47 protein-coding genes and 1 pseudogene are annotated in these 51,070 nt (G+C 38.1%); 28 read left to right on the forward strand and 20 right to left on the reverse strand.

The window, feature by feature from the left end; all coding sequences use genetic code 11:
* Positions 1-217: 217 nt before the first annotated feature.
* Together ACXM0J_RS16565 and ACXM0J_RS16570 are read right to left on the reverse strand one after the other, a co-directional pair.
* Positions 218-775, reverse strand: coding sequence for a peptidylprolyl isomerase (locus ACXM0J_RS16565; RefSeq protein ID WP_213034411.1), 558 nt, complete (start codon positions 773-775; stop codon positions 218-220).
* Positions 776-932: 157 nt separating this feature from the next.
* Positions 933-2,003, reverse strand: coding sequence for an alpha/beta hydrolase (locus ACXM0J_RS16570; RefSeq protein ID WP_213034412.1), 1,071 nt, complete (start codon positions 2,001-2,003; stop codon positions 933-935).
* Between the two features lie 211 nt (positions 2,004-2,214).
* Between ACXM0J_RS16570 and ACXM0J_RS16575 the strand changes: the two genes are divergently transcribed.
* Positions 2,215-2,562, forward strand: a complete 348-nt coding sequence (locus ACXM0J_RS16575) for a hypothetical protein (protein WP_086265132.1) — start codon at positions 2,215-2,217, stop codon at positions 2,560-2,562.
* Positions 2,563-2,727: 165 nt separating this feature from the next.
* Here the strand turns inward: ACXM0J_RS16575 and ACXM0J_RS16580 are convergent, their stop codons facing one another.
* Entirely contained in the window at positions 2,728-2,958 is a 231-nt protein-coding gene (locus ACXM0J_RS16580) for a hypothetical protein (protein ID WP_000733015.1), read from the reverse strand.
* A 391-nt stretch (positions 2,959-3,349) separates the two neighbouring features.
* Positions 3,350-4,216, reverse strand: a complete 867-nt coding sequence (locus ACXM0J_RS16585) for an MBL fold metallo-hydrolase (protein WP_086265133.1) — start codon at positions 4,214-4,216, stop codon at positions 3,350-3,352.
* A gap of 106 nt (positions 4,217-4,322) precedes the next feature.
* On the opposite strand from ACXM0J_RS16585, the gene ACXM0J_RS16590 reads away from it, so the two are divergent.
* The 6 genes and pseudogenes from ACXM0J_RS16590 to ACXM0J_RS16615 all read left to right on the forward strand — a co-directional run bounded on the left by ACXM0J_RS16590 (position 4,323) and on the right by ACXM0J_RS16615 (position 10,808).
* Positions 4,323-5,216, forward strand: coding sequence for a LysR family transcriptional regulator (locus tag ACXM0J_RS16590; RefSeq protein ID WP_032038284.1), 894 nt, complete (start codon positions 4,323-4,325; stop codon positions 5,214-5,216).
* A gap of 162 nt (positions 5,217-5,378) precedes the next feature.
* Complete coding sequence (grpE, locus tag ACXM0J_RS16595; RefSeq protein ID WP_086265134.1) at positions 5,379-5,933, forward strand: nucleotide exchange factor GrpE; 555 nt, start codon at positions 5,379-5,381, stop codon at positions 5,931-5,933.
* Positions 5,934-6,051: 118 nt separating this feature from the next.
* Positions 6,052-7,992 carry a molecular chaperone DnaK gene (dnaK, locus tag ACXM0J_RS16600; protein WP_002115449.1) on the forward strand — a complete coding sequence of 647 codons (1,941 nt, stop codon included), beginning with the start codon at positions 6,052-6,054 and terminating at the stop codon, positions 7,990-7,992.
* Positions 7,993-8,322: 330 nt separating this feature from the next.
* Positions 8,323-9,228: a matrixin family metalloprotease gene (locus ACXM0J_RS16605; RefSeq protein ID WP_139841472.1), complete on the forward strand. Its 906-nt coding sequence runs from the start codon at positions 8,323-8,325 to the stop codon at positions 9,226-9,228.
* Positions 9,229-9,322: 94 nt separating this feature from the next.
* Positions 9,323-10,332 (forward strand): annotated as a pseudogene (locus ACXM0J_RS16610) (M57 family metalloprotease).
* 101 nt (positions 10,333-10,433) lie between these two features.
* Complete coding sequence (locus ACXM0J_RS16615) at positions 10,434-10,808, forward strand: hypothetical protein (RefSeq protein ID WP_014207668.1); 375 nt, start codon at positions 10,434-10,436, stop codon at positions 10,806-10,808.
* Between the two features lie 62 nt (positions 10,809-10,870).
* Here the strand turns inward: ACXM0J_RS16615 and ACXM0J_RS16620 are convergent, their stop codons facing one another.
* From ACXM0J_RS16620 to ACXM0J_RS16635, 4 genes are all read right to left on the reverse strand, one after another.
* Complete coding sequence (locus ACXM0J_RS16620) at positions 10,871-12,163, reverse strand: lytic murein transglycosylase (RefSeq protein WP_479750666.1); 1,293 nt, start codon at positions 12,161-12,163, stop codon at positions 10,871-10,873.
* A gap of 685 nt (positions 12,164-12,848) precedes the next feature.
* Complete coding sequence (locus tag ACXM0J_RS16625; protein WP_086265137.1) at positions 12,849-13,970, reverse strand: 5-(carboxyamino)imidazole ribonucleotide synthase; 1,122 nt, start codon at positions 13,968-13,970, stop codon at positions 12,849-12,851.
* 9 nt (positions 13,971-13,979) lie between these two features.
* Positions 13,980-14,492, reverse strand: coding sequence for a 5-(carboxyamino)imidazole ribonucleotide mutase (gene purE, locus ACXM0J_RS16630; RefSeq protein WP_000994663.1), 513 nt, complete (start codon positions 14,490-14,492; stop codon positions 13,980-13,982).
* 183 nt (positions 14,493-14,675) lie between these two features.
* A complete protein-coding gene (locus ACXM0J_RS16635; RefSeq protein ID WP_075384089.1) occupies positions 14,676-15,038 on the reverse strand; it encodes a DMT family protein in 363 nt (120 codons plus the stop codon).
* 240 nt (positions 15,039-15,278) lie between these two features.
* On the opposite strand from ACXM0J_RS16635, the gene mpl reads away from it, so the two are divergent.
* Positions 15,279-16,652: a UDP-N-acetylmuramate:L-alanyl-gamma-D-glutamyl-meso-diaminopimelate ligase gene (gene mpl, locus ACXM0J_RS16640; protein WP_086265138.1), complete on the forward strand. Its 1,374-nt coding sequence runs from the start codon at positions 15,279-15,281 to the stop codon at positions 16,650-16,652.
* A gap of 68 nt (positions 16,653-16,720) precedes the next feature.
* On the opposite strand, the gene ACXM0J_RS16645 is transcribed toward mpl, so the two are convergent.
* Entirely contained in the window at positions 16,721-17,971 is a 1,251-nt protein-coding gene (locus ACXM0J_RS16645) for a low temperature requirement protein A (protein WP_086265139.1), read from the reverse strand.
* A gap of 135 nt (positions 17,972-18,106) precedes the next feature.
* Here ACXM0J_RS16645 and ACXM0J_RS16650 point away from each other — a divergent pair, with 135 nt between their 5' ends.
* Together ACXM0J_RS16650 and ACXM0J_RS16655 are read left to right on the forward strand one after the other, a co-directional pair.
* Positions 18,107-18,703: an undecaprenyl-diphosphatase gene (locus tag ACXM0J_RS16650; RefSeq protein ID WP_086265140.1), complete on the forward strand. Its 597-nt coding sequence runs from the start codon at positions 18,107-18,109 to the stop codon at positions 18,701-18,703.
* Between the two features lie 316 nt (positions 18,704-19,019).
* Complete coding sequence (locus tag ACXM0J_RS16655) at positions 19,020-19,973, forward strand: TerC family protein (protein ID WP_086265141.1); 954 nt, start codon at positions 19,020-19,022, stop codon at positions 19,971-19,973.
* Between the two features lie 51 nt (positions 19,974-20,024).
* Here the strand turns inward: ACXM0J_RS16655 and ACXM0J_RS16660 are convergent, their stop codons facing one another.
* Positions 20,025-20,648 (reverse strand): nucleotidyltransferase family protein, encoded by a 624-nt coding sequence (locus ACXM0J_RS16660; RefSeq protein WP_086265142.1) that lies wholly within the window; start codon positions 20,646-20,648, stop codon positions 20,025-20,027.
* A gap of 136 nt (positions 20,649-20,784) precedes the next feature.
* Here ACXM0J_RS16660 and ACXM0J_RS16665 point away from each other — a divergent pair, with 136 nt between their 5' ends.
* The 6 genes from ACXM0J_RS16665 (at position 20,785) to ACXM0J_RS16690 (ending at position 26,227) form a co-directional block, all read left to right on the forward strand.
* Positions 20,785-21,150: a hypothetical protein gene (locus ACXM0J_RS16665; RefSeq protein WP_017481216.1), complete on the forward strand. Its 366-nt coding sequence runs from the start codon at positions 20,785-20,787 to the stop codon at positions 21,148-21,150.
* A gap of 21 nt (positions 21,151-21,171) precedes the next feature.
* Positions 21,172-22,332, forward strand: coding sequence for a glutathionylspermidine synthase family protein (locus ACXM0J_RS16670; RefSeq protein WP_086265143.1), 1,161 nt, complete (start codon positions 21,172-21,174; stop codon positions 22,330-22,332).
* Between the two features lie 291 nt (positions 22,333-22,623).
* Entirely contained in the window at positions 22,624-23,679 is a 1,056-nt protein-coding gene (locus tag ACXM0J_RS16675; protein WP_086265144.1) for an aromatic ring-hydroxylating oxygenase subunit alpha, read from the forward strand.
* 56 nt (positions 23,680-23,735) lie between these two features.
* The gene (gene guaD, locus ACXM0J_RS16680) at positions 23,736-25,061 is read left to right on the forward strand and encodes a guanine deaminase (RefSeq protein ID WP_086265145.1); all 1,326 of its coding nucleotides are present in this window, start codon (positions 23,736-23,738) and stop codon (positions 25,059-25,061) included.
* 214 nt (positions 25,062-25,275) lie between these two features.
* Positions 25,276-25,803, forward strand: coding sequence for a hypoxanthine phosphoribosyltransferase (hpt, locus tag ACXM0J_RS16685; protein ID WP_086265146.1), 528 nt, complete (start codon positions 25,276-25,278; stop codon positions 25,801-25,803).
* Between the two features lie 172 nt (positions 25,804-25,975).
* Positions 25,976-26,227, forward strand: coding sequence for a GlsB/YeaQ/YmgE family stress response membrane protein (locus ACXM0J_RS16690; protein WP_000269732.1), 252 nt, complete (start codon positions 25,976-25,978; stop codon positions 26,225-26,227).
* 53 nt (positions 26,228-26,280) lie between these two features.
* On the opposite strand, the gene ACXM0J_RS16695 is transcribed toward ACXM0J_RS16690, so the two are convergent.
* Together ACXM0J_RS16695 and dmeF are read right to left on the reverse strand one after the other, a co-directional pair.
* Positions 26,281-26,979 carry a DsbC family protein gene (locus ACXM0J_RS16695; protein ID WP_086265147.1) on the reverse strand — a complete coding sequence of 233 codons (699 nt, stop codon included), beginning with the start codon at positions 26,977-26,979 and terminating at the stop codon, positions 26,281-26,283.
* Positions 26,980-27,074: 95 nt separating this feature from the next.
* On the reverse strand, positions 27,075-28,052 hold the full coding sequence (dmeF, locus tag ACXM0J_RS16700) for a CDF family Co(II)/Ni(II) efflux transporter DmeF (protein ID WP_086265148.1): 978 nt from the start codon (positions 28,050-28,052) through the stop codon (positions 27,075-27,077).
* A gap of 42 nt (positions 28,053-28,094) precedes the next feature.
* Between dmeF and ACXM0J_RS16705 the strand changes: the two genes are divergently transcribed.
* Positions 28,095-28,358: a metal/formaldehyde-sensitive transcriptional repressor gene (locus ACXM0J_RS16705; protein ID WP_002115414.1), complete on the forward strand. Its 264-nt coding sequence runs from the start codon at positions 28,095-28,097 to the stop codon at positions 28,356-28,358.
* 48 nt (positions 28,359-28,406) lie between these two features.
* On the opposite strand, the gene mnmE is transcribed toward ACXM0J_RS16705, so the two are convergent.
* From mnmE to rpmH, 5 genes are all read right to left on the reverse strand, one after another.
* On the reverse strand, positions 28,407-29,762 hold the full coding sequence (gene mnmE / locus ACXM0J_RS16710; RefSeq protein ID WP_086265149.1) for a tRNA uridine-5-carboxymethylaminomethyl(34) synthesis GTPase MnmE: 1,356 nt from the start codon (positions 29,760-29,762) through the stop codon (positions 28,407-28,409).
* Positions 29,763-29,852: 90 nt separating this feature from the next.
* Complete coding sequence (gene yidC / locus ACXM0J_RS16715; RefSeq protein WP_069036319.1) at positions 29,853-31,613, reverse strand: membrane protein insertase YidC; 1,761 nt, start codon at positions 31,611-31,613, stop codon at positions 29,853-29,855.
* A gap of 5 nt (positions 31,614-31,618) precedes the next feature.
* Positions 31,619-31,939 carry a membrane protein insertion efficiency factor YidD gene (yidD, locus tag ACXM0J_RS16720; protein WP_003656027.1) on the reverse strand — a complete coding sequence of 107 codons (321 nt, stop codon included), beginning with the start codon at positions 31,937-31,939 and terminating at the stop codon, positions 31,619-31,621.
* A gap of 10 nt (positions 31,940-31,949) precedes the next feature.
* Complete coding sequence (gene rnpA / locus ACXM0J_RS16725; RefSeq protein ID WP_005063921.1) at positions 31,950-32,342, reverse strand: ribonuclease P protein component; 393 nt, start codon at positions 32,340-32,342, stop codon at positions 31,950-31,952.
* A gap of 29 nt (positions 32,343-32,371) precedes the next feature.
* Entirely contained in the window at positions 32,372-32,506 is a 135-nt protein-coding gene (gene rpmH / locus ACXM0J_RS16730) for a 50S ribosomal protein L34 (protein ID WP_000831329.1), read from the reverse strand.
* A gap of 681 nt (positions 32,507-33,187) precedes the next feature.
* Between rpmH and dnaA the strand changes: the two genes are divergently transcribed.
* The 6 genes from dnaA to ACXM0J_RS16760 all read left to right on the forward strand — a co-directional run bounded on the left by dnaA (position 33,188) and on the right by ACXM0J_RS16760 (position 40,940).
* The gene (gene dnaA, locus ACXM0J_RS16735) at positions 33,188-34,597 is read left to right on the forward strand and encodes a chromosomal replication initiator protein DnaA (protein ID WP_086265150.1); all 1,410 of its coding nucleotides are present in this window, start codon (positions 33,188-33,190) and stop codon (positions 34,595-34,597) included.
* Between the two features lie 97 nt (positions 34,598-34,694).
* Positions 34,695-35,843 (forward strand): DNA polymerase III subunit beta, encoded by a 1,149-nt coding sequence (dnaN, locus tag ACXM0J_RS16740; protein WP_086265151.1) that lies wholly within the window; start codon positions 34,695-34,697, stop codon positions 35,841-35,843.
* Positions 35,844-35,857: 14 nt separating this feature from the next.
* Positions 35,858-36,940 (forward strand): DNA replication/repair protein RecF, encoded by a 1,083-nt coding sequence (recF, locus tag ACXM0J_RS16745; RefSeq protein ID WP_086265152.1) that lies wholly within the window; start codon positions 35,858-35,860, stop codon positions 36,938-36,940.
* Between the two features lie 52 nt (positions 36,941-36,992).
* Positions 36,993-39,461, forward strand: a complete 2,469-nt coding sequence (gene gyrB / locus ACXM0J_RS16750) for a DNA topoisomerase (ATP-hydrolyzing) subunit B (RefSeq protein ID WP_032005966.1) — start codon at positions 36,993-36,995, stop codon at positions 39,459-39,461.
* Positions 39,462-39,496: 35 nt separating this feature from the next.
* Positions 39,497-39,889 (forward strand): cytochrome b562, encoded by a 393-nt coding sequence (cybC, locus tag ACXM0J_RS16755; protein WP_086265153.1) that lies wholly within the window; start codon positions 39,497-39,499, stop codon positions 39,887-39,889.
* Positions 39,890-40,013: 124 nt separating this feature from the next.
* Positions 40,014-40,940 (forward strand): TolB family protein, encoded by a 927-nt coding sequence (locus ACXM0J_RS16760; protein WP_086265154.1) that lies wholly within the window; start codon positions 40,014-40,016, stop codon positions 40,938-40,940.
* A 50-nt stretch (positions 40,941-40,990) separates the two neighbouring features.
* On the opposite strand, the gene ACXM0J_RS16765 is transcribed toward ACXM0J_RS16760, so the two are convergent.
* On the reverse strand, positions 40,991-42,919 hold the full coding sequence (locus ACXM0J_RS16765) for an ATP-binding cassette domain-containing protein (protein ID WP_086265155.1): 1,929 nt from the start codon (positions 42,917-42,919) through the stop codon (positions 40,991-40,993).
* A 253-nt stretch (positions 42,920-43,172) separates the two neighbouring features.
* Between ACXM0J_RS16765 and ACXM0J_RS16770 the strand changes: the two genes are divergently transcribed.
* The 4 genes from ACXM0J_RS16770 to erpA all read left to right on the forward strand — a co-directional run bounded on the left by ACXM0J_RS16770 (position 43,173) and on the right by erpA (position 47,257).
* Entirely contained in the window at positions 43,173-44,177 is a 1,005-nt protein-coding gene (locus ACXM0J_RS16770; protein ID WP_086265156.1) for a putative solute-binding protein, read from the forward strand.
* Between the two features lie 255 nt (positions 44,178-44,432).
* On the forward strand, positions 44,433-45,440 hold the full coding sequence (locus ACXM0J_RS16775; protein ID WP_002115480.1) for a putative solute-binding protein: 1,008 nt from the start codon (positions 44,433-44,435) through the stop codon (positions 45,438-45,440).
* Positions 45,441-45,792: 352 nt separating this feature from the next.
* On the forward strand, positions 45,793-46,797 hold the full coding sequence (locus ACXM0J_RS16780) for a putative solute-binding protein (protein ID WP_086265157.1): 1,005 nt from the start codon (positions 45,793-45,795) through the stop codon (positions 46,795-46,797).
* Between the two features lie 124 nt (positions 46,798-46,921).
* Complete coding sequence (gene erpA / locus ACXM0J_RS16785) at positions 46,922-47,257, forward strand: iron-sulfur cluster insertion protein ErpA (RefSeq protein WP_002115421.1); 336 nt, start codon at positions 46,922-46,924, stop codon at positions 47,255-47,257.
* 60 nt (positions 47,258-47,317) lie between these two features.
* On the opposite strand, the gene ACXM0J_RS16790 is transcribed toward erpA, so the two are convergent.
* On the reverse strand, positions 47,318-48,160 hold the full coding sequence (locus ACXM0J_RS16790) for an alpha/beta fold hydrolase (RefSeq protein WP_086265158.1): 843 nt from the start codon (positions 48,158-48,160) through the stop codon (positions 47,318-47,320).
* A gap of 127 nt (positions 48,161-48,287) precedes the next feature.
* The gene (locus ACXM0J_RS16795) at positions 48,288-49,415 is read right to left on the reverse strand and encodes an anhydro-N-acetylmuramic acid kinase (protein WP_017386211.1); all 1,128 of its coding nucleotides are present in this window, start codon (positions 49,413-49,415) and stop codon (positions 48,288-48,290) included.
* 61 nt (positions 49,416-49,476) lie between these two features.
* Here ACXM0J_RS16795 and tyrS point away from each other — a divergent pair, with 61 nt between their 5' ends.
* Entirely contained in the window at positions 49,477-50,709 is a 1,233-nt protein-coding gene (gene tyrS, locus ACXM0J_RS16800; RefSeq protein WP_017481201.1) for a tyrosine--tRNA ligase, read from the forward strand.
* Positions 50,710-51,070 lie beyond the last annotated feature (361 nt).

Below are 51,070 nucleotides of genomic sequence, written 5' to 3' on the forward strand. Positions count from 1 at the left end.
TTTTCTGCTCTTCGTCAGAGACAGAATTCAACGCAATACCAAGCTTTCATCCTAACCCTGTAAGCTAAGATATTCTCGTGTATCGCGTCGGGATGAGTGCATTATAGGGAAAAAAAACTGGTACGCAAGCACTTTTATAAATATGCACGTTTGACCGATTCTTTTTCAGCCAAAAAAAAACTCAAAAATAAACAAATATATGATTTATATAGTTAATTTATTTTTGAAAAGTTTTAAACTTTATATCTACTATCTTTATAGACTGTTTTGGTACGTTTTGATGCATGCCATAGTTAGATGTAGGGACCTGAACAATACGGTCAACCACATCCATTCCTTTAATTACTTTTCCAAAAACTGCGTAACCCGGATTACCAGCAGAACGATTTAAAAAATTATTATCTGCAACGTTAATGAAAAACTGACTAGTTGCTGAGTCAGGATTTGCAGTACGAGCCATCGCCAACGTTCCGCGTGTGTTAGCAATTCCATTCCCAGCTTCATTTTTGATAGGTGCTCGCGTAGTCTTTTCCTGCATATTTGCAGTAAGGCCACCACCCTGCACCATGAAGCCCGGAATTACACGGTGAAATATCGTATCTTTATAAAAGCCTGACTTTATATAGTCTTTAAAATTCTTCACACTCTTTGGTGCTTTATCATCATAAAGTTGTATTTCAATATTGCCTAAATTTGTTTGCATTTCAACTAAAGTGTCAGCCCATACTGAATGATTGCTCATACCCAAACAACATAACATTAATAATTTTTTCATATCTTCCTACAATAAAATGCAAAACTTAATAAAGAATAAATTTAATCATCTATATAAAAGAATTCTAGTGAGTATTTATTATCTTTTATTTAGCACTTTATATTTTAGATTTGACTATTAGTCCACGTTCCACGTGAAACATGGACTAGGCTTTTGTTTAACTATTTTTATCCCAGAACTTTCTGAAGTTCTTACTGATCTCGATAGTATATCTTTTTGCCTTTTTAGAAATAGGTGTCAAATTTATAAAACCATGGGTTTGGTCTGGATATTCTTCATAATGCATTTTGACGCCATTTTGTCTTAGCTTATAGCTATAAATTTTCGCTTCATCATGCAATACGTCATGACCAGCCGTAATCACGAAAGCTGGTGGGTTCTTTTTCAAATTACCATAGGTTGGAGAAATAATTGGATCATCTAATTCTATATTATGCTGAGTTGCATAATATTGAGTGACATAATTAATATCATTATCTGTTAAAACCAATCCTTCGTTATAAGCATAGAAAGAAGGATGTCGACTTTTAAAATCTACTGTAGGATAAATAAGAAGTTGTGCTTGTGGAACATAAGGTTTGTTTACTGATCGTTGAGCGACAACCGTACTGATATTTCCGCCAGCACTATCTCCTGCTACAGCAATGCGATTTTTTAATATTTTTAGTTGTCTGCGATTTTGATATACCCAAGCTAAGGCATCTTCACATGATTGAATTAAATGTTGAGGTGAAACTTCAGGTGCAAGAGGATAATCAATACTGAGAACTTGTACTTTTGCATATTTTGCCAATATACGACAAACCTCATCATGAGTATCTAAACCACCTACAACAAACCCTCCCCCGTGATAGAAAACAATAAGGGGGAATTTTTTATTCGGTGACGGATGATAGTGTCTTGCGAAAACAGTTCCACTTTGGAGCGGTAAACGAATGTCTTCTACTGAATCAATTTCCGTTGATTTCTGGCGTATAGCCAGCATTTGTGTATCAAACTGCCGTCTAGACTCAATAGGATCTGGACCAATAAAACCAATACGTCCCTGTTTAATTTGTACGGCCATCATACATTTAGTAAATGAGTCGAGATCTGGGTATTGGTAGGTATATCCAAGGATTTTGGCAAGTGTCTCTTGAGCTAATCGAGGTAACTTATCAAGAGCTCGAGCAGCAGGCCCCTGGCCCTTATCTAGCAATGTTTGAATTTTTTGATTAAATGCTGTCATGCCTATCTCCATGAATTCCTCTTATCCTTCATATTTTCTACAGAATTCTGTTGTTGTTTGACTATATTCGCATACAACTCATGTAATCAAGATACAAAGGTAAAAACCAAATTACGCTAATCTGATTTAAAGCAAATGTCATTAACAAATCTGTCGTTTTAAACAGGACTTTTTTGCCAATTATTGTTAACAGATAAAAAGAGGTACTACTATGTCAGCAAAACTAGTTGTTACTTTATTAGCAACCAGTCTCTTAACTGTAGGCTGTGTAGCTTATACAGATGATCCTTATTATCGCGGTGGTTACGGTTATCATGATCATGATGATGATCGCTATGACCGCAATGATGGACGTCGCTATAGTGATTGGGAACGAAAACGTTGGGAAGAGCGTAAAAGAATATACGAACAACAACGTAAGGATGCTCGCGAACAAGACAAAAATCGTCGTGAATGGGAAAAAAGACGCCATAAAGAGGATAAAAAACACCACGAGTGGGATAAAAAGCGAGTAGAGGATCGTGACCATAACCGTCGAGATTATCGTCATGATGATTAAATTTATGACTACATAAAAGCCCCAAAAGATAAGTCTTTCGGGGCTTTTTTGAGAAATCCACATTCTCTTGATTATAGAATAATGAGTAGCAGCTCATTTCATATATAAATTGGCATCTTAAATATATGCACTCTATAACCTTTTAACTGTTCTTATCGCTAAGAATTACTGAGCAGTTGCAGAACCTGAAACAGAACCAGAAGCACCAGCATCAACTTGACCTGGTTGAGCTTGACCAGAAACGCCAGCATCTACACCCACACCAGCTTGTACGCCAGATGGGCTAGCGCTAGTTTGAGCTGAACCTGATGCATTTAAACCAGCTTCAGATGCACAACCAACAGCTGTAAAAGCAACACCAGCAAGTACTACAGAGATAAGACCTAATTTTTTCATAATCACTTTCCTTTCATTACGACAAACATTTAAATGCAAAGTTCATCTTCGCGCTGCCTATAATTCACAATTTTTTTTTCTGGCGTGCGTATCATTGGTTGTCTTTTGTAGTAATAGAAGTACAAATTGTGCAATTTTTTATTAAAACCTCTTCCTTAGCCGCACCTCTACCTTTTATATAGAAGCTGTAACTTAAGCTTTTGTTTAATTTTATCAATTTCTAATTTTTATCTTAGCCTTTTACTCTCGTTAAAAATTTTCTCTTTATAGAAACGCTATATAAGGTGGGTAGAATGTTACAGAGACTTTTTACTTGAAAATGTCTTATTTCATAAAAAAAGCCGGGGATAAACCACGGCTTTTTTGAAAATTTATGGTGTTTCGATTTAAATTACGGCCATTGCATCTCACCTTTTACAACTTTTGCGCCTAGCTCTAGGCTATCCACACTCTTTAATGTTGGATATTGTTTCTGCATGAGCTGACTTAGCTCACTCGCATTTTTACTTACTTTAACCGCTTTCTCATAGCTCTTGAGATAGTCGATAGAAAAGTTAACCGCATCTAAACCTTGTGGAGCTCCCTCAACCATATGAGCTGGAACAACTGTTTGAGGTTGGAGTGATTTAATACTTTCTAAAGCTTGAATCACTTCATTACGATCTTTAACTTTTGGTGTATCTGCCATCCATAAATGAATACCTGAAGATACTGGGATACCGCCTACAACAGCTTTCGAAGAAGGAATCCATAAATAAGTAAGTTCTTTTTTACCTTTAATCTCGATCGACTCATTCTCTAGTTTTAAAGTTTTAGCAGTATAAGCTTGAGGCACAATAATTTGGCTAGGCGCATTTGCACCCATTTGTGGGCCCCAATACTTCACTTTAAGCGCTTGAGTATCTTGAATATGTTTAACAGTTTCCGGTGTAGCGATGATTTGTACACTTGGGAAGTATTGTTTAAATACATCTAAGCCAAAGTAATAGTCCGGATCGCCATAACTTACGAAAATTGTCTTTAGTGTTTTACCGCTATCGAGAATATCAGCAGCAATACGTAATGCCTCAGATTTTGAGAATTGTGCATTCACCAACAGAACGTCTTTATCGCCTTCAATTAAAGTAGAAGTCACGCCGAAATGTTCGGGTTTCGCCAGAAAACTTTGGATTTTCAAATCTTGCGCAAAAGCAGAGGAAGCCATTGTTAAAGCAGTCGCAGTTGCTAGGGCTGAAGCAGTTAATTTAAAAAATTTCATTATGTATCTCCAATTTCATGAGAAATACTTTAAATTGCAATTCTTGTGAGGTAAATGCACTAAATTAAGATAAACTGTTGCATATATTGTAACAATGATAAAGCATATGGATACATTAAAAGCCATACAAGTCTTTGTTTCTATTGCTCAACATGGCAATTTAACCAAAGCTGCCGAACATCTAAATTATTCCCGTGCAATGGTTTCTCGCTATCTTGAGCACCTTGAGCACACCTTCTCAACTCGACTATTTCAAAGAAATACCCGAAAAATATCTCTCACTCCAGCAGGTGAAAAAGCCCTACTCTACTGTGAGAATATTTTACAACAACAGCAACTTTTACAAGAGTTAGCCGCACCAGAACAACATAACGGTACGATTCGCTTCACTTGTGGTTTATTTTTATTTCAATTAGGGGTTGGGGAATGTATCCGCCAATTTAAACAGCAACATCCACATATTCAATTTGATGTATATCTTACTGAAAATACAATGGACTTAATTGATGCTCAGGTCGATTTAGCCTTACGTATAACGCAAAAAGTTGCAGATGGATTAATTGCACGACCTGTTTGTCAAATCGAGTCCGTTTTCTGTGCTCACCCTGATTATTTAAAGCAACATAGTCCCCTCTCCCATCCCAGACAACTTATTCAACATGAATGTTTAGCTCACCATAGCCAACATCAATTTTGGACACTTTTTGATACTGAACAGCAACCTCAAAACTATCCTTTGAACGTCACCTTTAAAAGTAATGATGTAAATGCTGTTTATGACATGTGTTTACATGCTCAAGGTGTGGCAATGTTACCGACTTTATTAGTTAAAAAAGATTTAAAAGAAAAACGATTGGTTCCTTTATTTAAAAACTATTCAGCTCCTGAATTAAGTTTGTCGGTGGTATATGCTTCAAGACAACATTTACCCAAAATAACTCAGGAATTTATTGCTTTTATGATCGAAAATTTAGATTTTTACTTAAAACCGCAAAATTAAAAGTTTTAAATTGCCGTGTACGCTTGAATTTTTAGGCAATGCCCATACTTCATCCCTATTAATGAATTACAGCATATGCATGGCAGTTCAGGTTTTACCCAGTAAATGCTGATGCCAAAAGGACTGTACATGTTTAAAAACCCATTTAAACGGAGATCATCAATGGCTAATGAGCAAAATGAGCAAGCTCAAGACATTCAACACGAGCAAGCAGAGCAATCTAATGAGCAAACTCAGGCTGAAAGTGTAGAGCAAGCAAACGACGTTACCGTTGAATCTTTACAAGCACAAATCACCAAATTAGAAGAAAGCCTAAAACTTGAAAAAGCACGTACTGCGAATGCAGTTTACGAAGCACAAAAAAGTGTAGAGCGTATTCAACGTGAGTCTGACAAGCATAAAGAGACTGTGCTTGAAAAATTTGCAAAAGAATTACTAGATTCTGTTGATAATTTAGAGCGTGCAATTCAAGCGGCTGGTGATGAAGAAACACCAGTACTTGAAGGTATTAAACTGACCTTGAAGTCACTGTTAACCACACTTGAAAAATTTGGTGTTGTAGAAGCTGATACAAATAATGGCTTCAATGCAGATTTACATCAAGCTGTAGGTATTGACCCAAATGCTAAAGCGAATGAAATCGGTAGCGTTTTACAAAAGGGCTATACATTAAATGGTCGCTTATTGCGCCCTGCTATGGTTATGGTTGGTCAATAAATAATTTTTTGAGAGTTTTTAGATTTTTTTTCGCTAAAACGCTTGAAAAAAATAGATTCACTCTCATATCGGATAACAAGCAAAAACATTGCAAAAGAATTTTTGAGGAAAACGTCACATGGCAAAAATTATTGGTATTGACTTAGGTACTACCAACTCATGCGTTGCTGTACTTGAAGGCGATAAAGTAAAAGTAATCGAAAACGCTGAAGGCGCACGTACAACTCCATCGATCATTGCTTATAAAGATGGCGAGATCTTAGTAGGTCAAAGTGCTAAGCGTCAGGCAGTAACTAACCCGAAAAATACATTATTCGCTATCAAGCGTTTAATCGGTCGTCGTTATGAAGATCAAGCGGTACAAAAAGATATCGGTCTTGTACCTTATAAAATCATCAAAGCAGACAATGGCGATGCTTGGGTTGAAGTAAACGATAAAAAATTAGCGCCTCAACAGGTTTCTGCTGAAATCTTGAAAAAGATGAAGAAAACTGCAGAAGATTATTTAGGTGAAACAGTTACTGAAGCAGTTATTACTGTTCCTGCTTACTTTAACGATGCTCAACGTCAAGCAACTAAAGATGCGGGTAAAATCGCTGGTTTAGACGTTAAACGTATCATTAACGAACCAACTGCTGCTGCACTTGCGTTCGGTATGGACAAAAAAGAAGGCGACCGTAAAGTTGCAGTTTACGACTTAGGTGGTGGTACTTTTGACGTATCAATCATTGAAATCGCAGACCTTGATGGCGACCAACAAATCGAAGTGTTATCAACAAACGGTGATACTTTCCTTGGTGGTGAAGACTTTGATAACGCATTAATTGAATTCTTGGTTGAAGAATTTAAGAAAGAACAAAGTGTGAACTTGAAAAATGATCCACTTGCGTTACAACGTTTGAAAGAAGCTGCTGAAAAAGCAAAAATCGAGCTTTCTTCATCAAATGCAACCGAAATCAACCTTCCATACATCACTGCTGATGCAACTGGTCCTAAACACTTAGTGATCAATGTAACACGTGCGAAACTTGAAGGTTTAGTTGCTGATTTAGTTGCTCGTACAATTGAGCCTTGTAAAATCGCACTTAAAGATGCTGGTCTTTCGACTTCTGACATCTCTGACGTGATCTTGGTTGGTGGTCAGTCTCGTATGCCACTTGTACAACAAAAAGTACAAGAATTCTTTGGCAAAGAGCCACGTAAAGACGTGAACCCTGACGAAGCAGTTGCTATCGGTGCTGCGATTCAAGGCGCGGTATTGTCTGGTGACAAAACTGACGTTCTTTTATTAGACGTAACACCATTAACTTTAGGTATTGAAACAATGGGTGGTGTATTAACACCAATCATTGAGAAAAACACGACGATTCCTGCGAAGAAATCACAAGTGTTCTCTACTGCTGCTGACAACCAGCCTGCTGTAGACATTTCAGTTTACCAAGGTGAACGTAAGATGGCTCAACAAAACAAATTGTTGGGTAACTTCCAATTAGGCGACATTCCACCTGCTCCACGTGGTGTGCCACAAATTGAAGTATCTTTCGACATCAATGCTGATGGTATCTTGAAAGTATCTGCTAAAGATAAGAGCACTGGTAAAGAGCAATCGATCCAGATTAAAGCGAACTCAGGTTTGTCTGATGCTGAAATCGAAGCAATGATTAAAGATGCTGAAGCGAATGCTGAAGAAGATCGTAAGTTTGAAGAACTTGCAAAAGCTCGTAACGAAGCTGATGCATTAATTTCAAGCTCGAACAAAGCTGTTAAAGATCTTGGTGATAAAGTTACTGAAGATGAAAAAACAGCTGTAAGCACTGCTGTTTCTGAACTTGAAGCAGCAACAAAAGAAAATGATGTAGAAGATATCAAAGCAAAAACTGAAGCTTTACAAAACATCTTGATGCCTATCACTCAACGTGCTTATGAACAAGCGCAACAAGCTGGTGGTGCTGAAGGCTTTGATCCAAATGCATTCCAAGGTGGCGATGCGGGTCAACAAAAAGCAGATGATGGCGTTGTAGATGCTGAGTTCACTGAAGTTAAAGATGACAAAAAATAATTTGTTTCTTTAATAAAAAAACCGCGCTTAGGCGCGGTTTTTTATTGGTTACAAAAATTAACAATAAGATTTTTAATGTTATTATTGAAATATTTCTGTCAGAAAGATCAATGATAAAAACTAAATAATTAATTTTAAATAATATTTTTTTGTTAAAAAACCACTGTTATTTACTACATTAATTATTTGATTATTGCCAAGTCTGAGAACATCTTTTTTAATTTCTCGATCAATATCACAAACGCCACCCAATCTATTGAGATTTTTATCATTTTGACGAATTAAATTAAGTAGCTAACAATAGGATTTATTTATATTTTTTATTTTGCCATGAAAAAATTTCTATGGTGGGGATTGAGCTTATGCTTATGCATGGGCTTACAAACAACACTTTTTGCTCAAAGCAATCTGCCAATTCATTCATCTCATCAGCCTTTAAAATACCGAATTGCTTTTATTGATCCGCGGTTTCAACTTACTAAAGAACAACTAGTTGAGGTAAGTCGGCAAGCTGCTGAAATCTGGCAAAAAGAAACTGGAAAGACCTATTTTATTTATGATTCACAGGCTCAATTGTCAATTAACTTAATCTATGATGATCATCAAATATTTAAAGATGAACAACAAAACAATTTGGATGCACTTTTGCAAAAGCAGGAAGCATGGCGTATTAAAAATGAAGAAATTATTCTAAATAAACAAGAAGTTGCTCAACTATCAAGTGATTTAAACAAGAAAAAGGCCAGTCTAAAAGCGGAGTTTGAACAATATCAACAAGATGTAACACGCTTTAATCAAGGAGAACATCATTACTCTAGTGCCAATAATTTAAAAGAATGGCAAAAACAACTAGAGCAAAAATCAGAAAATTTAGGCAATGAATCCAACAGTCTAAATTTTAAAATTCAAGTACTTAACTTAAAGATTAAAGAGCTAAATCGAGAGCAAAGTGATTTAAGTGTCTTAAAAACACAATTCAAGTTAGAGCAAAAAACTAATATTCAACCCTTCCATAAAGGATTATTCAGTCAAAACCAAATCCAGATTTACGGCTATGCTTCTCTAAATGATTTACGCTTGACCCTTGCTCATGAACTTGGGCATGCTTTAGGTCTAAAACATACTAGCAACCCAAAATCTTTAATGTATCCCTATTTAAAAGAGCAAGATATTCATAACTTTAAATTAACAGATTCAGATTTAGATTTATTAGGCTCAATTTATAGGTCCAATTAAGTAAAAATCATTAAAGTTAAATAATTAAAAAACTAAATAAAACCAAATATATTAAATTTTTTCTAAAAAATAATTTGGCATTTGGTAAAAAATAATGAGACTAAAGTCTCATTTATTTATCCAAATCGTACGTTTTTTGATTGATTTTTCATTTTATATTCTTATAATACGTTTTTTTTAAAATCTCCCCCTTCGATTATGCGTTTAACATCTTTGTTATTAGGCGTAGCCTTCGCTTTTTCTAATTTTCAGGCTAATGCTAATCTTGCAACTCCAGCTCATACTCAAATCCAGCAAACAACAGGTCAACATTTGACTTATAAAATTGCTGATATTGATCCACGTTTTGGTTTAAGCCAAGACCAGTTGATTCAAATTAGTCAACAAGCTGCGGACATTTGGAAACAAGGCACTGGACATGATTATTTTACTTATGATCCAAATGCAAAGTTAGAAATTCGTTTAGTTTACGATAAGAGCCAAAGCCGTTCTGAACAGCGTCAAAAAATCGCAGCTCAGTTCCAACAAGAACAGCAACGTGTAATTGATGAACAGCAACAAATTAAGCAATTGAAGCAAACTTTAAGTCAAACTCAGTCTAACCTTGAAAGTAAAAAGCAGATTTTGAACGAAAAATTGAAAAATTTTGACCAGCAAATGATGCAACTTAACCAAGGAAAATTAGCACCTGAATACAGCGCTAAATCTTTGGCTAAAACTCAAAAAGATTTGCAAAAACAAACTTTTACTTTAAAGAAAGAAATTGCTGCATATAATCAGCAAGCTAAAGACTTAAATGTCAAAGTTACTCATTTTAATCAGATTAATAATGAGTTTAATAATTCATTGAACCAATTTAAGCAAAATGCTCAAGCAGATGTCTTTAAGAAAGGTATCTACAACGGCAAACAAATTGTGATTTATGAGTTTAAATCTATTGATGATTTACGTTTAACGATTGCTCATGAGTTAGGACATGCACTTGGTTTAAAACATAGTGATCAACCAAATGCATTGATGTACTCCGTACGTAAAGATGGTGACAAAAAAATCACTGGACTTACGGATGCTGACCGTGATCTATTAAGTGCTTTACCTCAATAATTAAGAGCTTGATATAAAATGATGTATCTATTTCTAGGTAGATACATCGAAATTGGTATCAAAGTCATGTTATTGTGGTCATAAGAGCTAACGAAAATAGAATGGAGATCAAGATGAGTTATTATCATATCCTGATTGAAGTAAATGATCATATCAGCACAATTGAACAGACTCGCGATATTGAACTGTTTGATATTATTGAAATTAAACCATATCTCCATTCTATTCTAATTCCCTTTTTCAATGAGCATGAAATCGAGCTTGAGGATGAAAATATCGAATATAAAGATATTCTTCATCTTGAAGTAAAACAGACTCTGTTACCGATTGAACATTTAATTGAAGAAGAGCAAAAGCAATTACCAAGTGATACTGATGTCACGATCACTGCGTATGAAATCTTTAATGATCGTGATTTAAGCCAAGATGTTACGTCAGTTATTTTTGATATTTTGGAAGCAGTTAAATTAGAGTAATCATCTTATATAAGTATCTATAAAAAAGGTCTGCATGAGCAGACCTTTTTATTATTTTCAGTTTATTGCATCATTTTCTGAGCTTGTTCTTGGCGGAATGCACGTAAAATTTGTTGCCCTGCCCGTCCCGTTGGATTTAAACCTAAACGAGTTTGTTCTTGACGAATAGCTACGCGGGTTTTATCTCCAATAAGGCCGTCAACTGCACCTATATCATAACCACGATTAATCAAAAACTGTTGGATTTCACGACGTTCTGCACGTGAAGTTCCCGGATCATCGGTTGGCCAAGACGCAACAAATGGACCAGCACCTTTTAAACGATCAGATAGATGTGCAATCGCAAGTCCATAGCTTTCCGCAGCGTTATAGCTGTAGATAGCATCAAAATTCTTAAATACTAAAAATACTGGACCATTTACACCTGCAGGCGCCATTAAACCAGCTGAAGTACTGCCAGATAAAGCTCCTTGAACAAGTGGTGAACCATCAATTCGGGTTACCCCTCGTGCACTCCAGCTACTTAAAGCTTTCTTTGAACGTCGCCCTTCTCCATCAATTGACATACCTTGGGGAACTTTGACTTCAAAGCCCCACGGCATTCCTGTTTGCCAACCTGCTTTATTTAAGAAATTGGCAGTTGAAGCCAGTGCATCAGCTGTACTCGACACTAAATCGCGGCGACCATCTCCATCAAAATCAACAGCTAAACGTTCATAAGTAGATGGCATAAATTGAGTATGGCCAAATGCCCCAGCCCATGAACCTTTCAATTGATCTTCGGTTAAGTCACCACGTTGTAAAATACGCATAGTGGCAAAAAACTCAGTGCGGAAATAACTTTGTCGACGCCCTTCACAACTTAAAGTCCCGAGTGCTTGTAATAAAGGATATTTTCCAGAAATATCACCAAAATTACTTTCACCCCCCCACACTGCTACAATTGTTTCCGGCGGCACACCATAGGTTTGAGAAGCACGGTTTAAAACATCTCGATGTTGCGCCAGTTTTTGTTTACCAAGCTCAACGCGCTCTTCATCAACTAGACCAGAAAGATAATCCCAAATTGGTGTCGAGAATTCAGGTTGATAGTTTAATTTATCAATAACTGAATAATCTGGGGTCAAGTTTTGAGTATAACGGTCATAAGTTGTACCCGATACTCCAGCAACAATTGCTTGAGAACGTAAATTTGCCAAACAGCTTTGGAAATTATTATTAGGCGTATAATCTTCGCTCGTCACTACTGGAACAGTAGCACTGCTAGATATTGTAGAACCATTAATTACGAGCTCTGCTTGAGCCTGAGTCATCGCCAAAAATACAGAGCCAACAATACAAGAAAAACGTCGCATATTATCCTAGTTCGATTTTTAAATTTAAATTTGTAAGTACCATACCATTATGAGTCCAAAATTTCAGAGAGAAAACGTAAATTTGAATTCATAATCTCTACTTTAAATTCATTTCCCATGTTTTAAATTCAAATTTCTACTTTATTTTTGAATTTTAAATTCTCTAGATCCAAATTATTAGTTTTAAATTCAAAACCAATACTCAAGTTTAAATTCAAAAGTAATTCTTTAAATTTAAACTACAAGCCCTCCTTTATTGTGGATAACTTTATCCACAACAGAGCAAAAACACTTCTATTTCTTAATCCTATTCTATATCACCTTATTATTTATTATAGGTTGGAGCCAATCACCACAGAAATCCGTATTTTTTAAATTTAAAGATCAGCCAAAAATTTTAAATTCAAAACCCCATACCAATAGACTTCTATTTTTGAATTTAAAAAGGCACATCCAACCCTATCATTTAAATTTAAAAATACTTTTGTGGATAACTAATTTTAAATTCAAAAGCCCCAAAACAGTCATTTATAGTTTTAAATTCAAATTACAGTAGCTTTTTTAAATTCAAAAGTTTAAATCAGAGTTATCCACAAACATAAAATATGCATGTTCTATTATTTTTTAAATTTAAAAGATAAAAAAAGCGATCTGAAGATCGCTTTTTAGAGTATTAAATATACTTTTAGAGGGTCATATCTGCCTTTAAAGCGAGTGGTTCTGGCAAAATTTCTGCCAATTGACGGCATAAATTCGTCAATTCATTACTATCCACAGGCATTAAAGTGATATGGCCTAATTTGCGGCCAGCACGTTCAGACTTGTTATAAAGATGTAGATGAGCACCATTTAAGGCAAGTACATCTTCAGTTTTAGGATGCTGACCGATGATATTGATCATGACCGTTGGACGAACAACGTCTGTTGAACCTAATGGAAGACCTGCAACAGCTCGAATATGGTTTTCAAACTGAGAACAAACCGCGCCTTCAATTGACCAGTGGCCTGAGTTATGCACACGCGGTGCCATCTCATTTGCACACAAACCTTGTTCTGTTACAAATAGCTCTAGAGTCAGCACACCAACATAGTTAAGGTGATTCAACAAACGAGTAATGTAGTCTTGAGCAACGGGTTGCAAAGCTTCACTATTCGGTGCAGGAACAATTGAATGCGATAAAATACCATTATGATGATGGTTTTCAGCCAGAGGCCAAGTTTTTACTTCACCATTTTGGCCACGCACTGCAATAATTGAAACTTCGCGTGAGAATTTAACAAAGCTTTCGGCAACTAGACTTTTTGCAGGACCAAGCTCAGCCCAAGCAGTATCAATCTGGTCTTCTGAACGAAGTACAAACTGGCCTTTGCCGTCATATCCGCCAGTTGCAGTCTTAAGCACGATCGGTAAACCAAGCTCAGCCACAGCCTTTTTCAAGCTTTCTAAGCTATCTACAGCACGATACGGCACAACAGGAATAGTAAGCTCATCAAATAATGCTTTTTCTGACAAACGATTTTGCGCAGTTGCTAAAGCAACACGGGGAGGGTGCAATGTTTTGGTTTGTGTCAAAACATCAACATCTTCAACTGGCGTATTTTCAAACTCAAGACTGAAAACATCAGCACTTTCAATAAACTGCTTTAAACCTTGCTCATCTTGACTAGAAAAAACTTGGCCTAAAACACCTGCTGGACAATCTGTATTTGCTTCAAAAAAAGTACATTGAATATTTAATGGTAAAGCTGCTTGCGCCATCATACGGCCCAATTGCCCACCACCAAAAATACCGATAGTTTTATCCATTTCAGCCTCTTACACCTGACCCGGAATATTGTTGCTTGCAACTTTATCAGTTTGCGCAGCACGGAAATCAGCAACATTTTTTGCGATTTCTGGACGCGTTAAACCTAAGATTTGTGCAGCCATAATCGCAGCATTGGTCGCACCAGCTGGACCAATCGCTAAAGTACCCACTGCGATACCTGCTGGCATTTGTACGATTGAAAGTAATGAATCTACACCATTTAAAATGGATGATTTAACTGGTACACCCAACACAGGTAAGTCAGTTTTTGCGGCACACATACCTGGTAAGTGCGCAGCACCACCAGCGCCTGCAATAATCACTTGAATACCGCGATCACGCGCAGTTTCTGCATATTCAAATAAACGGTCTGGAGTACGATGAGCAGATACCACTTCCGCTTCAAATGGGACACCAAGCTGTTTAAGCATATTGGCAGTATGTTCAAGCGTTGCCCAATCGGACTGGGAACCCATGATAATTCCGACTAAAGGTTGGGTATCTGTTGCGACCGCGTTCATTGGCATTTCCAAAGCGTAAAAATGGTAAAACTCGACTTGTACCAAGCCAAGCATGAGAGAAAAAGATGAGGCCAATATTATAGCTGTTTTTTCACTCACCCCAAAGCCCAAGTTTATGAGGAAAAAGCATGAATCCGATGGATTTAACAACGATCTATCTGAAAACAAGATTTTGATTAATTTTTACTGGCTTCTAAATACGAAATAAACACAACCAAATAGGCATAACATTGCCCATAAGTAATCGAGTTTAAAGGGTTGCTTAAACAAGAAAATCATAAATGGCACAAACACAACTAGGGTAACCACTTCCTGAGTGATCTTCATTTCACCGAGTAACCAGCCTTGTGCGCTTAGCATACGAGTGGCAGGGATCATAAAACTATATTCAAGTAAGGCAATAATCCACCCGAATAGAATTGCTTGCCACAATGGGGCATGGTGCAAAAATTTAAGATGCCCATACCATGCAAGTGTCATAAAGCAGTTAGAAATAATTAATAGCGTAAAAGCTAAAACCGTTGGGCTCAAAGGCACATCCTTCATCATCACGATGATTTAAGTATTTTAACGATACAAAATATTATAAAAGATAAAACTGTAATTCAGCTTAAATCCAAAAAATAAAGCTGTAGTTTTATCAGGGCCTCAAACACATAGAACAACAACGATTTTTGACTATCTTTTCGAGTTTAGCCTTGCTATCGTTGCTGGCAAATTTATCAATAATGCACACACAGCAATTCATTTTAATGTTGTGTACAAAAGCAGTGGAGAAGGCGAGCAATGCATCTGCATATCTTGGGTATTTGTGGCACTTTTATGGGCTCTTTAGCACTTTTGGCTCGTGATTTAGGACATAAGGTAACTGGTTCCGATTTAAACGTTTACCCACCGATGTCTACCCAGTTAGAAAATGCAGGCATTACACTCATGCAAGGCTATGATCGTAGTCATTTACAGCCTCATCCGGACTTGGTTATTGTCGGCAATGCCATGAAACGTGGTATTGATGCTGTGGAATATATGCTGAACGAAGGCTTGCCATATATTTCTGGTCCACAGTTCCTTGCCGATCATGTTTTACAAGGTAAACATGTACTTGGTGTAGCAGGTACTCACGGAAAAACAACAACTACAACCATGTTGGCTTGGGTACTTGATCAGGCTGGTTTAAATCCGGGCTTTTTAATTGGTGGTGTTCCACTTGGTTTTAGTGAAAGTGCTCGTTTAGGCGGTGGAAAATACTTCTGCGTTGAAGCCGATGAATATGACTCTGCTTTTTTTGATAAGCGTTCTAAGTTTGTTCATTATCATCCAAAAACGGCGATTTTAAATAACCTTGAATTTGACCATGCCGATATTTTTGATGACCTAGCAGCGATTCAAAAACAGTTCCATCATCTTGTGCGTACCATTCCAAGTGAAGGCCGCATTATTGCGCCAATTACTGAAACTCATATTGATGAAGTGCTTGAAATGGGTTGCTGGACACCAGTCATTCGTACAAGTTTAGAAGTGAATGAAAAAGCAGCTTTATCTGCCGAACTAATTTCAATTGATGGCAGCCATTTTAAAGTACTCGAAAATGGCAATGTCGTTGGCGAAGTGAAGTGGAGCATGACTGGTCAACATAGCGTAGCGAATGCTTTGGCAACGATTGCAGCCGCTCAACATGTAGGTGTTACCCTTGAACAAGCTTGTGAAGCTTTGTCTAACTTTGGCGGTGTAAAACGTCGTATGGAGTTGTTAGGCACAGTCAATGGTATTGAAGTCTATGATGACTTCGCTCACCATCCAACAGCAATTGACACAACTTTAGATGGCGCACGCAAACGCTTAGGCGAACGCCGTTTATGGGCCATTATTGAACCACGTTCAAACACCATGCGTATGGGCAGTCATAAAGATGGCTTAGCACACTCAGCACGCTTAGCAGACGAAGTCATCTGGTATCAGCCAGAAGGCTTAGATTGGGATTTACAACCAGTGATTGAAGCTGCTTCTAACCATGCTCAAGTGAGCCGTTCACTTGATGAAATTATTGAGCGTATTGTCAATGAAGCAGGTGAGGGCGATGCCGTTGTGATTATGTCTAATGGTGGCTTTGGTGGCTTACATCAAAAATTAATGAGCGCATTAAAAGCAAAAGCTGCTTAACTTCCGCTTTAGATGATTCAATAAAAAATGGGTTTCAAATTGAAACCCGTTTTTTATATCAGTGACTTTTAAACCTTTTCTGGCTCTATATTGGCCATAAATTTATTGGAAACCATTAAACGTAAACTATAGACAATGCCCATCGCAAAAACGCTATATCCCACGTTATTACAAATAAACGGAATACATAAAATAATGAACGCTGTGATTGGATAAAACCATTTCGTGATTCCAGATAAACACTGAAACTCATAAAGTATCCAAATACAGGTGGTATAAAGCACTACACTCACCGCAACGACTATTCCCATGTATAAATCAGAAATATGTGCATGATGAGTTGTAACATCAACGGCAGCAGCAAGCGCAGCACCTACCGCAGCAATACTGACAAAAACAAAATAATGACCGTATCCCCAAATAAATGGGCGTACACCTTTTACATGATGGTGTTGCTCACTACGATCAAAATAAGCCCACCACATTGCGAACATCAACATCAATCCACCGACCATCAAGAAAATGGCAGGGATATTCATTGACTGAGCGGCTAAAGCATCACGTATGGCATTAAAACTACCGACAATCGACTCACCCAACACAATAATTGTGAGTAAGGCATAACGTTCTACAATATGATGAGGATGCCACGGCGTTGGATTATATTTTTCTGCATAAATAGGAATAAATAGCTCCATCACTGCTAAAAATAAAAATAGAGGAATAGAAAGTATGTGTGCAAAATTAGCAACTAACCAACCTACCTGAACCAAGACAATGCCTACAGCATAGCGGTAAGCTGTAATACGCCTTTCTGGGTCATGTTTTGCAGCTCGGAGCCACTGAGTTACTAAGGCCATTCGCATGATCACATAACCAATAATGATTACATCAAAATCCTGACTACGAAATACATCAGGGATACCCGCTGCCATCACCAATGAACCTACAATCTGTACAAAGGTAAGGCATCGATACAATGCATCATCGTTATCGTAAGCCGAGGCAAACCATGAAAAATTCATCCATGCCCACCACAGCGCAAAAAATACCATCAAATAACTTGGCAGCGCATGCCAGAGGTGATTTTCAATAATTGCATGATGTAACTGCTGACCTGCTGTTGCAATCGCGACCACAAAAATTAAATCGAACAATAATTCGAGGGGAGTTGCTGCTCTATGCAGCTGTTTTGGATCTCTTGGAGATAAAGGCCTCAAACTTAATTTTTTCTGTTTTTCTTGAGTAGTCATAAAATAACGTTCTCGAATAAAGTGCCAACACGTTAACACTTTAATATTAACGGCCAGAACACGCATTAAAAATTATCTAGACCTGCTGTTTAATCTTTACTCACAAACGAGCTATATTTCATTTTTATGACAATTCTTTATCAAGACCTTAAGCTTAATTCTTTATCATAGCTCACGTTTTTGTTCGTGTTTGGAATATGAATGTCTTTAGAAACACTCAACCTTAGCTTATTCCATGTGATTAATGGGGCTCAGGATGCGAGTCAATTTATCATTCGTCTTGCTATCTTTTTCGCTAATGATCTCCTCTATATTCTTTTATTCATCCTTACATTTTTATGGTTTTATGGCGATCAAGATTTAAAAAATAGGGTTATTAAATCTGTCTTTTTAACCTGTGTTTCGCTTTTAGTCGGTTATGTTATTTCTCTGTTTTACCATCACTCCAGACCGTTTGTAATGGGTGTGGGTACTACGTTTATTGAACATGCACCAACGGCATCTTTTCCAAGTAATCACATGCTGATTTTCAGCACTATTGCTCTGTCTTATTTGTTTGCTCAGCGCAAAATAATTGGCATCATCCTTTTATTTTTGTCATTTGTAGTGGCGTGGTCACGTATTTATTTAGGTGTGCATTTCCCTTTAGACATGTTAGGGGCTTTTATTGTCGCACTACTAGTCAATACAGCAGGTTATTACTTCTGGAATGCTTACGGCACAAGTTTCACCGCATTCTTTATTCATATTTACCAGATTATCTGCAAACCGCTTTTAGATCGCGGCTTGATTAAATAGCTCTAGATCTTTTTGCGTTCACACCACAACATTCAGTTCAGTTGCGTAATACAAAAAAATCTGCCATTCTATGTGGACTTGGATATGTTTTATCCAAAACAGAATTTAGTTTGACAAGGGGAGTAGCCTCCTCCAAACATAACAGCAATGTTATGTGTCAGATATCGTCAATACGCTTTTATTAAAAAGTCGGTATCTGAGCATCGTGAAATTCATGATGTAGGCAAGACCTTGATCATGTTGAAACAGATGTTTAATTCATCTGGCAACTGGTCGAGGTTTTTTTATGCCCAATTGCCGGATGTATGGAGGATTTATGGAAACTATCGGCAATTTATGGCTGTATGTAGCATTCTTTGGCATAGTCATTGTCATGCTCCTGATTGACTTTTTAGGCTTTAAGCAAAAGCAAGGTCAGGATGTCTCAATTAAGCAAGCTGCTTACTGGAGTGTGGCGTGGGTAAGCGTCGCAGCCTTATTTGGTGGTGGTTTATGGCTTTACCTACAACAAACGGTTGGGGTGACCTTAGCAAACCAAAAAACCATGGAATACTTTGCAGGTTACTTACTCGAAAAGTCCCTCGCAATTGACAACGTTTTCGTTTGGTTAATGATTTTCGCAGCGTTTGCTATTCCAGCTGCACTACAACGTAAAATTTTGCTCTACGGCGTATTAGGCGCAATCGTACTGCGTACCCTCTTTATTTTTATTGGTGCATGGTTCGTTCAAGAGTTTTCTTGGGTACTTTATATCTTCGGTGCGTTCTTGGTATATACAGGCTTTAAGTTCTTAAAAGGCCAAGAAGAAGAAACCAATATTGAAGATATCAAACTCTTAAAATGGTTACGTAACCATATGCGTATTACACCACAGCTTGAAGGTGACAAATTCTTTGTACGTCAAAATGGTTTATTGTGGGCAACGCCGTTATTTCTAGTTTTGATTTTGGTTGAAGCTTCAGACGTGATTTTCGCAGTAGATTCTATTCCTGCTATTTTCGCGGTAACTAGCGATCCGTTTATTGTTTTAACGGCGAACTTAATGGCAATTTTAGGTTTACGCGCAATGTTCTTTTTACTTGCTGGCGCTGCAACTAAATTGCATTACCTGCCATACGGCTTAGGCATCATCTTATTGTTCATTGGTGCAAAAATGTTGTTGCTTGATGTATTCCACATGCCAATCTGGATCTCGTTAAGCTTTATTGTAATAGTGTTAGCAATCACTGCTTACCTTTCTTTACGTCATAATAAGCGACGAATCTCATAGAATCTTTACTTACATAATATTAAAGGGCTTTCATAGAAAGCCCTTTTTAAATTAGGAATTGACTATTTTTAATTTTGGCCATTGTTGTAACCAATTTTTGCTTTCTACACGATTTTTGAAAGTCTGATAACTAACTAGAGCTGAATTCCAACGTAGATTCAATTCAAATAAATCTGATAAGCCAAAAGGTGCAATTATTTCTAAATTACCGAAAGTGTCGAAACGTATTGCTACAGCTGTTGCTGTTTCTGACCATAATGATAATGCTTCCTCAATCGAAGTTAATGGTTGAATTTTTTCACCATTATCTTTACGGTACCATGTATGTACCAAAGCCTGATTAACAACATCCCAATCTTGATTTGGAAATTTGCTTTTTAAATCACTTTGCAATTCTTTTTGATAACTATCATCATATTCATTAGCATTATAATAAATCACATCCATATCACTTGTATTTAAATCATAAGTTTTGCCATGTAAATATGACCAAACAGTATTTCTCACAGCACCAGCACTTAAATAAACTTTTGGATGCAATTCGGAAATCATAGCTAATATCTTTAATAAACAAGGAGATTTCATCACTAAATCAATAAAATCTTGTTGATAATTATTATATATATTTGTCATATTTGGAAAAATACTAAAGTCATCCACCATGTAATAGTACATAGAAGCTCTGTACTTTAAAAGCGCTGATCAATATCATATGCCAACTTAAAATTTATCTTTCCTAATCAGAAACATAATAGATAATAGCTATTCGGTATTTTATGCCGAACATACTTATTAAAATGTGTGGAGTCTCATGCGTTCTAAAAAAATTAATCTTGTCGTTGTCCCTCTATTACTCACAGCATGTAGCCATAATGATGGTCCTTTGGTACAAGATGTATATAACAACCAATATGACTGTGCTCGCGACTGGAATAATGAAACATGTGAAGAAGAAAATAGCTCAAGTGGACATGGTTCTAGCTATGTTGGTAGTCGCTATTTAGGTCCTGCGTATTATCAAAATAATCGAGAAGTTTCTTACCACGGTAATACCTTACATCCTTACAGCAATTTGAGTGTAGGCCGACCAGTTATTTCAAGCACAGCGAAAAGTTCGTCTTTTTCATCCCCAATTCGTGGTGGTTTTGGTCGTAGCGGTTTTTCTTTCGGCGGCTAAGTCTTTAGGCATTCACTTAATATGAAAAGAAAAATATTTACTCCACGACCAGACTGGCAAGTGGAGCATCAGAATATTGGTTTTGATTATTTCAATTTACCTTCTCTCGATGGCTCAATTTACTGGTCTGAAGGAGTTGCTTATGAGTTTACCCTTAAACAGATTGAACAACTGGAAAATGCGGCAAATGAACTGCATCAGATGTGTTTATCGGTAGTAGGAGACCTCATTCAACGGGGTGACTATCCTGCTTATTTTCAAATTCCAGAAACAGCTATAAACCATATTGAACATTCATGGAAACAAAATGCTCCGATGCTGTATGGCCGCTTTGATTTCGCCTACGATGGGCGAAATATCAAAATGCTGGAATACAACGCCGACACACCTACCGGCTTACTAGAAGCGTCTGTAGCGCAGTGGCTGTGGATAGAACAAGTCTCAGGCATTGCGAACCGAGACCAGTTTAATAGCATTCATGAAGATCTGATTAAACGCTGGAAGACAATTTTACCGCGTGGTAGCCATGTGCATTTTGCTGCTTGTCAGGAAGCGGGAAGGGAAGACTGGGGCAATTTAGAGTATTTGATGGATACCGCTTATCAAGCTCATCTACAAGTTTCCGAGCTTTCTATGGAAAACATAGGCTGGAACGGGCAAGATTTTGTTGATCTGCATAATCAGCCCATTCAAAACATATTTAAGCTCTACCCATGGGAATGGATCTGGGAAGAAGCCTTTTCTCAATATATCCATCCACGAACACAGTGGATTGAACCTGGTTGGAAAATGTTACTTTCAAATAAAGCGATTCTGGTTGAGCTTTGGAAGCGTTATCCAAACCATCCATTATTAGTCGAAACTCATACCTATGACCTGCAGCAAGCTTTGTCTGGCAAATGGGTGAAAAAGCCGATTTTGGCAAGGGAAGGGGCCAATATCCGAGTTTTACAAGACGGCCATGACCAAGGCGCGGCTTCTGGTAGCTTTTATTTTGATGACTATGACAAATACGGTTATGTCATACAGAAATGGGTAGATACCCCATTATTTTCAGGACAACTGCCTACACTCGGTTTATGGATGGTTGGACATCAATGTGCAGGCATGTCTATTCGTGAAGATTGCTATGACATTATTGGTAATGATGCTCACTTTGCAGCACATTATTTTGTTGAGTAATAAAGGCCTAGTAATTTTAAAAAAAGCACTTTTAAAGTGCTTTTTTATTGTGCCTTCGACGCAGTCTATCAGTGCATTGTAAGTGCATTGCGAATAATGAACTTTAGTTTTAAAAGTTAAATTAGAACAAAAATTCAAAAATATAATTAGTTAATCTTATGTAATTTAATACTTTTATTCTTATTTCTTTAATTAAAAAACAATATTGGCAAGCTCTTTGCATCTCCTAAAAAGAAAAAAGCCTAGATTTTAAGGGCTCGCGAGAGCCCTGATTTTTTTAAGAGTGATGCCATGAATGCGATTCCAACTTTAACGCCCCTTGCCATGCCGTGTAACAGCAGTTTTGATGCAAAAGATTGGGAAATTTTATCGAACCATTGGTATCCCGTCGCACGTACTCAAGATGTCTCTACTGCACCTCAAAGAGTCACGCTACTAGACGTCAATATGGCACTCTACAAAACAGAAAGTGGGGAAATTCATCTAGTTCGAGATATTTGTCCACATCGTGGGGTTCCTTTAACCAAAGGTTGGGTGGATGGTGAGGAGATTGTGTGTCCTTATCATGGTCTACGCTATAACACTGAAGGGAAATGTACTCAAATACCAGCTCAGCCCGAACTAACTAAAATTTCTGATCGTTTTTCTCTGACCAAATTTCCAGTTGTACAAAGATATGGTCTCATTTGGACCAGTATTCATGGTCGTGATATTGCTAAAGCCAATATTCCTGTATTAGATACTTGGGATGATGCAGAGCATCAAGCGATTTTACCGCCTTTTGTGGATATTGGTGGTTCTAGTGGTCGTCAGCTTGAAGGGTTTATTGATGTCGCTCATTTTGCATGGGTGCATCACAACGCCTTTGCGAATCGTGATAACCCTGTCGTCCCTAAATATCACACTGAACGTACCAACTATGGCTTAAAAACGGTCTATATCAGTAATGTCAGTAATTATCCGCATGAACTAAAACATCTCGAACCAGAAGGTTTTTTGTGGAAGCGTACTTTTGAGGTTTATCCACCATTTTCTGCCGTACTTACTGTCGATTTTCCAGAAGGTGGGGTCTTAAAAATTTTGAATGCCTGTTGTCCTATCTCAAATAATAAAACTCGTTTATTTGTTCCATTAACACGTAACTTTGATCAAACAGGCGATTTAGAAAAGGTATATGCATTTAATGCCCAAATTTTTGCCGAAGACCAAGACATGGTCGAATCACAAAAGCCAGAAGAACTACCGCTAGATTTAATGATGGAAGCACATTTTGAAGCAGACCGTTCATCAACGACTTATCGACGGATTTTAGCTGAATGGGGACTAAGTAAACGTTATACCGTTTAAATATTGGCTAACTGGGGTACAATCAATCGAAAAAAGTGAAAATATAAAGGCTTTCCATGTCATTGATCGCAAATACCACCGTTGTGCGTGGTCGTTTTTTAGATATTCAGCAAACTGTCTCTGAGCCAACTGATATTCCAAATCAAGTGCGTTACTTGGAAGATGGTGTATTGATTAGTGAACATGGAAAAATCAAATGGTTTGGTGCATGGGAAGATGCAGAGCAGCATCTTCCTGCTGGAGTTGAGATTCAACATTATCCAGAACAATTGATTGTACCCGGCTTTATTGATACCCATATTCACTTCCCGCAAACCGAAATGGTGGGAGCATATGGTGAACAACTTTTAAGTTGGCTCAATACTTATACTTTCCCAACTGAAATCCAGTTTCAGGACAAAGCATATGCAAGTGAAATTGCCCAGTTCTTTGTTCAAGAGCTACTGAAACATGGTACAACCACAGCACTGGTTTTCTGTACAGTTCACCCCGAGTCTGTGGATGCCTTATTTGAAGCCGCAGAACACGTTCAGATGCGTTTAATTGCTGGTAAGGTACTCATGGACCGCCATGCGCCTGAAGCACTTTGTGATACGCCAGAAACGGCTTACAGCGACACTAAAGCGCTCATTGAAAAATGGCATGGTAAAGGCCGTGCTCTGTATGCAATTACGCCACGATTTGCGCCGACTTCTACACCTGAGCAATTAGAAAGAGCAGGGCAGTTAAAACAAGAATTTCCGGATGTGTATGTCCATACGCATTTAAGTGAAAACAAAGATGAAATCTCTTGGGTGAAATCTTTATTTCCTGAACAAGCAGGCTATTTAGATGTTTATCAACATTATGGCCTGACTGGTAAGCGTTCTGTATTTGCGCATTGTGTTCACTTAGAAGATCAAGAATGGCAATGTATGCATGATACACAATCGGCTATCGCATTTTGTCCAACGTCAAACTTGTTCTTAGGCAGTGGTTTATTTCCATTGAAAAAAACATGGGAAAAACAAGTGAAAGTAGGTTTAGGCACAGATATCGGTGCTGGTACATCATTTAGTTTGCTGCAAACTGTTAACGAGGCTTATAAGGTTCAGCAATTACAAGGCGATAAACTTTCAGCTTATGAAGCGCTCTATCATGCAACTTTAGGTGGAGCAAAAGCACTTGATTTGCAAGATCAGTTAGGTAACTTCAATGTCGGTAAAGAAGCAGACTTTGTAGTACTAAATCTTAAGCCAACAGCATTACAGGAACTTCGCCAGTCTAAATCTAAATCTGTTGAAGATTCACTGTTTGCATTATTCACTTTAGGTGATGACCGTAATATTGAGGCGACTTATATTTATGGAAACCGTGCTTATCAAAAAGAAACTGTCCAATAAAAACCGAGCCGTTAAGTTTTTGTTATTATTTGGAATATGTACTCTTGCATTAAAGCATGATCGACATAATCCGCAAAATGATAAAATTTCACAGCCATCAAAGGGTGCATGAAACGTCATTTTGCTTTAAAATTTTACCATTAACTCAGATTTTCGAGGTGTTGCAGGTCAACACCTTTTTTATTTTTTCTTTTATATCTTGTAGGAATCTGCCATGACTGTTGCAATGAGCATCATGATTTCAACCGAAGAAATTCAAGCAAAAGTCAAAGACCTCGGCGAGCAAATTAACGCTCACTATGCAAATAGTGATAAAGAATTGGTCCTTATTGGACTACTTCGTGGTTCTGTTATTTTCATGGCAGACTTGTGCCGTACAATTACCAAACCGCATGAACTCGACTTCATGACAGTGTCTAGTTACGGCGGCGGTACGACTTCAAGTCGAGATGTTAAAATCTTGAAAGATCTTGATGGTGAAATTCGCGGTAAAGATGTATTGGTTGTTGAAGATATTATCGACTCAGGTAATACCTTAAGCAAAGTGATGGAAATGTTGCAAACTCGCGAGCCAAATTCGATTCAATTGTGCACATTAGTGAGTAAACCATCACGCCGTGAAATTGATCTAGAAGTGAAATTTTTAGGTTTTGAAGTTGAAGACAAGTTTATTGTAGGTTACGGTTTAGACTATGACCAGAAATATCGCCATTTACCGTTTATTGGTGAAATTGGTTTATAAATTTCAGAGAAATAGCACCGTAAGGTGCTATTTTTTTATATAAAACTTTAGATTTGAACAAAAAGGACACAAAAAGTCGCAATCTGCTACAGACAAAATAGACAGCTCTACCGCACGATAGAATATGAAGCAAAATCATTAACTTCATCAAAAAAACAACTGGAGAACAAATATGTGGTCACTTATTGTCGCTATTGTAGTTGGTTTCTTTGCTGGCTTAATCGCTCGTGCTTTGCATCCTGGGGATGATAAAGCAGGTTTCATCGTAACAACCTTGATTGGTATTGCAGGTTCACTTTTAGCCACTTATGGTGGTCGCTTACTTGGACTTTACGGCGAAAACTCAGCTGCTGGCTTTATCGCATCCGTGATTGGTGCAGTCATTATTCTTTTTATCTACAACTTGATTGCACGAAAAAGCTAAACTTTAATTCATTTATAAAAAAAGCACCTTATGGTGCTTTTTTTAAATTTATTTTAAAGACCTAACTCTTTCCATACGGCCTGAATTTCTTCAGCAGATCGTGCACCAACCAGTTTGAAACCATTCGCAAAAATTAGGGTAGGAGTGCCGTTAAAGCCGAGTTTTTTTCCTAATTCCAAATTACGGTCAATTGGGTTTGCACAGCTCGTAACTGTTGGTTTAACACCTTGCTGAATCAGTTTTTTCCATGAGTAAGATTGATTTGGTGCACACCAAACTTGTCTAGAAACCACAATAGACTGAGGTTTTAAAGGATAGATGAACGTATAAATAGTCACATCTTTAAGCTTATCGAGTTCAGGTTCAAGCTGCTTACAATAAGGACAATTTGGATCAGAAAATACTGCTAAAACATGCTGGCCATTACCTTTGACTGTTTTAATTGCATCTTTTAAAGGCAGTTGTTTCCAATCAATTGAGTTCTGTCCTAAAACTAGATCTTTGGTTAAGTTCTTTAGGTCTTTTAACCGAATCATAGAGCCTACAAACATATGTTGCCCATCTTCACCAACATAAATGATTTGCTGATCAAGATTAGCGCTATATAGCCCAGGCATTTCAGTTTTCTGAATATTGCTAATTTTCAAATTAGGATATTGTTTTTTAATATTTTCCCTAACAGTATCTACATTAGCAAAACTCACACTTGTAGTTAAGCTAAATAACGCCAATATTCCTAATTTTTTAAGCATAAAACTGACTCATAGGTAGGAGAGGAGATCATTTTAATCAGTTCAGCTTTTTAAAACAGAACTGATTACCGAGTTATAACCAAACTTCCACTCATTTATGCCAATGTTTCACGTGGAACATAAATAGGTTTTAGAGTATTAATTTCTACCGATATATGCACAATTTCATCATGAATGGATAAAGCATGGCGAATCTGATCTGCGGTTAAAGAAATATCATCAGTTTCGAGTGCCAAAATACAAGAAAACTTACCTTTCGCGACTTTCCAGACATGAATATCCGTAATTTCAATATATTTAGGAAACTCAGCAATTACTTCACGGATCTCTTCAACTACCGGATGATCCATCTCTGCATCTAGAAGGGTTTTTCCTGTCTCTTTCATTAAGCCCAAAGACCATTTTGCAACTAAAATAGCACCTAAAATTCCTAAAAGTGCGTCTAAAAAATCCCACCCGAAATACTTACCTGCGAAAAGCGCAATAATTGCAAAAACAGAAGTTACTGCATCTGCAACTACATGTAAAAATGCAGCTTTTTGGTTTAAATCATGATGATGATGCCCATGATCATGCTCGTGATGGTGATGGTGATGGTGATGGTGTCCATCATCATGAAGTAACCATGCGCAAATCAAGTTAATGACCAAACCTAAAATTGCAATCGGAATAGCTTCATTATAAAAAATTTCAACTGGATTAAATAAACGTTGTATCGACTGAAACGCCATAAAAATGGCGACAATCATCAACAAAATTGCACTGCTATAACCCGCTAAAATCTCGATTTTCCAAGTTCCGAAACTAAACCGACGATCTTTGGAATAATGACGAGCTGCACGATAAGCGAAGTAGGCTAAACCGAGAGCCAACATATGAGAACTCATATGCCAACCATCAGCCAGAAGCGCCATTGAATTAAAAAACCATCCACTGAATATTTCTAACACCATCATTGATGCTGTTAAAATCGCTGCAATCAAAATACGTTTTTGTGCAAGTGGATTTCCTTCATCAAACTGATGTTGATGATGACGTGATACACTATGATCCTGCATAATATTTAAACCCAATATACCCCCTACCAGTATATTGAATTATACAAGAGAACACAGATGAGCCACATTGGTCAGGATAAAAAAATACTTAATCGTGTAAAACGACTAAAAGGACAAATCAACAGCATTGAGCATGCTGTTGAACAGCCAGATATTTCATGCATAGAAATACTACAACAAGTTGCTGCAATTAAAGGGGCAATAAACGGTTTGATGAGTGAATTAATGGAACAGCATTTACATCACCACGTCCTCAAAGACGCACAAGTTGATCAAAATGAGCTAGATGAGTTTTTAAAGGTTCTAAAAAGATACGGCTAACGAGATGACTGAATGACACAGCCATGTGTATCATTCAGAATTTTTTAATTATTTTCCGATACAGAATGAACCAAAAATCTTGCCTAATAGGTCATCGGCACTAAAGTCACCTGTAATTTCACCTAAAGCATTTTGGGCAAGGCGTAGTGACTCAGCAACCAGTTCACCTGCGTTAAACACAACAAGTTGCTCGCGTGCTTCTGAAAGATAGAGCTGTGTGCGCTTCATTGCGTCTAAATGACGTGTTCTTGCAATAAAGGTGTCTTCCTCAGGGTGAAAGCCTGCATGCGCTGTAATCGCATCTACGAGGCCTTGTACGCCCATCTCTTGTTTTGCAGAAACGGTTATATGACGGAACCCTTGAAAATCGCTTATTTCAGCTAATTGACCAGTTAAATCGCATTTATTACCAATTAAGATTAAACGACGCGGTTCAATATGTTCCGCAAAATACTCTTGAGCGAGTTTTAATGGGTCATCGCCTTGATTTAAATCATAAACCAGCAATAACAAATCAGCTTGTTCAATTTCTTTGATTGCTCTACGAATCCCTTCTTTTTCAACAATGTCACCTGTTTCACGAAGACCTGCGGTATCCGTTAGAGTGATTGGTAGACCATTTAAGCTAATTTTTTCATGTAGAACATCACGAGTTGTACCAGCAATATCAGTCACAATTGCACGCTCAACACCAGCAAGCGCATTCAACAAGCTCGACTTACCCGCATTTGGTTTACCAGCAATAACGACTTGTAGACCTTCACGTAATAATTGACCTTGTCGTGCAGAGGTTTGAACAGCATGTACCGACTGCTGAACATCTTCAAGTAAAGCTAAAATTTTGCCATCTGCCAAGAAATCGATTTCCTCTTCAGGAAAATCAATTGCGGCTTCAACATGCAGGCGTAAATGAATCAGTTTTTCTAAAACTGTATTAATTTTTGTTGAAAAAGCGCCTTGTAAAGAACGGACGGCAGAGCGTGCTGCAGCTTGTGAAGTCGCATCAATCAAATCGGCAATCGCTTCTGCTTGTACCAAGTCCATCTTGCCATTTTCAAAAGCTCGCATGGAAAATTCACCAGCTTTTGCAGCGATTGCGCCAAGCTCAAATAGACGCCCAAGCAAGGCATTTTGGATGACTGGACCGCCGTGACCTTGTAGCTCTACAACATCTTCACCTGTAAAAGAGTGCGGATTGGGAAAACATAGAACAATCCCTTCATCCATAATGCTGCCATCAACATCATAAAACTTACGGAATCCCGCCATACGTGCTTCAGGCAAGTTTTTTTGTGTCAGGTTTTGAGCAATTTCATAAGCTTTAGGTCCCGATAGACGAATCACGCCCACACCACCACGCCCTGGTGGCGTTGCAATTGCAGCAATCGTGGTTTGACTTTGCATATTATTCACCTAAAAACCTAAAATCCAGCCAAAGAAAAATCCGCCTAAGATTACCATCTTAAGCGGATTTATTCAGCAAAAGTTCAATGATTAAGAAGCTGATTCAGTCTTATTGATACGACTTTTCTCAACGCTCTTATTAATAAACGACTGCTGTAAAATAGTAATACTGTTGTTCACAATCCAGTACAGTACGAGACCTGCTGGGAAGAACAACATAAATACCGTGAACATAATCGGCATAATGCGGAACACTTTGGCCTGCATTGGGTCAGCCGGTTGCGGGTTCAGCATTTGCTGCGCAAACATGGTAGCACCCATGATTAACGGCAAGATGAACCAAGGATCCATTGCTGACAAGTCTTGAATCCAACCTAACCATGGTGCATGACGTAATTCCACACTTTCCATAAGTACCCAGTACAAGGCAAGGAAAATTGGCATTTGTAGCAACAACGGTAAACAACCTGAAAGTGGATTTACTTGTTCACGTTTGTATAAAGCCATCATTTCTTGCGAGAAGCGCATACGGTCTTCACCGAACTCTTCTTTCATGCGTTGCATTTCAGGTGCAATCACACGCATTTTCGCCATAGAACGATAACTTTTTGAAGATAAAGGCCACAAAATCAATTTTACTAAAATAGTAAGTAAGATAATTGACCAACCCCAGTTACCCACAATGCTATGGAAGAATTGAAGACCTAAGAACAAGAGCTTAGCAATTGGCCATAACCAACCATAATCAACAGTTTGATTTAAACCAACAGCTAAATCTTTTAATTCAGATTGTACTTTCGGACCTGAATAAAGTTTTGCATCAACTTCCATTGAAGTGCCAGCAGGAACATTAATCACTGGTGAGGTAAAACCAATGATATTCATTTGATCCGCAGACTGACGAGATTCAAGTTTAGCTACATAAGGCTGACCGTTAGCTTGAGTCAGTTTAAGATTCCCAGGAATCCAAGCACTTACAAAATAATGCTGAACAATCGCAACCCATCCACCTTTCGCTTCAGTATTTACTTTTTCTTCTGAGAAATTAGCAAATTTAAGCTTGTTGTAATGTGCGTCAGGCGTTCCCCAAGCTCCACCTAAGAAAGTTCCTAGAGTGAAAATACCTTGAGAAGATTTACCTGGATCTTCAGAATTATCACGCTTTAATTGTCCAAACATCTGACCTTGCCAGCTTTGTTGGCTACGGTTAATCACTTGATGTTTTACAACAATTGGATATTGACCCTGGGTAAAGGTAAAAGTTTTAATGATTTCAACGCCTTCAGGTGTTTTAAATACCATTGGAACGTTTAAAACTTTTTCAGATTGACCCTTTTGGTCCTGTACACCTTTAGCATCAGCCAAAGTATATGATGTCTTTTCAACAGCATATAATGGACGACCACCACGACTACTATCTGGTCCATTCAAACCAATTAAGCCAGATTGAGCAACATATGTACGCTTGGCATCATTTTCAAGCATAACAAAAGGTTGATCGCTGTCTTTGCTTTTGTCGTGTGAGAGTAATTCAATACGAACAATATCACCACCTTTTGGATTGATCCAAAGATGATAAAGGTCAGTTTGTACTGAAATAAGCTGTTGATTCACAGGTGCAGTTGCATCTGTGGTTTGTGACTGCGCAATATTTGCTTGTGGCACATCGGAAGCCACTGTTGCATTTTTAGCATTTGGCAAATCAGCAGATACTTCATGCGAACTTACAGCTGCCGCTTGTTGTTGCGGTGCAGTTGCAGCATTTCCATAATCTTTTTGCCAAGCCAAAATGAGCAAATATGCGGTGACAAACATGGCCCCGAGAATTGCAAACCTGGCCCATTGTTGCATATCTATTACCCCAAATGGTTAGAGAGATTTTGCTTCAGTAAACGATCACGAAAGGGTACAGCAACATGATGCGTTTGAGAATCTATTTGATGAAACGAAATAAAACGAATTGCTTTTGGCGGTACCGGATCATATCCAGATCCTCCCCACGGATGACAACGACAAATCCGTTTAGAAGATAACCAAACGCCTTTTATCGCACCATGAGTTTGCAATGCTTCTATCGCATATTGGGAACAAGTCGGGATATAACGACAACGGGGTCCAAGAAGCGGACTAATCGCAATTTGATACAGTCGAATCAACCAACGTAGAAAACGGACCATTGGCTATCTCTTAATTCTGCGAGGTTGTGCCAACTTTAGAATGTTTTTTTGCTAAGCGCTGTAATTTTTGCCAAGCAAAATCTAATTGTTGATATAGCTCAGCATTCGTAATCGTTTCTATACCAACTTTCGGCATCACCACAACATCTATGTCTGATCCAAAATTCGGCTGATGTAGACGAAAGCTCTCACGAGCAAGACGTTTTATTCGATTTCTTTCATGCGCTCGGCGCACTTTTTTCTTAGCAACAACAATACCCAAACGGCTTTTAGGCTGTTCGGTTAATTTTGCAAGAAATAAAAAATGGGGTTGATGCACTTTAAAAAGCGCACCATCAAATACACTTTTATAATCTGCAGCACAGCGTATTCGCACGTCTGTGCTAAAACTGTAAAGTGTCATCACACCCAAGTCTGGTCAGCGTAACAGTATTAAACAGTTAAGCTATGACGACCTTTTGCACGACGACGAGCTAATACTTGACGACCAGCTTTAGTTGCCATACGAGCACGGAAACCATGAACGCGTTTACGCTTTAATTCAGATGGTTGGAAAGTACGTTTCATATTGAAACTCCCAAAAATGATCTTTCTATAAAGGTCCGCGATTTTATTGTGCAATGTTTACGCTGTCAATGAAAAACCAAGAAAGTTTTGTATTTAACCCAAATTTTTAATCTCTTTAGTTCTTTTTATCCTTGCCATAATTCAGTGCAAAATATAGTTTTGAAAGTTATACACAAACTAATTGTCTATTTTTATTATAACTTTTAATATATACATACCTTATATACATATTTATCAACAAAAGAAGATATCCTTTTGCTTTCGATTTGCTATATTTGAATTTAAATTCATATTTTGTAGTTATCCACAAAAGATCGTCACCCTATTAAATAAATTCAAATTTAGAAATTTAAATTTATTCTTATTAGGGAGCACTTTTTCTGTGGATTTCACACTTTTAAATTTAAAAAACATATATTTGAATTGTTGATAACTCTGTTTTTATTATATTTATGGATTGTGGATAAGTTTATGTGCTAATTTATCCACAGGTTGTGCAAAAAGTTATACACAAGCCCTTTTGAATTTAAATTTATTCACAAGAGATTTCTTTTTGGACAAAATCAAACGAAATCGTCATGACAGATGTGGATAACTTGGTTAGAATGGCGACCCCTTCTTATCAGGAAGGGTTAATCTTTAGATTATTTGAATTTAAAAACGCAGAAATAGGGGATACACATGCTTTGGACAGACTGCTTAACTCGCTTGCGACAAGAGCTCTCTGATAACGTCTTTGCGATGTGGATTCGCCCATTAGTTGCTGAAGAAGTAGAAGGAATACTGCGTCTTTATGCACCTAACCCTTATTGGACGCGTTACATTCAAGAGAACCATTTAGAATTAATTTCTATATTGGCCGAACAGTTATCAGAAGGGCGTGTACGTCAGGTTGAGATTTTAGTTGATTCTCGTCCTGGTAGTATTTTGTCTTCAGGTGAGCAGCCAGCAACTACAACTGCTGCTTTGCAAACTGCGCCCCCACAAAGTATTAAAGTAAAAAAAGAACCAGATTCTATTTCCAGTTCACCTACTACTAATAGCGTAGTGAACGCAAAAACACCGAAAAAGAAACTATTAAACCCCCAATTTACTTTTTCTTTATTTGTTGAAGGCCGTTCGAACCAGATGGCTGCTGAAACATGTAGAAAGGTATTAACACAATTAGGTGCTTCACAGCATAACCCTTTATTCTTATATGGTCCGACAGGATTGGGTAAGACTCACTTGATGCAGGCAGTTGGTAATGCTTTATTGCAAGCCAAGCCTAATGCACGGGTGATGTATATGACCTCTGAGAGCTTCGTTCAGGATTTTGTAAGTTCTTTGCAAAAAGGCAAAGTTGAAGAATTTAAGAAAAATTGCCGTTCTTTAGATTTATTGTTGGTCGATGATATTCATCTTTTAGCAGGTAAAGAAGCAAGTTTGGTTGAATTCTTTTATACATTCAATGCATTACTTGATGAATCTAAACAGATTATTTTAACTTCAGATCGTTATCCAAAAGAATTGACCGAGTTAGACCCGCGTTTGGTTTCTCGCTTTTCTTGGGGTCTTTCAGTAGGCGTTGAACCGCCAGATATTGAAACTCGTATCGAAATTCTATTGAAAAAAGCCGAAAATAGCGGCGTTGATTTACCTCGAAATTGTGCATTATTTATTGCTCAGCAAGTGGTTGCTAACGTACGTGAACTTGAAGGTGCACTTAATAAAGTTGTAGCAATTTCTCGATTTAAAGGTGCGCCAATCGATCTTGATGTTGTCCGTGAGTCTTTAAAAGATGTGTTGGCAATCCGTGCACGTACGATTAGTGTGGAAAATATCCAACGTGTGGTCAGTGAATATTTCCGTATTCCGTTAAAAGAATTGGTTGGCCCAAAACGAACTCGAATCTATGCGCGACCACGTCAGTTGGCAATGGGACTTGCTCGTGAGTTAACTGGTGATAGCTTTCCCGAGATTGGAATGGCTTTTGGTGGGCGTGACCATAGTACCGTAATGCATGCCTGTGAAAAAGTTGTGAGTCTACGAGAAGAAGATCCGATTTTTGACGAAGATTATAAAAATCTACTGCGTTTACTTCAGAGTTAATGAAATAATAAGACGTTGTTGCAAAGTCTACGTAAGTGCAGCATAGTACACAGCTAAAAAATGAAATATTTGCTCCAAGTTGCTAGAGGAATGAATCGTGCGTTTGAAAATCGCTAAAGAAAGCTTACTCAATGTTTTATCGCATGTTGTCGGTGCGGTAGAACGTCGTCATACATTGAATATTCTTTCAAACGTCAAAATTCAGGCTAATGCTCAGGCACTCACCATTACTGGTTCTGATTTAGAAGTCGAGCTGGTTGCCAGTACTGTTTTAACAGAAGGGGCATGCATTGAAGCAGGTGAAACAACTGTTCCTGCTCGTAAGTTGATGGAAATTTGTAAATCATTGCCAACAGCTGCATTGATCGACTTACAAATTACTGAAGATCAAAGATGTATTTTAAAATCTGGTAATAGTCGTTTTGTTTTAGGTACTTTACCAGCAGAAGATTACCCATTATTGACCACTGAAAATAGTCAGGGTACACAAGTACAGGTCACTCAACGTGAGTTAAAGCGTTTATTTGAAAAAACTGCTTTTGCGATGGCTGTACAAGATGTACGTTTCTATTTAACTGGTACTTTATTAGAAATTGATGAAAGTCAATTGCGTGCGGTAACAACAGATGGTCACCGTTTAGCACTTTGTGAAATTACAGCTTCTTCTACCTCATCTCAATTGGTTCAAGCAATTGTGCCTCGCAAAGCTGTGGGGGAATTACAGCGTTTACTTAGCATTGAAGATGAACAATTAACGTTGCTTATTGGCCGTGAATTACTAAATGTAACGATTAATACGCCAAGTCGTGATAAAGAGCAGGGTGATATCACTGTTCGCTTTACTACTAAATTGATTGATGGAAAATTCCCTGATTATCGTCGTGTGATTCCACGTGGTGGCGATAAACATGTATTAATTAGCCATGATGTGTTCAAACAATCATTACAACGCGTTGCAATTTTGAGTAATGAGAAGTTACGTGGTGTTTTCTTGAATTTTAATCAAGATTCATTACAGCTGCGTGCAAATAACCCAGAACAAGACGAAGCGATTGAAGATTTAGCTATTCAGTATCAAAACATACCACTTGAAATGTCATTTAATGCGCAATATTTGCTAGATGTTTTAGGTGTGCTTGATGGTGATGATGTAAATATGAGCATGACTGAGGCAAACCAGTCTGTATTGGTTCAGGATCCGGCACATCCTGATCAAACCTATGTCGTTATGCCGATGCGTGTATAATCTGGCTATTTCATATGCATCTTACGCGTTTAAATATTGAACGTGTGCGTAATTTAAAAACGGTTGCACTCCAAGGGTTGCAACCGTTTAATGTATTTTATGGCGCTAACGGTTCAGGAAAAACTTCAATACTGGAAGCAATCCATTTGCTTGCAACAGGGCGGTCGTTTCGTACCCATATACCTAAAAATTATATTCAGTACTCTGCTGACGATGCGATTGTCTTCGCGCAGTCTGCAACTGAAAAAATTGGTATGCAAAAGTTAGCTTCTGGTGAGCAGTTGATGAAGGTCAACGGCGATACGGTGGCTACACAAGGGCAACTCGCTAAACTGCTTCCTTTGCAGCATATTGATCCACAAAGTACAGATATTATTGACCATGGGGCAAAACCTCGGCGGCAGCTTTTAGATTGGTTGATGTTCCACGTGGAACCTGAGTTTTATTTTGCATGGCAATATTATTCACGTGCATTGAAACAACGTAATACTTTACTTAAAAGTAGACGAAATCTTTCTTTAGCGGATTTAGAACCGTGGAACAAGATGTTGAGTGATTATGGTGAAATTTTACACTCTCAGCGGTTAAGTATTGTGGAACAATGGAATGTCTTTTTTCAAAATGATTTAAGTCAATTGCTACCTGATTTAGAGATTGAGCTGGAATATAGTCCCGGTTTTCATACAGAGCAGGGACTCATGCAAGACTTGCTCGATCAACATCAAAAAGACATCGAACGACGCTATACCGAATATGGCCCACATCGTGCAGATTTGCGCTTAAAAACCCCGTTTGGACATGCTGACGTTGTTTTATCAAGAGGTCAGAAAAAACTCTTGATTATTGCCTTAAAACTGTCACAAATTGCAATGTTGCATGCGAGTAATAAGGAAACTGTGGTATTATTAGATGATCTGACAGCAGAATTAGACTTAACCGCACAACAACGTTTAATTGAACGATTAAGCCAACTTGGTAGCCAGGTTTTTATGACAACTTTAGATCATGCATCGGTAAAAAAACACTTACATGATCTGTCTATTTCATATCAATTATTCAATGTTGAATCCGGTCAAGTTAGTCTTGCTTCACCATAATTTTTTGATGTTACCCATCTTTGAATAAACCTATATTTGCTAGGGAGAAACCATGAGTTCAGAGTCTCAATCAGCCTCTCAAACAGAACAAACCAATGAAAAGGCTTATGATTCCTCTAGTATTAAAGTATTACGTGGATTAGATGCAGTTCGTAAACGTCCGGGGATGTATATTGGGGATACAGACGACGGTACCGGTTTACACCATATGGTATTCGAGGTTGTCGATAACGCAATCGATGAAGCTTTAGCAGGACATTGTGACGAAATTATTGTTACGATTCACGAAGATGAATCAGTAAGTGTTTCTGATAATGGCCGTGGTATTCCAACCGATATCCACCCTGAAGAAGGGGTTTCTGCAGCGGAAGTAATTCTTACTATCTTGCACGCAGGCGGTAAGTTTGATGACAATAGCTATAAAGTTTCAGGTGGTTTGCACGGCGTAGGTGTTTCGGTTGTAAATGCGCTTTCGAGTAAATTGCATTTAATTATTAATCGCGCTGGCCAAGTGCACGAACAAGAATATCACCACGGTGATCCGCAATATCCATTACGTGTGATTGGTGAAACGGATAGCAGTGGTACAACTGTACGTTTTTGGCCAAGTGAGCTAACTTTTAGTCAAACCATTTTTAACGTTGAAATTCTAGCGCGTCGTTTACGAGAGCTTTCATTTTTAAACGCGGGCGTGCGCATTGTTTTACGTGATGAACGTATTAACCTTGAGCATGTATATGACTACGAAGGTGGTTTATCTGAGTTTGTAAAATACATTAACGAAGGTAAAACTCATCTAAACGAGATTTTCCATTTCACCGCAGATACAGAAAACGGTATTGGTGTAGAAGTTGCATTGCAGTGGAATGAAAGTTATCAAGAAAACGTACGTTGTTTTACCAACAATATTCCTCAAAAGGATGGTGGTACTCATTTAGCAGGTTTCCGTGCGGCTTTAACACGTGGTCTTAACCAATATCTTGAAAATGAAAATATTCTCAAGAAAGAAAAAGTCAATGTGACAGGTGATGATGCCCGTGAAGGTTTAACCGCGATTATTTCGGTAAAAGTACCTGATCCTAAGTTCTCATCTCAAACTAAAGAAAAACTGGTATCGAGTGAAGTAAAACCAGCGGTTGAGCAAGCAATGAACAAAGAGTTCTCTGCTTACTTACTTGAAAATCCGCAAGCTGCAAAATCGATTGCCGGTAAAATTATTGATGCTGCGCGTGCACGTGATGCTGCGCGTAAAGCTCGTGAAATGACACGTCGTAAGAGTGCACTTGATATTGCTGGTTTACCAGGTAAATTGGCAGATTGTCAGGAAAAAGACCCAGCACTTTCTGAATTATATCTAGTCGAGGGTGACTCTGCTGGTGGTAGTGCTAAGCAAGGACGTAATCGTAAAATGCAGGCTATTTTACCGTTGAAAGGTAAAATTCTGAACGTTGAACGTGCACGTTTTGACAAAATGATTTCTAGTCAGGAAGTGGGTACTTTAATCACTGCACTTGGCTGTGGTATTGGGCGTGAAGAATATAATCCTGATAAGCTTCGCTATCATAAAATCATTATCATGACCGATGCCGACGTAGATGGTTCGCATATCCGCACCTTATTGTTAACATTCTTCTTCCGTCAAATGCCGGAATTGGTTGAGCGTGGGCATATTTATATTGCTCAGCCACCATTGTATAAGTTGAAGAAAGGTAAACAAGAACAATACATCAAAGATAATGACGCGTTAGAAACTTATCTCATCTCAAATGCGATTGATGAGCTATCTTTGCATACCAATGCTGAAGCACCTGCAATTACTGGTGAAGCACTTGCGAAGGTGATTCAAGACTATCAAGTTTCACAAAAGAGCTTACAGCGCTTAACTTTACGTTATCCAGCTAGCTTATTGGATGCTTTACTTGAAGTAGAAGCATTCAAGAGTGATCAAAACCATGATAAAGCTTATGTACAACAATGGGCTGATCAGGTGCGCGATATCATTACCAGATTACAGCCAAGTTTACGTCCAGAAATCTCACTAGAGGCCTTTGAACGTGAAAATGCTCAAGGTGAAAAATCTGCGCATTATTGGCCACGTATTACGGTGTATGTACATAACTTGCCGCATGCGTATTTGCTTGATGCAGCTTTATTGAATTCAGCTGAATATGCACGTTTACTGAAAAACTCGAAGAGTTGGTTCACTTTACTTGAAGAAGGTGCTTATTTACAAAAAGGTGACCGCCGTATTCAAGTAGCTAACTTCCATCAAGTTTGGCAACATATCTTGCAAGATTCTCGTCGCGGTATGATGATTCAACGCTATAAAGGTCTTGGCGAGATGAATGCTGAGCAGCTTTGGGAAACAACAATGGATCCTGAAAACCGTAATATGTTGCAGGTGACAATTGATGATGCGATTGAAGCAGATCGTATGTTCTCTTGCTTGATGGGGGATGATGTTGAACCGCGTCGTGCATTCATCGAAGAGAATGCTTTAAATGCGGATATTGATGCTTAATTCATAACATGATTCTAAATCAGTCTAGGGAGAGAATGATGAGTCAGAAATTATTAGCTAGCCTATTAATTTCATGTGCGTTTTTAGGAAGTTCTGCTGTTTCGGCGGCAGACCTAGAAGCGAATATGAAAACTTTAGCTAAGAGTACTAAAGCATTTGCTGAAACGATGGATGTTGATAAAGCGAAACAACAGCTTGTTTTAATGCGTGAAGCAGCCGTTTCTTCTAAGCAGTATTTACCGCATAGGCTCGAAGGATTACCATCAGAAAATGTAAAGGTAAAAGAGTATCAAGCTGGTTTAGATCAGCTTGTTGCTGAAATTGATAAAGTAACTGTTTTAGTTGAGCAAGGACAATTAGATCAAGCCAAAGCTGAAGCAATCAATTTAGTCAAAATACGAAATGAAAATCATAAAAAATTTAGATAATTTTTTATGATGATTAAAGAAAAGGCTTTGTTTAATTTAAGACAAAGCCTTTTCTTTTATAAGAACTTAACTTTTAAACTATCATTTAGATGGTAGTTTTCATTTATATCAAGAGAATATAATTTTGAAAAAAACACAAAAATTCTTATGCATTGGAATCATATTTTTTAATTGCTTATTTCAATTGCATGCTGCGATAGCCCCCACCTTTTATGGAAAATTAGTATTTCATCGTTACAGTGATTATGACGCATGGGACAGTAAGCTTTATCTTTATAACTTCACAACACAGCAGACCACATTACTCGGTGCAAATTGGAAAATTGATCATATGATGAATGGCCATTTTTCTCCAGATGGAAAATGGTTAACTTTCATGGGAGTGAACTCTGGGCAGCATTATGGTGATGCATGGGATGTATATGTTTGGAAAGTCGGAAGTGGTGAGTTACCTATTAACTTAACTCAGGGGAATAATAAGCGTGATGAAGATCCTAAATTCATAGATAACCAGCGTATTATTTTTAAACAAAATGGCGATTTAAAAATCGTTAAAATGACGGATCGGACGATGACTTATGTTACTCAAAATGGTTGGGATATAGAAGAATCGATGCCTTATCCGATGGTGAATACCACCCAAATTTTATATGCGAAAGGTGCTGGAAATAATTCTAGAATTTTCAGTATTGATCAATCGGGTGCTTATGATACACAGCTGACCAATATCGCTTCATATTATCCAGTATGGTGGCAAGGAAGTCGGTTCTTATATGTACGCTGGTACAGTTCAACAAATCCTCATGACCAGATATATATTTATGATATGGCTAATAAACAAACCACACGTTTGTCATTTAACAATATTAATTATGATACTTCCGATCCAGCTCCTTTAGATCAGCGTTACATGGTGGTGTCTCTTGCAGGACAAACAGGGAGTCGAGGCGGATACGATTTATATATTGCAGACAGCTTATCAAGCAGTGTTTGGCCTTTACCGATAAATACCAATTTAAATGAATTAGGGGCTTTTTATACGCCTTATTAACGAATAAAAAAGCCGATTAAGAAATCGGCTTTTTTATTTTAGAAAATGGATTAATCAAAAGAAGCTTCCATTTCTTCTAATTCCATCATGAGTTCCAAAAGCTGCTCTTCGTGTTGCTCAAGTTTAGCTTTCAGCTCTGTCTGCTCATTCATAAGTTTGAGTAGATCATCCTTACGTGCAGCCTCATATAAAGATGTGTCTGCTAAGGATTCTTCAATTTTGGCGAGCTGCGGTTGTAGCTTTTCAATTTGTGATTCAACCTTTTCAATATTTTTACGAATAGGTCGAGTCTGTTCACGACGGCGAGCTGCTTCTTTACGCTGTGCTTCTTTATCAACTTTAGCCGGCGCTGGAGCGGCAGAGGAAGAGTTGTTCTGTGCGACAGCAGTCTGGGCATTGATTTGTTGCTGACGTGCTTCACGTAGCCATTTAGCATAGTCCTGTAAATCACCCTCGAACTCAGTACATTTACCACCATGTACCAAAAGAAGCTCATCACATACACTTGCAATAAGTTGACGTTCGTGGGAAACCAGAACAACTGCACCTTCAAAATCTTGTAATGCCATGCTCAGTGCATGACGCATATCAAGATCTAAATGGTTTGTTGGTTCATCGAGAATTAAAACATTTGGACGCTGCCATACAATGAGTGCTAGGGCTAAACGAGCGCGTTCTCCACCAGAAAAGCTTTCACATGGTGTATCCATGCGTTCACCACTAAAGCCAAAACTACCTAAGAATGAACGTAGAGTGGCTTCACTAATTTGTTTATCTGCTATACGTGCAAGCTGTAGCATTGGGCTAGCATTGCCATCTAAAGCATCCATCTGGTGCTGCGCAAAGTAACCAATATTAAGCAGCTCAGAAGCTTTACGTTCACCTGCCAAGAGTGGTAAATCACCAACCAAGCTTTTAATCAGTGTTGACTTACCTGCGCCGTTCATACCCAGTAAACCAATACGTGAGTTTGGTGTAATTTGTAATCTAATTTTTTCGGCTATTTGCTTATCGCCGTAACCAATGCTGGCACTGTCTAAAGTCAGCAATGGTGAACTCATTTTAGTCGGTTCACGGAAACTAAATGTAAACGGCGTATCTACATGGGCTGGTGCAAGTTGCTGCATGCGCTCAAGTTGTTTAATACGACTTTGTGCCTGACGAGCTTTAGTCGCTTTTGCCTTAAAACGGTCAATAAACTTTTGTAGATGAGCACGTGTTTCTTGCTGCTTCTCAAAAGCTTGTTGTTGCTGGGCAAGACGTTCACTACGCGTGGTTTCAAATGTAGAGTAGTTCCCGGTGTAAAGCGTGAGTTCCTGATTTTCAATGTGAAGAATATGATCTGTAATCGCATCTAAAAAGTCGCGGTCATGCGAAATTAGAATGAGTGTACCTTCATAGGCTTTAAGCCAATCTTCTAACCACAGAATTGCATCCAAATCTAAGTGGTTTGTTGGCTCATCCAGTAAGAGTAGATCAGAACGACTCATGAGGGTACGCGCTAAATTTAAACGCATACGCCATCCACCTGAGAAGCTCTCAACATTCAAACGTAATTGATTTTCTAGAAAGCCCAGACCTGCCATGAGCTGCGCAGCTTTAGAGGGTGCTGAATAACCATGAATTTCATCAAAGCGGCCATGCAATTTAGCCAATTCAAAATCACTCAGTTGATCTGGTTGAGCAAGCTTATTCTGAATATCCCAAAACTCTTCATCACCTGAAAGAACAAAATCAATTGCAGGCATATCTAGGGCTTTTACTTCTTGCGCCATATGCGCCACGGTCCAGCCTGAAGGACGAGTGAGTGAACCTTCATCAGCACCTAAACTTCCAAGTAATGCAGCAAATAAGGTCGATTTACCTGCACCATTCACCCCAGTTAGACCAATCTTCCAACCTGGGTGTAATTGCATAGACGCTTTTTGAAATAGAACACGTCCACCGCGGCGTAAAGAAACTTGGTCAAATTGAATCATCTTATTTTATCGAGGTGAGTTAGGGATGCTGTATTTTAAAGAGAACTGTCGATGAAAACAAAATTTTCCGGATTTTAGTGAGCAGTCGTTAATAATTGCATATATCAAGACATTCTAAATCTTGCTATTCATCCGAAATTTTCAAAATATTGAACAAGATAGAATACTTTTTAAAAAATATGGCTAAAATAAAAACAGTTTAAAATTTGGTTGATTAATGAGCTGCTAATAAAACTAGACTAAGGAAAGTCAAATGAAAAAAAGATTGGGGATGATTGGCGCAGCATTTTGCTGTGCTGTGGGGACAGTGCATGCAGGGCAAAATGTCTGTGTGTTTGATTTATTGGGCAAGTCAGGTGAATCCTATAAAATGATGGAAGAGTGGGCGCTTGCAGCGAAAGAATGGCAAGCAGATATCACTTTAATTCCATTTCAAGATGAAGGCTTAGTTGACCGTAGACTGCGTGAAGGTAAGTGCGATGCCGCTTATATGACTTCCATGCGGGCGCGAAACTACAATAAATTTGCAGGTTCGATTGATGCTATTGGGGGAGTAACCAGTAATGCAATTGCCCAAAAAGCCATCAGTTACGTTTTAGATAAGCGTAATAAACATCGTATGGTTACTGCACAAAATGGAACCAATTACGAGGTCGTTGGTATTGTTCAGATTGGGTTGGCTTATTTATTTGTGAGAGATAAAAACCTCAACTCAATTGAAAAAGTACGTGGGACTAAATTTGCTATTTTGCAATATGACGCAGCACAAAAAATTATGGTGGAAAGCGTTGGTGCTAAGCCTATTCCTTCAGAAATTACTGATTTTGTGAAAAAGTTTAATAGTGGCCAAGTCGATGCGATTGCTGCACCCGCTTATGCTTATAAACCTTTAGAGATTGGCAAAGGGGTTGGAACGAAAGGAGCAATGTTTACTTTTCCCGTGGTTAATGTTACGGGTGATTTAATTGCCCGAAGTGATAAGTTCCCCACAGATTTCGGTATAAAGTCTCGTACTTGGTTTACACAACAATTACCCCAGAACTTTGCCATGATAAAACGGCTAGAAATGGGCGTACCATCAAAAATTAAAATGAATTTTTCTGTAGAAGACAAAACTAAATATCAAAAAATTTTACGTGAAGGCCGTCTCAATTTAACAAAACAAGGTGTATACGATGCAACAATGATGAGTGTACTGAAACGTGCGCGCTGTACAGTTGAGCGGACAAATTTTGAATGTACTCTTAGTGGTGAGTAGATGATTTTTTAAACACAAAAACGCTACATATATTTCAAAGCTGAATATGGGTATGAAAATTGTGAATATAAAAAGTAACTTACGGAAACTTAGTGATTTTTACTGCTAATAAATAATTTAAATCTAACAAACAATGGTTCAATGAGATAAAAATATTTGAGTAAAAGCTCTATTTTTTTCTAAAAAACATGATTAATATCTGTGTTTGAAAGGAAACTTCAAACAAAAAATCTGTTCCGTGGAAGGATGAAGAAAATGAAAAAAATCGTACTTGCTATGGCTGCCGCTTCTGTTGTTGGTTTTTCTGCTTCAGCGCAAGCAGCGAGTACCGTATGTGTATTCGACCTCTTAGGAAAAGCAGGCGACTCATATAAAATGATGGAAGAATGGGCTCTTGCTGCAAAAGGCTGGGGTACTGAAATTAACTTAGTTCCTCGTCAGGACGAGGCTGTTGCTGATAATGATTTTAAAGCTGGTAAGTGTGATGCTGTAGCAATGACAGCAATGCGTGCACGCCAATATAACAAATTCGCAGGATCTATCGACTCACTTGGTGGTGTTCCAAATAACCAAATCGCTCAACGTGCAATTACCTATGTATTAGATGCGCGTAATGCAGCAAAAATGACCACAAATATGGGTGGTAAAAAATACGAAGTTGCTGGTATTTCTCCACTAGGTTCAGCATTCATTTTCGTACGTGACAAAAACATCAACTCTGTTGAAAAAGCTGCGGGTAAAAAATTCGCTGTACTTGGCTATGACGACGCACAAAAAATTATGGTGCAACGTGTAGGAGCTCAAGCAGTTCTTTCTGATATTTCAAACTTTGCTGCTAAATTCAACAATGGTCAGGTAGATATGGTAGGTGCGCCTGCTTATGCTTACAAACCATTAGAGTTAAATAAAGGTTTAGGCGCAAACGGTGTAATGTGGAACTTCCCTGTATTACACGTTACAGCAGATCTAGTATTACGTTCTGATAAATTCCCAGCTGGTTTTGGTCAAAAATCTCGTGACTGGTTTGTTAAACAGTTACCGAAGAGCTTTGCAATGATCAACCGTTTAGAAGCGCAAATTCCTGGTAAATACAAAATGAACTTAAGTGCAGAAGATAAACTTAAGTATCAAAAAATGTTGCGTGATGGCCGTATGGACTTAACTAAACGTGGTGTTTACGATGCAGGAATGATGTCTGTACTCAAAAAAGCACGTTGTTCTGTAGACAAGGCTAACTTTGAATGTTCAATGCCTGGTGAATAATCCTAATTTCCTTCAGAAAGCCTAGACTGAGTTCTAGGCTTTTTGTTTTATATACGCTGTCAGTTCTGCCATTGTGGTTAGTTAGAAAGACGTTAAGCTAAATTTAGATAAAAACTTCATAAGGAAACATGAAGGTATAAAAATAGATCAAGGACTTAAGTGATTAAAATAATTGCTAATAGGTAGGTAAATCGCTATCTATTTTCCATGGAAATAAAATCATAAAAGCAAATACGGTCTATAAAAATATTCCAACATGATTTTTATATGAAGCCTATCCGATTCACTCCTTATCGGTGTGAAATTTCTTGGTATCGAAAAACAAAAACTCCACAAGGAAAGGAAAAAGAATATGCAATTTTCCAAAAAGCTATTACTTGCGTTGGGACTTACAACAGTTTCTTTTGCAGCCGAGGCTAAACAAACAGTATGTGTTTTTGACTTCGTTGGTAAAAATGGCGATGTCTATGCGCTGATGAAGGATTATCAGCTTGCCGCTAAAAACTGGGGAGCTGATATCGAGCTTAAAGTAAACCAGAATGAAGCCGTGATTGCTGAAGATTTTAAAGCGGGTAAATGTGATGGTATTAGCGTGTCAGGAATGCGCGGGCGTCAATTCAACTCATTTACTGGTTCATTAGATGCAATTGGTGCGATTCCAGATCTCAAACTTGCTGTTAAAGTCATGCAAGGCTTAGCGAGCCAAACCTTTAGTAAATACATGGTTAATGGACGCTATGAGGTCGTCGGTATTATTCCCGTTGGTGATGCTTACCTTTTAGTAAATGACCGTAGCATCAATACAGTAGCGAAAGCTGCTGGTAAAAAAATCGCTGTGCTTGATTATGATGAAGCACAAAAAATTATGGTTCAGCAGGTCGGGGCACAGGCTGTTAGTGCTGACGTAACAAATTTTGGTGCGAAATTTAATAATCATCAAGTTGATATTATTGGTGCGCCAGCAGCAGCATTTAAGCCTTTAGAACTACAAAAAGGTTTAGGAACAAAAGGTGCGATCGTGAATTATCCGATCTTACAGGTCACAGGAAATATTATTATCCGTCCTGATAAGTTCCCAGCTGGTTTTGGCCAGAAATCTAGGGAATGGGTTTCGGGTCAGCTGCCACGTGCTTTTACTATCTTGGGTAAAATGAAAGCTGATATTCCACAAAAATACTGGATGGATGTCCCAGCAGCCGATAAGCCAGGCTACCAAAAGCTTATGCGGGAGTCTCGAATTAACCTTACACAACGTGGTGTATACGATAAACGTATGATGAAACTCCTTTGGCAATTCCGTTGTAAGCAAGATGCTAAAAACTTCGAATGTGGCTTACAGGATGAGAATTACAAATAATCTTGATAAAAATACTCAAGATTCGCTTTAAACTTCGAAGACAGACCCTATATTGATTATGCTATACTCAATATAGGGTCTTTTTTATTTTGAAAGGCACAGCAAAATCCGAGGAACAATCATCATGAATGCCCAAGCTCTAGTTTTGACAGATAATGCTGCCAATAAGGTACGCCAACTCCGTGATAGTGAAGGGAATGACGATCTCATGTTACGTGTATATGTAACAGGAGGCGGGTGTTCAGGGTTTTCGTATGGCTTCAATTTTGCTGAAAGCGTAAATGAAGATGATGCAGAATTCGTAAATGGCGATGTAAAAATGCTGGTTGACTCACTTAGCTATCAATATTTAATTGGCTCAGTAGTTGACTATGTAGAAGGTCTTGAAGGTTCACGTTTTATCGTACAAAACCCGAATGCAACAACAACATGTGGTTGTGGTTCTTCATTCTCGATTTAAAAGAATTTTAAAATTTAAAAAACCTCTCTATTTTGAGAGGTTTTTTTATTGATCAGATCATTATCTTTTACAAACAGATTCTAAAAAATATTGCACAAGTTCAGGTGCATTCTGATATGGAATCCAATGCGACGCATCCATAAAAACTGCTTCATAACTATTTTTAAAATAATGTGAGTTTAGCTCGGCACTTTTTTCTGTAACGGCAATATCATGTTTACCCCAAATAAAAAGGGTGGGGACATCTATGGCTTTAAACGGATTTTGAGGTTTGTCCCAAAAAAAGCCACGATACCAATTCAACGCCGTAGTTAATCTATTTTCTTTTATAAACTCAGTCTCGAATATAGCAATTTGCTGTTCAGTCATACCTGATGACTTTAGAAACTTACGACCCAATTTAGGTATCTTTTTAAATAAAAGTTCGGGCAGAATGGGTAGCTGAAAAATTGCAAAATAATAAGATTTAAAAAGTTGTCTGCTGCTTAAACAAGCTTTTAAAAAAGCAGCTTGATGGGGCACAGAAACTAAAGTGAGATGCTGAATATATTGTGGATACTTCATCGCAATGCCCGAAGCGATTGCCGAGCCCCAGTCATGCCCAATTAAATAAACTGGCTGGCCAAGCTGCTCAATGAAACTTGCCACATCTTCTACAAGTTCACTCAATGAATATTGAAATCGGCTTTGAGGCCTAGCATTTAAACTATAACCACGTTGATGAATTGCAAGTGTTCTAAATTGATGCTGATGCAATAATTCAGAGGTTTGCTCCCAACTATGAGCAGTTTCTGGAAAACCATGCAATAAAACAACGAGTGGACCATCTATAGGGCCTGAATCAATTACATCGAATGTCCAAACCCCACGTGTGTATTGATGAATACGTTTGGTCAGATCCATGAAAACATGCCTTAAATCATTTTTGTTGGCATTTATCATGAGTTCTTATGCTCATTTACATAACAGCATTTCGGGTCAGTAAATGTGCTATGAGGTCGAATCTGACCAATCAAATCGATAAATAGCTTTATACCGCCGTGATCGTACCTAGAATTCTGAAATCCGAAGCACCTGTTACTGCTGGCAAATTACCACTTAAACCATCTACAAAGCGCATTGCTAACCATGCAAATGCTGTAGCCTCGACCCAAGTAGGGGAAAGTCCTAACACATCGGTAGGTTGAACAGACCAATTATGTTTACGTAAACGCCAACGTAATTGCTCTAGTAAATAAGAGTTATAAGCACCACCACCACAAACATACACTTCGCCTGTTTCCATCTCAGAGCGATAAATTGCTTTTTGAATTGCACGCACAGTGAGTTTTAATAGGGTTGCTTGGATGTTTTCAGGTGTATCTTCTAACTCATCATAGGTTAAATCATTTCGCCAATCGATTAACTGATCATCCAACCAGTCAATATTAAAGTCTTCACGTCCTGTGCTCTTAGGCGGTTCTTTAGAGAAATATTCATGTGCATGGAGACGGTCGAGTAAAGAGCGAATAGGGTGACCATAGGCAGCCCAATCACCATTTTCATCATATGGATGACCTGTATGGCGATGGCACCACGCATCCATTAAAATATTTGCAGGACCTGTATCAAAACCAAATACACCGTCACTGTTATTGGCAGGCAACATACTCACATTAGCTATACCACCCAAATTCAAAATTACACGATGAATACTTGGATGTTGAAATAATGCTTGATGGAATGCCGGAACTAATGGCGCGCCCTGACCGCCTGCTGCCATATCTCTACGACGGAAATCTGAAACAACCGGAATCTGAGTGATTTCAGTAATGATGTTGGGGTCGCCAATTTGTAGCGTAAAGCCATGTTCTGGACGATGACGAATGGTTTGCCCATGCGACCCAATTGCTTTAATTTGGCTACGGTCTAATTGATGCTTTTCAATGAGAGTATTAATCCCGTGGCCGATCATTTGGGCCAGAGCAACATCAGCTTTACCCATACGGTCAATTTCATTGTCATCAGGTAAAGTTAATGCCATAAGCTCATCACGTAACTCGGGTTCGAATGGAACCGTAAGAGTGGCATGAAGCTGTAGTGGCTCAAATGAAGCCGCTACAATATCCACACCATCCATACTAGTGCCAGTCATTACGCCGATATAGATTGCGCTCATATGCAACTTCCCCTGCAAGACGCTGAAAAAATGTTAGTATATCGCACAAATTGAATAACTGATGTGTTTAGGTTTTGTGATGTCAAATTTCTTGCCCGCCGAAGAACAGCTTGCCCTCATCCAACGAGGCACGCACGAAATTATTTCAGAAGAAGATTTACTGAAAAAGCTTAAAGAGAATCGTCCTCTTAAAATTAAAGCTGGTTTTGACCCTACAGCACCAGATTTACATTTAGGACATACGGTTCTTATTAATAAACTAAAAACTTTCCAAGACTTGGGCCATGAAGTTACCTTCTTAATTGGTGACTATACAGCCATGATTGGTGACCCAACTGGTAAAAGCGCAACTCGTCCGCCGTTGTCACGTGAACAAGTAGAAGCCAACGCTAAAACTTATCAAGAACAAGTATTCAAGATATTAGACCCGAATAAAACAAAAGTACGTTTTAACTCAGAATGGTTTAATCAAAAGTCTGCTGCTGACCTTATTCAATTAGCAAGCCAGCAAACTGTATCTCGCATGTTAGAGCGTGATGACTTTACAAAGCGTTATAGCAACCATCAGCCGATTGCAATTCATGAGTTTTTATATCCTTTAGTTCAAGGTTATGACTCAATTGCGCTTGAAGCTGACGTTGAGTTAGGCGGTACAGACCAAACCTTTAACTTACTTATGGGTCGTACTTTACAAAGCCGTTATGGCCAAGAATCTCAAGTGTGTATCACTGTGCCGATTCTAGAAGGTCTAGATGGTGTAAATAAAATGTCTAAATCTTTAGGTAACTATATTGGTGTATTTGATACACCAGGGGCAATGTACCAAAAAGTTTTATCAATGCCAGACTCTTTAATTGAACGCTATTTCGATTTATTAAGCTTCAAATCTCTTGATGAGATCAAAGCTTTATTAGATGAAATTGCTGCTGGTCGTAATCCACAAGAAGTAAAACGCATCCTCGCACTTGAGTTAGTTGAACGCTTCCATGATGCAGAAGCTGCTGCTAATGCCCACAAGAGTGCTGGTAACCGTATTACAGAAGGTGAAGTACCTGAAGACACACCAGAAGTGACTATTTCACTTGGTGAGTTTGGAGGAGAAATCTTTATTGCTACGATTTTACGTGTAGCAGGCCTAAACCCAAATGCAGCTGCGGCAAAAGATGCGGTAGCTCGTGGTGCGGTAAAAGTTGACTGGAATGCCGTTGATGCAAGCTTCTCTGTAAAAGAAAAAGGAAGTTTTATTATTCAATCAGGTAAAAAAGCAATTGCACGTGTAATTTTCACTGACTAAGAATGTTATATAGTTAAAAAAGCAGGAGTAATCCTGCTTTTTTTATTTCTGGATCATAAAATCAATTAAGCGTTCCACGTGGAACCATCTAAACATAATTAATAATAAATGAAGTAAGTTAAAAAATAAGAAGAAATATAGTTTGGAATAGAGTATTTGCTCTATAGTTTCTAAGGAATCAAGGGACTATATATGTCTATAAGCTGTATTGAAGACATAGAAAATATAAGATAGGCCAAGTTCTTGAATATAAAAATTAATAAAAAGTATTAAAAATGCCTAAAAAAAAGCCACATATATCACTTTTTTTGCAAAATAGTAGAAAAAAACGGCACTCAAGTGAAAAAGGCTGAAATACCCC

Source organism: Acinetobacter sp. GRABPA_MV_2 (genome assembly GCF_056725885.1).

Coding starts and splice junctions, on each gene's coding strand:
- ACXM0J_RS16780 (WP_086265157.1), top strand. CDS start 45,793: ATGCAATTTTCCAAAAAGCTATTACTTGCGTTGGGACTTACAACAGTT.
- ACXM0J_RS16795 (WP_017386211.1), bottom strand. CDS start 49,415: ATGAGCGCAATCTATATCGGCGTAATGACTGGCACTAGTATGGATGGT.
- guaD (WP_086265145.1), top strand. CDS start 23,736: ATGTCATTGATCGCAAATACCACCGTTGTGCGTGGTCGTTTTTTAGAT.
- ACXM0J_RS16615 (WP_014207668.1), top strand. CDS start 10,434: ATGGAGATCAAGATGAGTTATTATCATATCCTGATTGAAGTAAATGAT.
- dnaK (WP_002115449.1), top strand. CDS start 6,052: ATGGCAAAAATTATTGGTATTGACTTAGGTACTACCAACTCATGCGTT.
- ACXM0J_RS16790 (WP_086265158.1), bottom strand. CDS start 48,160: ATGGATCTGACCAAACGTATTCATCAATACACACGTGGGGTTTGGACA.
- ACXM0J_RS16765 (WP_086265155.1), bottom strand. CDS start 42,919: ATGATTCAATTTGACCAAGTTTCTTTACGCCGCGGTGGACGTGTTCTA.
- grpE (WP_086265134.1), top strand. CDS start 5,379: ATGGCTAATGAGCAAAATGAGCAAGCTCAAGACATTCAACACGAGCAA.
- purE (WP_000994663.1), bottom strand. CDS start 14,492: ATGAACGCGGTCGCAACAGATACCCAACCTTTAGTCGGAATTATCATG.
- rpmH (WP_000831329.1), bottom strand. CDS start 32,506: ATGAAACGTACTTTCCAACCATCTGAATTAAAGCGTAAACGCGTTCAT.
- ACXM0J_RS16650 (WP_086265140.1), top strand. CDS start 18,107: ATGTCTTTAGAAACACTCAACCTTAGCTTATTCCATGTGATTAATGGG.
- dnaA (WP_086265150.1), top strand. CDS start 33,188: ATGCTTTGGACAGACTGCTTAACTCGCTTGCGACAAGAGCTCTCTGAT.
- ACXM0J_RS16770 (WP_086265156.1), top strand. CDS start 43,173: ATGAAAAAAAGATTGGGGATGATTGGCGCAGCATTTTGCTGTGCTGTG.
- ACXM0J_RS16705 (WP_002115414.1), top strand. CDS start 28,095: ATGAGCCACATTGGTCAGGATAAAAAAATACTTAATCGTGTAAAACGA.
- ACXM0J_RS16565 (WP_213034411.1), bottom strand. CDS start 775: ATGAAAAAATTATTAATGTTATGTTGTTTGGGTATGAGCAATCATTCA.
- gyrB (WP_032005966.1), top strand. CDS start 36,993: ATGAGTTCAGAGTCTCAATCAGCCTCTCAAACAGAACAAACCAATGAA.
- mpl (WP_086265138.1), top strand. CDS start 15,279: ATGCATCTGCATATCTTGGGTATTTGTGGCACTTTTATGGGCTCTTTA.
- ACXM0J_RS16695 (WP_086265147.1), bottom strand. CDS start 26,979: ATGCTTAAAAAATTAGGAATATTGGCGTTATTTAGCTTAACTACAAGT.
- erpA (WP_002115421.1), top strand. CDS start 46,922: ATGAATGCCCAAGCTCTAGTTTTGACAGATAATGCTGCCAATAAGGTA.
- ACXM0J_RS16605 (WP_139841472.1), top strand. CDS start 8,323: ATGAAAAAATTTCTATGGTGGGGATTGAGCTTATGCTTATGCATGGGC.
- recF (WP_086265152.1), top strand. CDS start 35,858: ATGCATCTTACGCGTTTAAATATTGAACGTGTGCGTAATTTAAAAACG.
- ACXM0J_RS16675 (WP_086265144.1), top strand. CDS start 22,624: ATGAATGCGATTCCAACTTTAACGCCCCTTGCCATGCCGTGTAACAGC.
- ACXM0J_RS16620 (WP_479750666.1), bottom strand. CDS start 12,163: ATGCGACGTTTTTCTTGTATTGTTGGCTCTGTATTTTTGGCGATGACT.
- cybC (WP_086265153.1), top strand. CDS start 39,497: ATGATGAGTCAGAAATTATTAGCTAGCCTATTAATTTCATGTGCGTTT.
- ACXM0J_RS16585 (WP_086265133.1), bottom strand. CDS start 4,216: ATGAAATTTTTTAAATTAACTGCTTCAGCCCTAGCAACTGCGACTGCT.
- ACXM0J_RS16570 (WP_213034412.1), bottom strand. CDS start 2,003: ATGACAGCATTTAATCAAAAAATTCAAACATTGCTAGATAAGGGCCAG.
- ACXM0J_RS16660 (WP_086265142.1), bottom strand. CDS start 20,648: ATGTACTATTACATGGTGGATGACTTTAGTATTTTTCCAAATATGACA.
- ACXM0J_RS16580 (WP_000733015.1), bottom strand. CDS start 2,958: ATGAAAAAATTAGGTCTTATCTCTGTAGTACTTGCTGGTGTTGCTTTT.
- ACXM0J_RS16575 (WP_086265132.1), top strand. CDS start 2,215: ATGTCAGCAAAACTAGTTGTTACTTTATTAGCAACCAGTCTCTTAACT.
- hpt (WP_086265146.1), top strand. CDS start 25,276: ATGACTGTTGCAATGAGCATCATGATTTCAACCGAAGAAATTCAAGCA.
- ACXM0J_RS16670 (WP_086265143.1), top strand. CDS start 21,172: ATGAAAAGAAAAATATTTACTCCACGACCAGACTGGCAAGTGGAGCAT.
- ACXM0J_RS16690 (WP_000269732.1), top strand. CDS start 25,976: ATGTGGTCACTTATTGTCGCTATTGTAGTTGGTTTCTTTGCTGGCTTA.
- mnmE (WP_086265149.1), bottom strand. CDS start 29,762: ATGCAAAGTCAAACCACGATTGCTGCAATTGCAACGCCACCAGGGCGT.
- yidD (WP_003656027.1), bottom strand. CDS start 31,939: ATGGTCCGTTTTCTACGTTGGTTGATTCGACTGTATCAAATTGCGATT.
- rnpA (WP_005063921.1), bottom strand. CDS start 32,342: ATGACACTTTACAGTTTTAGCACAGACGTGCGAATACGCTGTGCTGCA.
- ACXM0J_RS16590 (WP_032038284.1), top strand. CDS start 4,323: ATGGATACATTAAAAGCCATACAAGTCTTTGTTTCTATTGCTCAACAT.
- ACXM0J_RS16665 (WP_017481216.1), top strand. CDS start 20,785: ATGCGTTCTAAAAAAATTAATCTTGTCGTTGTCCCTCTATTACTCACA.
- yidC (WP_069036319.1), bottom strand. CDS start 31,613: ATGCAACAATGGGCCAGGTTTGCAATTCTCGGGGCCATGTTTGTCACC.
- ACXM0J_RS16655 (WP_086265141.1), top strand. CDS start 19,020: ATGGAAACTATCGGCAATTTATGGCTGTATGTAGCATTCTTTGGCATA.
- tyrS (WP_017481201.1), top strand. CDS start 49,477: ATGTGTTTAGGTTTTGTGATGTCAAATTTCTTGCCCGCCGAAGAACAG.
- ACXM0J_RS16625 (WP_086265137.1), bottom strand. CDS start 13,970: ATGGATAAAACTATCGGTATTTTTGGTGGTGGGCAATTGGGCCGTATG.
- ACXM0J_RS16645 (WP_086265139.1), bottom strand. CDS start 17,971: ATGCGTGTTCTGGCCGTTAATATTAAAGTGTTAACGTGTTGGCACTTT.
- ACXM0J_RS16775 (WP_002115480.1), top strand. CDS start 44,433: ATGAAAAAAATCGTACTTGCTATGGCTGCCGCTTCTGTTGTTGGTTTT.
- ACXM0J_RS16635 (WP_075384089.1), bottom strand. CDS start 15,038: ATGAAGGATGTGCCTTTGAGCCCAACGGTTTTAGCTTTTACGCTATTA.